Source organism: Eisenbergiella sp. OF01-20, assembly GCF_003478085.1.
Taxonomy (GTDB): domain Bacteria; phylum Bacillota; class Clostridia; order Lachnospirales; family Lachnospiraceae; genus Eisenbergiella.
On the sequence record NZ_QUES01000016.1, the window covers coordinates 57,672 to 115,342 of the forward strand.

The 57,671-nt window shown below is 50.3% G+C and carries 43 protein-coding genes (2 of these 43 cut by a window edge); 37 read left to right on the forward strand and 6 right to left on the reverse strand.

Translation table 11 applies throughout. From position 1 onward, the window contains the following. From purC to purB, 3 genes are all read left to right on the forward strand, one after another. Positions 1 to 121, forward strand: the final stretch of a protein-coding gene (gene purC, locus DXA36_RS18160) for a phosphoribosylaminoimidazolesuccinocarboxamide synthase (protein ID WP_118680900.1). The gene continues 584 nt to the left of window position 1, outside the view; the window shows 121 of its 705 coding nt (coding positions 585–705); its start codon lies off the left edge, out of view; it ends in the stop codon at positions 119 to 121. A gap of 112 nt (positions 122 to 233) precedes the next feature. Beyond that, positions 234 to 1,685, forward strand: coding sequence for an amidophosphoribosyltransferase (purF, locus tag DXA36_RS18165; RefSeq protein WP_118680901.1), 1,452 nt, complete (start codon positions 234 to 236; stop codon positions 1,683 to 1,685). Between the two features lie 92 nt (positions 1,686 to 1,777). Next, entirely contained in the window at positions 1,778 to 3,217 is a 1,440-nt protein-coding gene (gene purB, locus DXA36_RS18170; protein WP_118680902.1) for an adenylosuccinate lyase, read from the forward strand. Positions 3,218 to 3,746: 529 nt separating this feature from the next. On the opposite strand, the gene DXA36_RS18175 is transcribed toward purB, so the two are convergent. Continuing rightward, positions 3,747 to 4,100, reverse strand: coding sequence for a coiled-coil domain-containing protein (locus DXA36_RS18175; RefSeq protein WP_118680903.1), 354 nt, complete (start codon positions 4,098 to 4,100; stop codon positions 3,747 to 3,749). A gap of 225 nt (positions 4,101 to 4,325) precedes the next feature. Between DXA36_RS18175 and DXA36_RS18180 the strand changes: the two genes are divergently transcribed. The 13 genes from DXA36_RS18180 to DXA36_RS18240 all read left to right on the forward strand — a co-directional run bounded on the left by DXA36_RS18180 (position 4,326) and on the right by DXA36_RS18240 (position 19,268). Continuing rightward, positions 4,326 to 5,129, forward strand: coding sequence for a class I SAM-dependent methyltransferase (locus DXA36_RS18180; RefSeq protein ID WP_118680904.1), 804 nt, complete (start codon positions 4,326 to 4,328; stop codon positions 5,127 to 5,129). Positions 5,130 to 5,267: 138 nt separating this feature from the next. Next, the gene (locus tag DXA36_RS18185; protein WP_118680905.1) at positions 5,268 to 6,566 is read left to right on the forward strand and encodes an alpha/beta hydrolase family protein; all 1,299 of its coding nucleotides are present in this window, start codon (positions 5,268 to 5,270) and stop codon (positions 6,564 to 6,566) included. Between the two features lie 53 nt (positions 6,567 to 6,619). After that, positions 6,620 to 7,078 carry a LytTR family DNA-binding domain-containing protein gene (locus tag DXA36_RS18190; protein WP_118680958.1) on the forward strand — a complete coding sequence of 153 codons (459 nt, stop codon included), beginning with the start codon at positions 6,620 to 6,622 and terminating at the stop codon, positions 7,076 to 7,078. Beyond that, on the forward strand, positions 7,071 to 7,508 hold the full coding sequence (locus DXA36_RS18195) for a hypothetical protein (RefSeq protein WP_118680906.1): 438 nt from the start codon (positions 7,071 to 7,073) through the stop codon (positions 7,506 to 7,508). Before DXA36_RS18190 ends, DXA36_RS18195 begins: the two co-directional genes overlap by 8 nt. Before the next feature lie 279 nt (positions 7,509 to 7,787). Beyond that, a complete protein-coding gene (locus tag DXA36_RS18200; protein ID WP_118680907.1) occupies positions 7,788 to 9,401 on the forward strand; it encodes a response regulator in 1,614 nt (537 codons plus the stop codon). 3 nt (positions 9,402 to 9,404) lie between these two features. Then, positions 9,405 to 11,213 carry a cache domain-containing sensor histidine kinase gene (locus DXA36_RS18205; protein WP_118680908.1) on the forward strand — a complete coding sequence of 603 codons (1,809 nt, stop codon included), beginning with the start codon at positions 9,405 to 9,407 and terminating at the stop codon, positions 11,211 to 11,213. Next, positions 11,197 to 12,219: a substrate-binding domain-containing protein gene (locus DXA36_RS18210; RefSeq protein WP_118680909.1), complete on the forward strand. Its 1,023-nt coding sequence runs from the start codon at positions 11,197 to 11,199 to the stop codon at positions 12,217 to 12,219. The genes DXA36_RS18205 and DXA36_RS18210 overlap by 17 nt, the downstream gene beginning before the upstream one ends. A gap of 203 nt (positions 12,220 to 12,422) precedes the next feature. Then, entirely contained in the window at positions 12,423 to 13,916 is a 1,494-nt protein-coding gene (locus DXA36_RS18215) for a sugar ABC transporter ATP-binding protein (protein ID WP_118680959.1), read from the forward strand. Positions 13,917 to 13,931: 15 nt separating this feature from the next. After that, positions 13,932 to 14,951, forward strand: coding sequence for an ABC transporter permease (locus DXA36_RS18220; protein WP_118680910.1), 1,020 nt, complete (start codon positions 13,932 to 13,934; stop codon positions 14,949 to 14,951). A gap of 119 nt (positions 14,952 to 15,070) precedes the next feature. Continuing rightward, a complete protein-coding gene (locus DXA36_RS18225; RefSeq protein ID WP_118680911.1) occupies positions 15,071 to 16,231 on the forward strand; it encodes a substrate-binding domain-containing protein in 1,161 nt (386 codons plus the stop codon). A 250-nt stretch (positions 16,232 to 16,481) separates the two neighbouring features. Beyond that, a complete protein-coding gene (locus DXA36_RS18230) occupies positions 16,482 to 17,786 on the forward strand; it encodes an adenylosuccinate synthase (protein WP_118680912.1) in 1,305 nt (434 codons plus the stop codon). After that, entirely contained in the window at positions 17,761 to 18,666 is a 906-nt protein-coding gene (locus tag DXA36_RS18235; protein WP_118680913.1) for a LysR family transcriptional regulator, read from the forward strand. The genes DXA36_RS18230 and DXA36_RS18235 overlap by 26 nt, the downstream gene beginning before the upstream one ends. Further along, positions 18,663 to 19,268: an HAD family hydrolase gene (locus DXA36_RS18240; RefSeq protein WP_118680914.1), complete on the forward strand. Its 606-nt coding sequence runs from the start codon at positions 18,663 to 18,665 to the stop codon at positions 19,266 to 19,268. Before DXA36_RS18235 ends, DXA36_RS18240 begins: the two co-directional genes overlap by 4 nt. A gap of 130 nt (positions 19,269 to 19,398) precedes the next feature. On the opposite strand, the gene DXA36_RS18245 is transcribed toward DXA36_RS18240, so the two are convergent. Then, entirely contained in the window at positions 19,399 to 20,901 is a 1,503-nt protein-coding gene (locus tag DXA36_RS18245; RefSeq protein WP_118680915.1) for a hypothetical protein, read from the reverse strand. 531 nt (positions 20,902 to 21,432) lie between these two features. On the opposite strand from DXA36_RS18245, the gene DXA36_RS18250 reads away from it, so the two are divergent. Both DXA36_RS18250 and DXA36_RS18255 read left to right on the forward strand, forming a co-directional pair. After that, a complete protein-coding gene (locus DXA36_RS18250; RefSeq protein WP_118680916.1) occupies positions 21,433 to 22,059 on the forward strand; it encodes a signal peptidase I in 627 nt (208 codons plus the stop codon). A 165-nt stretch (positions 22,060 to 22,224) separates the two neighbouring features. Further along, complete coding sequence (locus DXA36_RS18255; protein WP_118680917.1) at positions 22,225 to 22,887, forward strand: hypothetical protein; 663 nt, start codon at positions 22,225 to 22,227, stop codon at positions 22,885 to 22,887. Here the strand turns inward: DXA36_RS18255 and DXA36_RS33875 are convergent. Beyond that, a complete protein-coding gene (locus DXA36_RS33875; RefSeq protein WP_279221551.1) occupies positions 22,884 to 23,006 on the reverse strand; it encodes a hypothetical protein in 123 nt (40 codons plus the stop codon). The genes DXA36_RS18255 and DXA36_RS33875 overlap by 4 nt on opposite strands. Positions 23,007 to 23,019: 13 nt before the next feature. Between DXA36_RS33875 and DXA36_RS18260 the strand changes: the two genes are divergently transcribed. The 5 genes from DXA36_RS18260 to DXA36_RS18280 all read left to right on the forward strand — a co-directional run bounded on the left by DXA36_RS18260 (position 23,020) and on the right by DXA36_RS18280 (position 33,294). Next, positions 23,020 to 24,660 (forward strand): hypothetical protein, encoded by a 1,641-nt coding sequence (locus DXA36_RS18260; protein WP_118680918.1) that lies wholly within the window; start codon positions 23,020 to 23,022, stop codon positions 24,658 to 24,660. A 3-nt stretch (positions 24,661 to 24,663) separates the two neighbouring features. Further along, positions 24,664 to 25,170 (forward strand): signal peptidase I, encoded by a 507-nt coding sequence (locus tag DXA36_RS18265; protein WP_118680919.1) that lies wholly within the window; start codon positions 24,664 to 24,666, stop codon positions 25,168 to 25,170. After that, positions 25,167 to 25,742: a hypothetical protein gene (locus tag DXA36_RS18270; RefSeq protein WP_147366615.1), complete on the forward strand. Its 576-nt coding sequence runs from the start codon at positions 25,167 to 25,169 to the stop codon at positions 25,740 to 25,742. The genes DXA36_RS18265 and DXA36_RS18270 overlap by 4 nt, the downstream gene beginning before the upstream one ends. A 16-nt stretch (positions 25,743 to 25,758) precedes the next feature. After that, positions 25,759 to 26,511, forward strand: coding sequence for a hypothetical protein (locus DXA36_RS18275; RefSeq protein WP_118680921.1), 753 nt, complete (start codon positions 25,759 to 25,761; stop codon positions 26,509 to 26,511). Positions 26,512 to 26,577: 66 nt separating this feature from the next. Continuing rightward, positions 26,578 to 33,294, forward strand: a complete 6,717-nt coding sequence (locus tag DXA36_RS18280) for a hypothetical protein (protein WP_118680922.1) — start codon at positions 26,578 to 26,580, stop codon at positions 33,292 to 33,294. Between the two features lie 103 nt (positions 33,295 to 33,397). Here DXA36_RS18280 and DXA36_RS18285 read toward each other — a convergent pair whose 3' ends face one another. Both DXA36_RS18285 and DXA36_RS18290 read right to left on the reverse strand, forming a co-directional pair. Further along, positions 33,398 to 33,637: a hypothetical protein gene (locus DXA36_RS18285; RefSeq protein ID WP_118680923.1), complete on the reverse strand. Its 240-nt coding sequence runs from the start codon at positions 33,635 to 33,637 to the stop codon at positions 33,398 to 33,400. Positions 33,638 to 33,686: 49 nt separating this feature from the next. Continuing rightward, entirely contained in the window at positions 33,687 to 34,976 is a 1,290-nt protein-coding gene (locus DXA36_RS18290) for an MFS transporter (RefSeq protein ID WP_118680924.1), read from the reverse strand. Positions 34,977 to 35,552: 576 nt separating this feature from the next. Here DXA36_RS18290 and DXA36_RS18295 point away from each other — a divergent pair. The 10 genes from DXA36_RS18295 (at position 35,553) to DXA36_RS18340 (ending at position 49,300) form a co-directional block, all read left to right on the forward strand. Then, the gene (locus DXA36_RS18295) at positions 35,553 to 36,059 is read left to right on the forward strand and encodes an SEC-C metal-binding domain-containing protein (RefSeq protein WP_182479145.1); all 507 of its coding nucleotides are present in this window, start codon (positions 35,553 to 35,555) and stop codon (positions 36,057 to 36,059) included. 12 nt (positions 36,060 to 36,071) lie between these two features. Continuing rightward, entirely contained in the window at positions 36,072 to 36,536 is a 465-nt protein-coding gene (locus DXA36_RS18300) for a C-GCAxxG-C-C family protein (protein ID WP_118680925.1), read from the forward strand. Positions 36,537 to 36,889: 353 nt separating this feature from the next. Further along, a complete protein-coding gene (locus DXA36_RS18305) occupies positions 36,890 to 37,756 on the forward strand; it encodes an ATP-binding cassette domain-containing protein (protein WP_118680926.1) in 867 nt (288 codons plus the stop codon). Continuing rightward, complete coding sequence (locus DXA36_RS18310; protein WP_118680927.1) at positions 37,753 to 39,939, forward strand: hypothetical protein; 2,187 nt, start codon at positions 37,753 to 37,755, stop codon at positions 39,937 to 39,939. The genes DXA36_RS18305 and DXA36_RS18310 overlap by 4 nt, the downstream gene beginning before the upstream one ends. Then, positions 39,932 to 40,660 carry a hypothetical protein gene (locus DXA36_RS18315; RefSeq protein WP_118680928.1) on the forward strand — a complete coding sequence of 243 codons (729 nt, stop codon included), beginning with the start codon at positions 39,932 to 39,934 and terminating at the stop codon, positions 40,658 to 40,660. The genes DXA36_RS18310 and DXA36_RS18315 overlap by 8 nt, the downstream gene beginning before the upstream one ends. Positions 40,661 to 40,890: 230 nt before the next feature. Beyond that, a complete protein-coding gene (locus tag DXA36_RS18320; protein ID WP_118680929.1) occupies positions 40,891 to 42,177 on the forward strand; it encodes a S8 family serine peptidase in 1,287 nt (428 codons plus the stop codon). Positions 42,178 to 42,568: 391 nt separating this feature from the next. Further along, positions 42,569 to 43,930, forward strand: a complete 1,362-nt coding sequence (locus DXA36_RS18325; protein ID WP_118680930.1) for a GH1 family beta-glucosidase — start codon at positions 42,569 to 42,571, stop codon at positions 43,928 to 43,930. Next, positions 43,927 to 47,040: a hypothetical protein gene (locus DXA36_RS18330; RefSeq protein ID WP_118680931.1), complete on the forward strand. Its 3,114-nt coding sequence runs from the start codon at positions 43,927 to 43,929 to the stop codon at positions 47,038 to 47,040. The genes DXA36_RS18325 and DXA36_RS18330 overlap by 4 nt, the downstream gene beginning before the upstream one ends. 37 nt (positions 47,041 to 47,077) lie before the next feature. Then, the gene (locus tag DXA36_RS18335) at positions 47,078 to 48,781 is read left to right on the forward strand and encodes an alpha-L-rhamnosidase-related protein (protein WP_118680932.1); all 1,704 of its coding nucleotides are present in this window, start codon (positions 47,078 to 47,080) and stop codon (positions 48,779 to 48,781) included. Between the two features lie 18 nt (positions 48,782 to 48,799). Then, positions 48,800 to 49,300 (forward strand): alpha-L-rhamnosidase C-terminal domain-containing protein, encoded by a 501-nt coding sequence (locus tag DXA36_RS18340; RefSeq protein ID WP_118680933.1) that lies wholly within the window; start codon positions 48,800 to 48,802, stop codon positions 49,298 to 49,300. Here DXA36_RS18340 and DXA36_RS18345 read toward each other — a convergent pair. Continuing rightward, entirely contained in the window at positions 49,266 to 51,467 is a 2,202-nt protein-coding gene (locus DXA36_RS18345; RefSeq protein ID WP_118680934.1) for a helix-turn-helix domain-containing protein, read from the reverse strand. The two genes, DXA36_RS18340 and DXA36_RS18345, sit on opposite strands and share 35 nt — an antisense overlap. Before the next feature lie 386 nt (positions 51,468 to 51,853). On the opposite strand from DXA36_RS18345, the gene DXA36_RS18355 reads away from it, so the two are divergent. From DXA36_RS18355 to DXA36_RS18375, 4 genes are all read left to right on the forward strand, one after another. Then, positions 51,854 to 53,485: an extracellular solute-binding protein gene (locus DXA36_RS18355; protein ID WP_118680936.1), complete on the forward strand. Its 1,632-nt coding sequence runs from the start codon at positions 51,854 to 51,856 to the stop codon at positions 53,483 to 53,485. A gap of 102 nt (positions 53,486 to 53,587) precedes the next feature. After that, on the forward strand, positions 53,588 to 54,571 hold the full coding sequence (locus tag DXA36_RS18360; protein WP_118680937.1) for an ABC transporter permease: 984 nt from the start codon (positions 53,588 to 53,590) through the stop codon (positions 54,569 to 54,571). Between the two features lie 12 nt (positions 54,572 to 54,583). After that, on the forward strand, positions 54,584 to 55,477 hold the full coding sequence (locus tag DXA36_RS18365; protein WP_118680938.1) for a carbohydrate ABC transporter permease: 894 nt from the start codon (positions 54,584 to 54,586) through the stop codon (positions 55,475 to 55,477). 386 nt (positions 55,478 to 55,863) lie between these two features. Continuing rightward, positions 55,864 to 57,671 carry the 5' portion of a GH36-type glycosyl hydrolase domain-containing protein gene (locus DXA36_RS18375; RefSeq protein WP_118680940.1) on the forward strand. It continues 619 nt past the right edge of the window, so 1,808 of the gene's 2,427 nt are visible here — the first part of the coding sequence; it begins with the start codon at positions 55,864 to 55,866; its stop codon lies beyond the right edge, outside the window.

Consider the following 57,671-nt stretch of genomic DNA (forward strand, 5'->3'; position numbering starts at 1 on the left):
GGATACCTGCCGTCTGTGGGATGTAAATACCAATGAAAAACTGGATAAGGATCGTTTCCGCCGTGATCTTGGCAATGTGGAAGAAGCCTACAACGAAGTTTTCAAACGTCTGGGATTATAAAACTGCCGACGGGGCGCCTGAAGGAAAAGGGATAGGTAAGCCGCGGTATATCCGCGGCTTTCTGAAATTACGGAGACAGTAACTCGTACACAGCACAGAAACGAGGAGGCATATGACGGAAAAAGGCATCTATGAGCAGGCTGCGTTGACGGACAGGCCCGGAGAAGAATGCGGTGTTTTCGGGATGTATGATTTTGACGGCGGCGACGTGGCGGGCAGCATCTACTATGGTCTGCTTGCCCTGCAGCACAGGGGGCAGGAAAGCTGCGGTATAGCGGTAAGCGATACTTCAGGTCCGAAGGGGAAGGTTCTGAGCGTTAAGGATATGGGGCTGGTAAATGAGGCGTTTAATCCGGATAATCTGGAACGGCTGGGAGGAGACATCGGCGTCGGCCATGTGCGGTATTCCACAGCAGGCAGCAGTACGCGGGAAAATGCACAGCCTCTTGTTCTAAATTACGTAAAGGGCACTCTGGCGCTGGCGCATAACGGAAATCTTGTCAATGCCCTGGAGCTTCGAAGAGAACTGGAATATTCAGGCGCTATTTTCCAGACGACCATAGATTCCGAAGTGATAGCGTATCATATTGCGCGGGAAAGGCTGAATTCCAAATCGGTTGAGGAAGCGGTGGGCCGGGCAATGGGAAAGCTTAAAGGGGCTTATTCCCTGGTCATCATGTCTCCCCGCAAGCTTATCGGCGCAAGGGATCCTTACGGGTTCCGTCCGTTATGTATCGGAAAACGGGATAACGCCTATGTGCTGGCTTCGGAAAGCTGTGCTTTGGATACGCTGGGAGCCTCCTTTATCAGGGATGTGCTGCCCGGCGAGATCGTGACGATTACACCGGAAAAAGGGATTATCTCGGATACGGGCATGTGTATTCCCTGCAAGGAGCACGCACGGTGTATCTTTGAGTATATCTATTTTGCGCGTCCCGACAGTTACATTGACGGTGTGAGCGTATACCATGCCAGAGTTCTGGCGGGAAAATTCCTGGCAATGGATTCCCCGGCGGAAGCGGATATTGTGGTGGGCGTGCCGGAATCCGGGAACTGCGCGGCGCTTGGATATGCGTCGCAGTCGGGCATTCCTTACGGCACGGCCTTTGTAAAAAATGCCTATATCGGCCGGACCTTTATCAAGCCGAAGCAGAAGAGCCGGGAAAGCAGCGTCCGGATAAAATTAAATGCCCTGAAGGAAGTGGTGAATGGGAAAAGGGTCATCATGATCGATGATTCCATCGTGCGCGGCACCACCTCGGACAGGATCGTGCATATGCTCCGGGAAGCCGGAGCGAAGGAAGTGCATATGCGCGTCAGCTCCCCTCCCTTTTTATGGCCCTGCTACTTCGGAACGGATGTGCCGGCCAGAGAGCAGCTGATCGCTTATAACCGCAGTGTAAAAGATATCTGTAGAATTATCGGTGCAGATTCTCTGGGATATCTGCGCATGGAGCGTCTGGATGAAATGGTAAACCGGCTGGGTATCTGCAAAGGCTGTTTCACGGGAACCTACCCTATTGCACCGCCTGAAGAAGATATCCGCGGAGAATTTGATAAATAAAGGAACTGTACAGTCCCATTGCAGTTACCCAAACAGCCATTTGCTATGGAAACCGCTGCTAAATAACAACCGAACAAAGGAGTTGCCTGATTATGAGTAACAATACGGACAGATACGTAAGCCCGCTTTCAGAAAGATATGCCAGTAAGGAAATGCAGTATATATTTTCTCCGGATATGAAGTTTTGTACATGGAGAAAGCTGTGGATAGCTCTGGCGGAAACGGAAAAAGAACTGGGCCTGCCGATTACGGAGGAACAGATCGAAGAATTAAAGGCCCATTCTACAGATATTAATTATGAAGTGGCAAAAGCAAGAGAAAAAGAGGTACGCCATGACGTTATGAGCCATGTGTATGCATATGGCGTGCAGTGCCCCAAAGCAAAGGGGATCATCCATCTGGGTGCCACCTCCTGCTACGTGGGGGACAATACGGATATCATCGTAATGGCAGAGGCTCTGAAGCTGGTAAAGAAGAAGCTGGTAAACGTTTTATATGAGCTTTCTTCTTTTGCTGATAAATATAAAGACCTGCCTACGCTGGCCTTTACCCATTTCCAGCCTGCACAGCCTACCACGGTGGGAAAGAGGGCAACCTTATGGATGCAGGAATTTTACCTGGATCTGGAAGATCTGGATTATGTGCTTTCCACCATGAAGCTTCTTGGATCCAAGGGAACAACAGGAACCCAGGCTTCCTTCCTGGAACTGTTTGACGGCAATATGGAGAAAGTTAAGGCACTCGATCCCATGATAGCGGAAAAGATGGGATTTCAGTCCTGTTATCCGGTATCCGGGCAGACCTATTCCCGTAAGGTGGATACCAGAGTCCTGAATGTTCTGGCCGGAATTGCCGCCAGCGCAACCAAAATGTCCAATGATATCCGCCTTCTGCAGCATTTAAAGGAAGTGGAAGAGCCCTTTGAGAAGAGCCAGATCGGTTCTTCGGCCATGGCTTACAAGAGGAATCCCATGCGCAGCGAACGGATAGCATCCCTTTCCCGTTATGTGATCGCAGATGCACTCAATCCGGCTATCACCTCCGCAACCCAGTGGTTTGAAAGAACACTGGACGATTCCGCCAACAAGCGCCTGAGCATTCCGGAAGGATTCCTTGCGGTGGACGGCATTCTGGATCTGTGCCTGAATGTAGTGGATGGGCTTGTGGTATATCCTAAGGTAATTGAGAAGCGCCTTATGAGTGAACTCCCGTTTATGGCTACGGAAAATATTATGATGGATGCGGTGAAAAAAGGCGGGGATCGTCAGGAACTGCATGAAAGAATCCGTGAGCTTTCCATGGAGGCGGGGAAACGGGTTAAAGTGGAAGGCCTGGATAACAACCTTCTGGAGCTTATCGCCCGGGAACCCGTCTTTATGACGACTCCCGAGGAACTGGAAAAGACTATGGACCCTTCCCGTTATATAGGCTGTGCGCCGGCGCAGGTGGAAGCCTTCCTGAAGGATGTGATTGCCCCGGTTATGGAAGAAAACAAACAACTGCTTGGCGTAAAAGCGGAAATTAATGTATAAGTCCCTGCGTATTATGCAGGATGGAAAAAGTTCTGTGAAAGCAGGACTTTTTCTGCTTTACCGATGAATGCATACCGTGAAACCGGACGGCTGCCGGGAAAAGAAGGATGAAAGATATGGCATATCAAGAGAATTTGTGGCTGGAAGCAAAGAAAAGCTGCCGTTTGCCTACAGAAGAAATCGGGATGGCAAAGATTCTCTGGCTTCCCTGATAAAGCCGCATATAACCCTGGTTTTCCCTTTTAAAAGCAGTTACAAAAAGGAGGAGATAGAGACGTTTGCAAAACAGCAGCTTACGGGTGTTTCTTCCTTTCGCCTTTGCCTGCATGGAGTCTGTAAATACCAGGAAGTTCCTATTAAAGATAGCCGGACCGTTCTGTATCCCAGTCATTAATCCGGTGCTGTGAGGCAGTGTTGCCTTTATATGCTGTATGGGGAGAGGTTTGAGGGTGCAAGATGCTTGTTTAAAGAAAATGCCGGCTTTTCATGAGAGAAAAGCCGGCAATCATTTTAGCGGTTTACATGTGTATTATGCGGTATGTTTATTTGTATCACTAATATGTTTTTCCAGTATGTTATGTACACGTTCGACTTCATCAAGGATTAACCTGTCGCTACGATACAGCAATTTTATATCTGCCTTCATATCAACAATATCTTTCTTCATGCCATGAATGTCCTGTTTCATGCCGTCAATATCCTGCTTCATGCCGTCAATATCCTGTTTCATGCCGTCAATATCCTGCTTCATGCCGTCAATATCCTGCTTCATGCCGTCAATATCCTGCTTCATGCCATGAATCTCCTGATGAATGCCTTTGATATCCTGTTGCACATCGGAAAATTTATCAATAAGAAAATCCAGTTTTTCATCTACTGTCATAAACTCTTCCTCCTGTCAAAGTTTATTTTCAAATAATAACAAAAGTTTCTTCATATTCACTGTGCATTGCCGGATTGTAAAAATATAAACCATTTCCGTCTTTTATGTTATCATAAAAGAAAGAGAATGTCTATCTTATTAACGTTATATTTCGACATCTAATACCGTATACAATATACAAAAGGCGGATGGAAAAACACACTTTCACAAAAAAAGGAGAACTCTATGAAAAATGAATACCTTGCGGAGTACTGCCGTAACTACCGCGAAGATGACAGGCTGTCGGCATCAAACCATGGAAGGGTGGAATATTTGACAACTATGGAATACATCCACCGTTATCTGGAAAAAGGAATGCGAATTCTGGAAACAGGAGCTGGTACGGGCATATATTCTCTGGCTTTAGCAGCCGAAGGCTTCCGGGTGGATGCTGTGGAACTGCTTGCGCATAATCTGGAAATTCTTCGTACCAAAATGAAATCCCCCGCAGTGATAATGAATGGTACCAATATCCATACGTATCAGGGAGATGCACAGGATCTTTCCCGCTTTGGGGAAGGCACTTTTGACGGAACCCTGATACTTGGGCCTATGTATCACCTGTACTCGGAGGAAGAACAGGTAAAGGCGCTTAAGGAGGCATTCCGGGTAACTAAAAAAGGGGGATATATATTTACTGCTTACTGTATGAACGAGCCTACCATGATAGGAGAACTGTTCCGGCTTGGAAAGGTGGAAGAATACCTGGAAAAGAAAAAGCTGACAGAGGATTTTCATTTACTGTGTGAACCTGAAGATTTGTTTAAGCTGGTACGCACTGAGGATATCGAAAGGCTGGATGAAAATGTGGATGCAGAGAGAATTAAGCTGGTAGCTACGGACGGTGCCACAGGCTATATACGTCCGGTCATCGACAGCATGGATGAAAATACCTTTGCCATATATATGCGCTATCATTTTGCCACCTGTGAACGGAAGGATCTGATAGGAGCAAGCCACCATACGTTGGATATTCTGAAAAAAAGATAACGGTACCACACCTTCACAGATTCGAAAACGATAACCCTGTGCATCTCACCGCCCATTTCTGCATCCCGGGCTGTAAGCTGTTGAGAAGAACACGTTTCTGTTCTATACTTGCAGCAATGAAAAAACAGGGAGGCGGCTATGGAGGTATATTGGTTTCTTGGTGCTTTTTTTCTCATGGAAGCAGGGAAAGAAGGGATATTTTTATTAAAAAAAGGGAAGAATCCCCACATCGTATTCGGCTTTTGTTTTGGGGAATTACTGGGGTTCCTCCTTTTTTCGTCTGTCGGCGGATGGGAATGGAAGAATACGTGGCTGCTTCCGGCAGCGTATCTATTATGGAATATGGCAGGGGCATGGCTGGATGCAGCCAAAAAAAGAAGGCGTAAGACAGGAGCAGGCAGGGCTGTGATACGTTTGCTTGTGTTGTCGGTCAGCCTGCTTCCGATCTTTTTGTTCCCTCCCATGAAACTGATTCCGGTAACAGGCAGCTATACCTATGAGACGGCAAGCTATACATGGACGGATGAATCCCGGGCGGAAAGCTTCCGCAACGACGGGTCATCAAGGCAGGTGGCGGTGCAGTTCTGGTATCCGGTAACGGAGAAGGAAGAGACGTTTCCTTTGGTGGTGTTTTCCCATGGCGCCTTTGGCTATGGGATGAGCAATTATTCCGCATATACGGAGCTGGCCAGCAACGGATATGTGGTATGCAGTGTGGAGCATCCTTACCACGCCCTGTTTTCCCGGTTGGAGGATGGGCAGCTGATAACTGCAGATAAAGATTTTATAAGAGATGTATTCCGGATAAATGAGGAAGGCGTTCCGGAAGAGGAGATATTTTCTGTCAACAGACCCTGGATCGCACTTCGGGTGGCGGATTTGCATTTTGTGCTGGACCGGATAGGGGAAACCTGCCGCGGGAAATCGCCTGGAACGCCCTTCAGTCTGATAGATACGGAAAGAACCGGACTGATTGGGCATTCCCTTGGAGGGGCTGCGGCAGTTACCACAGGGCGGGAACGGCCTGAAGTAAAAGCGGTAATTGATCTGGACGGGACCATGCTGGGGGAAGAACTGGACTTTTCAAATGGAAAATACCGGATGAATGAGGAACCGTATCCGGTTCCCCTGCTCTGCATCGATACAACGGGACATTATGTGGAAGGTTTAAAGTATGGGGATCAGTATGTGAACCATGCGATATTATCGGAGGCGCGGGATGGGAAGGAAATTCATTTTGACGATGCAGAGCATATGAATTTTACTGACTTACCTCTTTTTTCCCCTCCTCTTGCATGGCTGCTGGGAACCGGGAAGCGTGATGCCAGGGAATGTATTGAGACAATGAACGGGATTATTCTGGAATACTATGATTATTATCTGAAGCAGGAAGGGGAAAACAGGCCAAATACGCCGTCGTTTACGGAGAGTGTTTGACTGACATTGCGGCATATGCCGGAGAAGTCCCGGGAAGGAACAGGCCGAAGTATATGAAGGTAATGGTAGAACAAATTGACAGTCAGCAGGAAGAACAGGTGCTGATACGCTGTCACAGAGTTACGGAAACGGTTCGGGACATCCGGCATTTTATTCTCTCCAGACAGGAAAACCTGGAAGGGTATGAAGCGGGGAAGCTGTACCGGATCCCGCTGCCGGAGATATATTATGCGGAGGCTGTGGATAACCGGCTCTTCGTCTATACCAAAGATAAGGTGTATGAGGTGAAAATGAAGCTGTATGCATTTGAAGAGGCTTACAAAAGCAAGCAGTTTTTCCGGTGTTCCCGGACAGTGGTGGTCAATCTGATGCGGATTGATTCCCTGCGTCCCGCCCTGAACGGACGTCTGTCTGCCAGGCTGCACAACGGGGAGGATATTATCATTTCCAGAAAATATGTAAACAGTCTGCGGGATATCCTGCGCGGCGGGGAAAGGGGCGGAAATGAGTAAAAGGGAGTTTATGGAACGGCTGGTAATCAGTTTTTTTGTGGTGGTAACCTGTGTCAATCTAGCTATGGCATTTCTGGGGATGCGTTACGAACCGGAAATACGGTTTGGCTATCATGCATTTTTGTTTCCTGTTATGTACGGGTTCCTGGGAATCCTTCCTTCGGCGGTAACCTACAGCAGGAGAGAGCTTTCGGTAAAACAGATGCTGCTGCGCAAGCTGCTGCAGCTGCTGTTGCTGGAAGGGATTATGGTAGGTATTGTTTTTTTTGCCGGCAGTACGGCTTGGGAAGTTCTGCTGCCTTTTATGGTTATGATATTGCTCATCAGCATTGCGGCAGAAGGGGTATTGTGGTTTGTCGCCCGCAGGAAAGCAAAAAGCCTGAATGAAGAACTAAAGCGTTTTCAGATAAGGAAGGAGAAGGAAAATTGAGGAATATCCCCCATTTTCCTTCTCCTGTTATAAGGACAGCGGCATAGGGGGTGTGAACAATAATCCCAGGTTTTTTAATCTGCATCCATATATGGAAATAGCCTTTACAAATTTCCGCTTTTTCAGTATCATAAAGAAAAACAGCAAGAATTGTCCGTGAGGGGCGGGCGAAGGATTCTTTTCCCGGGTTTGTGTGCGGCACCGCTGCGGCTCTTTCCCGGCAGGCGTCCTTGGGCAAAGGGGAAGGGTGTTTCTTAATTTTACGGATTGGGGAAAAATATGATAAAAGCAATTGTGGTGGACGATGAAATCCTGACACGGGAGGGGATCCGTGCGAACATTCCCTGGGAAAAGCTGGGATATGAGCTGGTGGCGGCATGTGCGGACGGAAGGGAAGCGCAGGCGTATGTGAAAGAGCATGAGGTGGATGTGGTGCTGACGGATATCTGCATGCCTTATATGGACGGCCTGCAGCTGAGTGAATTTTTGTACCATGAATATCCTCATATCCGGATCATTATTTTCAGCGGCTATGATGAATTCGACTATGCGAAGCAGGCGCTGAAGTATCAGGTTTCCGAATACCTGCTTAAGCCGGTGACGGCTTCCGAGCTTTCAGAAGTGCTGGTACAGGTCGGGGAGAAAATCAACGAACAGAGAAAAAAAGAAGAACGGATCGGAAAGATGAGCACCACGTATCACCGGAACCATCTTCTGGTCCGCTCCAACGTGCTCATGAGCCTGATCATGGGGGACAAAACGAAAGAAGAAAATGACAGGGAGCTGGAGGAAGTGGGGATTACTCTGTGGGGAAGCTCCTTCCGGGTCGCGGTGGTGGAGATTGACGACTACAGGGACGCCAACAGCCTGGAGGATAAGCAGAAGCAGGAGCGCTCCCTCATCGCATTTGTGGTGTATAACGTATCCCAGGAAATCGTGGAAAAGCGGCATGTAGGCGAAGTCCTTCAGGGAAAGGATTACCGCACTGTGCTGCTCCTTGAAACCAACCGTCCGGCGGAACTGGGACAGCAGCTTCCGTCAATTGCCGGTGAAATCAACAACCGCCTCCTGGAGATCCTGAATATGAAGACAACTATAGGAATCGGCGGCCTGGTAAAGGAACGGGGAGAGCTGTTCCATTCTTATGAAGAGGCACTGACTGCGCTGCAGTACCGTTATATCTACGGGGAAGAATCCGTGCTTGTCCTGGAAGAGATCAAAGGCGAGCCGGACCGGACGGAGACGGAACGGACGGAGGATGGAATCCTGGATGCCCTGAAGCGTGGGGACAGTGAAGGGATTAAACAGTACGTGGATAAAAGAAAGGAAGGAATCCGCAGAGCCGCCTGGAACCGGGAACGGGTCAATCTCTATCTGCAGCAGCAGCTGGACGAGGTGGTGGAGCTTCTTCGTTCTTTCCATCTGGAGGAGCAGGATATCCTGTGGGAAAAGGAGCGCACGCTCGGCAGAATTATGGAAGCCTCCGGCCTGGATCAGGCTCTTGGCCTGATGGAGGGATATTTTCTGAAAGCGGCGGAAATGCTCGACATGGGAAAAAATGAGGGCGGGAAAAAGTACGCGCTTCTTGCGCTGGATTACATAGAAAAACATTACGGGGAGAATGAGCTGGGACTGAATACGGTATGTTCCTACCTGAATATCAGTACCAGCCGGTTCAGTACCATTTTTAAGAACATTACGGGCGAAACCTTCATGGAGGTGCTCACCGGAATACGGATGCAGAAGGCGAGAGAACTTTTGGAGAATACTTCCATGAAAAATTATGAAATCGCGGAGAAGGTGGGATTTTCCGATCCCCACTATTTCAGTGCCGCCTTTAAAAAGGCTACGGGGAAATCCCCCACGGAATACGCCAGGGAAAAGAGGAAATAAGCCATGAGGGAAGAAAAGAAGGGAAGGATGGGAATTCTGCCGTTTTCCAATATCCGTACCACCATGCTGGTGGTGTTTTCCTTATTAATTGTGGCGACGCTCACTTTCTTTTACATTATTTCCCTGAATTATACGGAACGGACGATCCTGAATAATTCTATCGATTATACCACCCGCCTGATCGGACAGGTAAACAGGGACATTGATTCCTATATTGATTATATGGAAAACATATCCTCCCTGGTGGCGCACAGCAGCGATGTGCAGACCTATCTGATGCAGGGGAAGGAATCGGGCGAACCCAATCTGTACCGGCGTATTGTTACCCAGTTTTCCACCGTTCTGGAAACCAGAACGGATATTTCCAATATTGCCGTGGTATCGGGGGATGGGAAAAGCATCATCAATGACGGAAATGATGTACTTAACGACAATATTCCCCTGGATACGGTGGACTGGTACCGGGAGGTGGAAAAGGAAGGAAGCACCTGTCTGACCTCTTCCCATGTGCAGAACGTCATCCGGGATAATTACAAATGGGTGATTACCATGAGCAGAGGGATAGAAAACCCGGACACCGGGGATGTGATGGGTGTTTTTTTTATTGATCTCAATTATAAGGCGCTGAAGGATCTGTGTGAAAGGAATAATATCGGATCGGACTATATCTATATAATCGACCAGAACGGGAAAATAATCTATCACCCCAAACAGAAGCTGCTTTACAGCTCTCTGAAAACGGAGCGGATCGATGAGGTCCTGGAGTGTGAAGACAGCTATTTTCTCACCGGCGGAGAAAAAGACAGCAGGCTGTATACTATTTCCGTGTCGGAAAAAACCGGCTGGAGCGTGGTGGGTGTTACCGATATGGCGGAGCTGATGCGGGGGCGTTCGGAGGCACAGCGGCTGTATGTTATCATTACAGCGGTTTTTCTGGTGGTGACGGTGCTGCTTTGCGTGATCTTTTCTTCCGCCATCACCCGTCCTCTGGAGCGCCTTAAGGACTCCATGAAAGAAGTGGAAAAAGGGAATTTTGAAGGGATCCGGGTAAAGGAAGAAGGAAATAATGAAATCGCAAGCCTGGGCAAATCCTTCAATATCATGATGATCCGCATCCGGCAGCTGATGGAACAGAATACCTATGAGCAGGAGCAGAAACGCCTCAGTGAACTGAAAGCCCTGCAGTCCCAAATCAATCCCCACTTTCTGTACAATACCCTGGATTCCATCATCTGGATGGCGGAAGGGGGAAAGACGAAAGAGGTGGTGCTCATGACCTCCTCCCTGGCAAGGCTTTTGCGCCAGAGCATCAGCAACGAGGATGAGCTGGTTTCCATCAAAAGGGAGGTGGACTACGCCGGCAGTTATCTGACCATACAGAAAATGCGCTATCAGGATAAAATGGAATTTGAAATCGATGTGGAAAAAGAAATTCTGGAGCAGCGGATCATTAAGCTGGTGCTCCAGCCGGTGGTGGAAAATGCCATATACCATGGAATCAAGTATAAGGAAGGAAAAGGGCTTATCAAAATAACCGGCGTACACCGCAGCGGCTGCATTTTTCTCACCGTATACGATAACGGGAAAGGGATGGAGCAGGAGGTGCTGGACCGGATTTTAGAACCCGGAACCGGAAACGAACAGAAAGCGAAATCAGGTATCGGCATCGGGAATGTGCAGATGCGTCTGCAGCTTTATTATGGAAAGGAATATGGGATTTCTTACAAAAGCGTTCCCGGCGAGGGGACAGCCGCTACGATAAAAATCCCGTTTGCAGGAGAGGAGGTGCATAAGGATGAGGGAGAAAAATAACAGATGCCGTGTATTACGGACCATCCTTATGTCCGGTAAAAAGAGGATCCTGTCTGCCGCGCTGCTTCTGGCCGCCGCCGCATTCCTGCTTTTCTATGCCTTTGGGAGGGAGGAGACGGTGAGGGAGCCGTTGTCCGTCATCTTTATATCCAAGACAATCGACGACAGCGATTTCTGGACCCAGTTAATCGACGGGGCCCGTATGGCGGCAGAGGAATACGGCGTGAAGTTTTCCGTATGCGCGCCGGAAACGGAGGATGATTATGTAAGGCAGAACGAACTGATCGAACAGGCTATCCGTGAGAAGCCGGATGCCATTGTCCTCACCCCTTCCAGCTTTACCGAAACAACGCCTATGGCGCAAAAAATTGTGGACAGCGGAATCCGCCTTTTTCTGCTGGATTCCGAAATCGACGCGAAGGTGGCGGAATGCATGATATCCACGGATAACATTAAGGCCGGAAGGCTGCAGGGCGCGTTTGTCAAGGAAATCCTGAAGCCGGATTCCCGGATAGCGGTAGTCGCCCATGTGAAAAATTCGTCCACCGCCATGGAACGGGAGCAGGGGCTTCGGGAGGGGCTGGGCAGCGATACGGAAAAAATAGTCGATGTGGTTTTCTGTGATTCCAATTATGACAAGGCCTATGAACTGATGCTGGGGATTCTTGCCGAGCATCCGGATGTGGATGTGGTTGTGGGGCTGAACGAATATTCCGCCGTCGGCGCGGCCCGGGCTATTGTGGACAAGGGGCTGGCGGGGAAAATCAGCTTTGTGGGTTTTGACAGCTCCCTGGAAGAGATAAAAATGCTGGAAGGCGGGATCTTCCGCGGCATGGTGATCCAGAATCCGTTCAAAATGGGCTATCTGGGTGTGGAAACCGCCGTGAAAGCCCTGAACGGGGAAACGGTCCCGGAGCAAATCGATTCCGGTTCCGTCCTGATTACAAGAGAAAATATGTATCTGGATGAAAACCAGGAAATGCTGTTCCCTTTTAAAGGGGAATAAAGACGGACACGACAAGAATCAACAAAGAAAATCTATTTTATTGTGGTATTTGCAGGATAAAAGGGGTAAAAATTTACAAAACAGTAAATTTTTACCCCTTTTTTATAAAAAATCACATGTTGTTTTATTTAAGGTGCCACTATAATAAAAGCATCAGACAAGGGAGTGCAATTTGAAAAAGAGAAGGGATGGAAGGTGAAAAAGTGGGGGAAGTAATTCTGACGATGAAGGATATCGATAAATCCTTTCCCGGTGTCCACGCTCTGAAAAAAGTAAGCCTGGAAGTCCGCCGGGGCGAGGTCCACGCGCTGATGGGGGAAAACGGCGCCGGTAAATCCACGCTTATGAAAATCCTGACCGGTATTTATTCCAAGGACAGCGGCCGGATTATGTATGAAGGCCGGGAAGTGGCATTTACCAATCCCAGGGAAGCCCAGGATGCGGGAATTGCCATTGTGCATCAGGAGCTGAATATGATGCAGCAGCTGACAGTGGCCCAGAACATATTTATCGGACGGGAATTTATGAAGGGAAAAATCATAGATGACGGAAAGATGAATGAGGAGGCCGGGAAGCTGTTTGAGAAGCTGAATATCGAAATCGATCCTTCCCAGGTTATGGGGGATCTGACTGTCGGAAAGCAGCAGATGTGTGAAATAGCCAAAGCCATTTCCAGAGACGTGAAGGTGCTGGTATTTGATGAGCCTACCGCGGCGCTGACGGATTCCGAGATCAACGAGCTGTTCAAAATCATAAGGGATCTGCGGGCAAAGAACATTGGCATTATCTATATTTCCCACCGTATGGATGAGATTAAAATCATCACGGACCGTGTGACCGTTATGCGGGACGGCGAATATGTGGGGACTTTAATCAGTAAGGATTGTACCAAGGATGACATTATCAACATGATGGTCGGCCGTACCATTTACGAGGATCCCAAGACGGCAAGCAATGTGCCGGAGGATGCGCCGGTGGTGCTGAAGGTAGAGCACCTGCAGGCGGGAAAGATGGTGCAGGATATCAGCTTTGAACTGAAAAAAGGAGAAATCCTCGGCTTTTCCGGCCTGATGGGGGCGGGAAGGACGGAAACGGCAAGAGTCATTTTCGGAGCCGATAAAAAGGAAAGCGGAGATATTTATGTTAACGGCAAAAAGGTGGAGATACACAGCCCGCAGGATGCGGTGAAGGCTGGTATCGGATATCTGTCCGAGGACAGGAAGCGCTACGGGGTGGTACTGGACAAAACCATAGCGGAAAATACCACCATGGCGTCCCTTGAAAAATTTGTAAAAGGTATCTTCATCAACAGAAAGAGCGAAGAAACAACGGCCCAGGATTATGTGGATCGGCTGAATACTAAGACACCTACGGTGAATACACCCACACTCAGCCTGTCCGGGGGCAACCAGCAGAAGGTGGTAATTGCCAAATGGCTGGTGCGTGACTGCGATATCCTGATTTTTGATGAGCCCACCAGAGGAATCGACGTAGGGGCTAAAAGTGAAATCTATCATTTGATGAGCGAACTGGCCGCTTCCGGAAAATCCATCATCATGATTTCTTCCGAACTGCCGGAAATCCTGCGTATGAGCGACAGGGTCATGGTGATGTGCGAGGGAAGAAAGACGGCGGAAATTCCAATTGAAGAAGCGTCACAGGAAGCGATTATGCAGGCTGCTACGGTCGGTATGTAAAGGGGGAGGAAACAAATGGCGAAAACAACAAATAAGGAGGGGGCTTTTCAGAAAAACCCTCTGGCTAAATTTGCAAAGTCCGTGGGGACGCAGAGGCTCATCGCCCTGCTGGCCCTCATTATCATTTACCTGGTGTTCGGATTTATCAATCCGGCATTCCGGTCTTATGCCACACTCGTTAATATTTTTGATGCATCCTATTACATAGGGCTGATGGCAATCGGCGTTACCTTTGCCATCACATCCGATGGTATCGACCTTTCTATCGGGACCGTGCTCACCTGTTCCGCGCTGATTTCCGGACAGCTGATTACCAAATACCATCTGCCCGTAGCGCTGGGCCTCCTGGTGTGTATCCTTATCGGCAGCCTGTTCGGCCTGCTGAACGGCCTGATGGTATCCTATATGCATCTGCCGCCGTTCATCGCCACCCTGGGTTCCATGATGCTTTCCAAGGGCCTGGGTTCCATTTTTACCAAAGCGCAGAGCGTTACCTGGCCGCAGTCCAGCCAGGCGGAAGGGTGGTTCCGCAATATTTTTAAAATCAACCAGAACGGAGTGCTGATACCTACAGGATTTATCCTCTTGATTATCGTGGCTGTCATTGCCTCCATCCTGTTGAATAAGACCCGGCCGGGGCGTTATATCGTGGCACTCGGCAGCAACAGCGAGGCGACAAGGCTCTCCGGCGTTAATATTGCCAAGTGGAGGACGCTGGCTTATGTTATAAGCGGTACGCTGGCCGGTCTGGCCGGTCTGGCTTATGCCTCCATCTATTCCACCATCCTGCCCGGGGGCGGCGGCGGATTTGAACTGGATGCCATCGCCGGCGTAGTTATCGGCGGTACCTCCATGAGCGGCGGCTACGGAACGATTTCCGGCACCCTGATTGGTGTGTTTATCATGTCCGTGCTGAAAACAGGACTTCCTTTCGTGGGGCTGCAGAGCAACTGGCAGCAGGCGGTTACCGGTGTTGTACTCGTATTCGCCGTATTTATGGATGTTATGAACAGGCAGAAAAAGAAAAAAGCCTGACAGTTTTCGTTTGTAATGCCCGTCATGCCAAATAAAAAAACAGGGGATGAGGGCTTGTTATTACAAAACCGGCAGTAAGGTTAACCGGGGGTTTACCAAATTTTAAGGAGGGTTTTTGCATGAAAAAGAAATTACTCAGTATCGCATTAGGAGCAGCCATGGTTGCAAGCATGCTTGCAGGCTGCGGAAACAGCGCCGGCACGTCGGCTCCGGCAGAGTCAACACCGGCTCCGGCGCAGACAAAAGAAGAGACGCCTGCCGCATCCACAGAGGCAGCGGCGGACACATCCGCTGACACGGCGGAGGCTTCCGCAGAAATAACAGGAAAGATTTACCTCGTATCCAAGGGCTTCCAGCACCAGTTCTGGCAGGCGGTTCTCCAGGGGGCCAATGAAGCGGCAGCAGAATATGGCGTGGAAATTGATTTCCAGGGACCGGATACCGAATCCGATATTGCGCAGCAGGTACAGATGCTGAACAATGCATTCAACAACAATCCGCCTGCAATCGGCCTGGCGGCTCTGGATACCGAAGCATGTCTGGATACCATTAAGGAAATCCAGAAGGCAGGCATCCCGATTATCGGTTTTGACTCCGGTGTACCCGGTGCGCCCGACGGAGCTATCGCAGCCAACGCGGCAACCGATAACTATGCGGCAGGCGAACTGGCTGCAGATGAAACCTACAAACTGATTAAGGATAAAGTGGCCTCCGCAACAGGTACCGTAAGAATCGGTGTCATGAACCAGGAAGCCAACTCCGAATCTATCGTACAGCGCGGCTCCGGCTTCGTTGACAAAATGAAAACTCTTCTGGAAGCAGACGGCAAGACCGTTTCCGTAGAAGGCCATGACAAATGGGCAAACAAGGTTGACGGCGCAGACGTTATTATCGATGTCGCAGTTCCCGCTTCCGTAAGTGCCGACCTGTCCTCCGTTGACGCACAGAACCTGCTGAACAAACCGGATACCATCTGCATTTACGGTTCCAACCAGTTCTCCGGCGAAGGCCTCATCAATGGCGATGCCAATATCGGCAAGCTGGGCAAGGACGTTATCGGCGTGGCATTTGACTCCGGTGTTCTTATCAAAACAGCTGTCAGAGAAGGGAAGCTGGCAGGCGCTGTTACCCAGGATCCTCTTCAGATTGGTTACAAAACCGTTGAGCTTTGTGTAAAAGCTATCAAGGGCGAGCCGGTAAGCGATGTTGACACAGGATGCCAGTGGTACACCGCTGAAAACATGGATGATCCCAAGATCGCTCCCAACCTGTATGACTGATTGATGCATCATAAGCGTTACTGTTCAATCCGTGACCGGTAACACATAAGCTTAACTTATTCCGAATATAATAAATATTGATTTTACTTATGGTATATAATAATATATAATCATGAAGTAAAAGACATAGAAAGCGGGTTTTTTACAACGGGTTTGTAAAAGCCCGCTTTTTTTGGAATAGTTAGGAGGAAAATTCCTCTGCTCACCAGAGGGTTCGCATTTTGCTCCGCAAAACAAGGAGGAATCAGAAATGGTTAAAGCAGTAGTTGGCGCTAACTGGGGTGATGAAGGAAAGGGCAAGATCACGGATATGCTGGCCGGAGAGGCGGATATCATCATCCGTTTCCAGGGAGGTGCGAATGCAGGGCATACGATTGTGAACGATTACGGGAAATTTGCACTGCACACCCTTCCTTCCGGTGTTTTTTACGGACATACCACAAGTATCATCGGCAACGGCGTCGCATTGAATATTCCGGTTCTTATAGAGGAAATCCGTTCGATTACGGATAAGAACGTACCCGTGCCCAAAATACTGGTGTCCGACAGGGCGCAGGTGGTGATGCCTTATCATATTCTTTTTGACCAGTACGAAGAGGAGCGCCTGGGCGGGAAATCCTTTGGATCCACCAAATCGGGTATCGCCCCTTTCTATTCGGATAAATACGCAAAAACCGGCTTCCAGGTCTGCGAGCTGTTTGACGAAGAAGGACTGAAAACCAAACTGGCAAGCGTATGCGAAACCAAAAATGTCCTTTTGGAGCATTTATATCATAAACCCAGGCTGGACGTGGAGGCGCTTTATGCCACCATGCTGGAATACCGGGAGATGATTGCCCCTTATGTATGTGATACCTCCGCATACCTGGATCAGGCAATCCGGGAAGGCAAAAATATTCTGCTGGAGGGGCAGCTGGGAACCCTGAAGGATCCGGATCACGGAATCTATCCCATGGTTACCTCTTCCTCCACACTGGCGGCTTACGGTGCCATCGGAGCGGGGATACCTCCTTATGAAATCAAACAGGTGGTGACTGTCTGCAAAGCCTATTCCTCCGCTGTGGGCGCCGGCGCTTTTGTATCGGAAATCTTCGGTGAACAGGCGGATGAATTAAGACGCCGCGGCGGTGACGGCGGCGAATACGGGGCGACTACGGGACGGCCCCGCCGCATGGGCTGGTTTGACTGCGTGGCCTCCCGATACGGCTGCCGGCTCCAGGGAACCACGGATGTGGCTTTTACTGTGCTGGATGTCCTTGGCTATCTGAAAGAAATCCCGGTTTGTGTGGGATATGAGGTGGACGGAGCGGTTACGACGGACTTCCCTGTGACCTGGAAGCTGGAAAAAGCAAAACCGGTGCTGGAAACCCTGCCCGGCTGGGGCTGTGACATCCGGGGGATCAGGAGCTATGAGGAACTCCCGGAAAACTGCCGGAACTATATAGAATTTGTGGAAAAGCATATCGGTTATCCCATTACCATGGTGAGCAACGGGCCGGGAAGAGACGATATTATTTACAGGAGCGGGGATGGTTCAGAATCTGGAATATTATAAGGTTTTTTATCATGTGGCCCGGTACGGTTCGCTGACACTGGCGGCCCAGGAGCTTGCCATCAGCCAGCCGGCGGTCAGCCAGTCGGTCAAACTTCTGGAAACGGCGCTGGACGTCAGGCTTTTTGTGCGCGGTGCAAAAGGCGTCAGGCTGACGAAGGAGGGTGAACTTCTGTATTCTTATGTAGCCGGAGGCTATGAGCAGATCGAAACAGGTGAAAAAAAGCTGAGGCAGATGATGAACCTGGAACTGGGGGAAATCCATATCGGCGCTTCCGATATGACCCTGCGTTTTTATCTTCTTCCTTACCTGGAACATTTCCATGAGCTCTGCCCGGGGATAAAAGTTATGGTGACCAATGCGCCCACCCCGGAAACGCTGGCTTTCCTGAAAGCCGGGAAAATTGACTTCGGTGTGGTGAGTACGCCTTTTTCCGGCGAGGGTATCCACAGCGAAACCGTCCGGGAAATTGAAGATATTTTTGTGGCGGGAAGGCGCTTTATCCAGTATAAGAACAAAACCCTGGATTTTCATGATTTGGAAACCCTGCCTCTCATCACCCTGGAAAGCAACACCAGTACGAGAAGCTGCATGGACTGCGTCCTGGCGGAAAACGGTGTGCGCATCAATCCGGAATTTGAACTGGCTACCAGCGATATGATAGTACAGTTCACCCTCCGGAATCTGGGAGTGGGAAGTGTGGTGAGGGATTTTGCAAAAGAGTATCTGGAGGACGGCAGGCTCTTTGAACTCCGGTTTAATAAATTGATTCCCAAACGCCACTTCTGCGTGGTGACGGGAAAAGGGAACCTGCTGTCCGCGGCGGCCCGCAGGCTTCTGGAATTAATAAGGACGCAGGAAGGCGGAAAGGAAAACCAATGATAAGGACAATCATATTTGATATCGGCAATGTACTCACTGTATTCGGCTGGAAGGATTTTCTGCACAGTTTCGGATTCCCGGAGGAAATCGAGGAACGGGTGGGAAAAGCGACGGTGGATAATCCGTTCTGGCATGAATTTGACAAGGGGTTCCTGAGTGATGAAGAGATGCTGGAAGGTTTTATCCGCAATGACCCTTCCGTGGAAAAGGAATTGCGGGAAATCTATATAAGCCTGCATGGGATTGTCACCAGAGCGGATTATGCCATTCCCTGGATACAGGCTCTGAAGAAGGCGGGCTATCAGGTCCTGGTGTTGTCCAACTTCTCCGACAAGGTGAAGCGTGATAACAGCGATGCCCTTGATTTCCTGGAATATGTGGACGGCGGTATCCTTTCTTACATGGATGGAGTAATAAAGCCGGATCCGGCTATCTACCGGCTTTTGCTGGATCGCTATGGACTGAATCCGGAGGAATGCGTTTTTCTTGACGACATGCAGCCAAATCTGGACGCGGCAGCCGGATTCGGTATCCGCACCATCCTTTTCCGAAGCTACCTACAGGCGAGGGAAGAACTGAAGAGGCTCGGGGTGGAAGCGTGAAGATCCTGAATATCCCGCCCGGGACGGCTGTCAGAAAAAAACAGGAGATTTTATAGGAATATAGGAAAAAATAAGGAAAAGCAGAGCAGAAAAAGAGGGCGTCCCCGGAGGGGACGGTCTCTTTTTTGGTTCATGCCTGAAGCTCCCGTATCCTTTCCCGGATTTGTGACATGATTTTGGAACGGCTCACCCCGGTATAGCCAATACGGTTTGCAATCTTTAACAGATGTTCTCTGAAAAGCTGCACGATATCCGGCTGGGATATTTCAAATACAGTAAGCGGCGGAACTGTGCGCACCAGGAGAGCCTGCTGCACGTCCTTAACCAAAAGAACCCCGTTTTCCTGTAATTTGGTATTCACGGGGATGAAGTGGTAAGTTTCACAGACTTCCATGATATGAAGAATATTCTTCAGATGCAGGATATAAAGCTCCGGTGTGTAATAAAGCGTAAGGTACTTGTCCCAATAAGACAGGATGATAGGAACGCTGCCGCTGCGGACTTCCTTCGCACTGGCGAGATAGGCAATATCTATAAATGCAGAATGATCCGGACCTTCCATCATATGTCCCGGCTCCTGCAAAAAAAGATGCCCAAGCTTTTTCCAGTCCGGGTTCTGGAACTTGTCCATGCAGCAGGCCATCAATTCAGGAGGGGCCGTGTCCGCGGATAAGGTAGCGGCCATCTGGATGCGTCCGCCGTTCAGAGAGAAAAACTTGATGAAGCATTGCATCAGCTTTTCCGGTTCTTTATATATGGTCTGCATTGGCCGGCAGAGGGATAGATAATTTTGAAACTGCATACTGTAGGCTTGTGTCAGCCTTATGTCGGTAGTTAAAATCGCGGCACTGCACTCCTGCTGTCCGGCCACGGAATCGGAGGTCATAGCTAATACGCCGGGAACCACCACAAGGGTGCGCCGGTGGACATTATCCCGTATCCGTGGATAGTAATAAGCATCTACCCGTCCTGTCATATACAAAGGAGTCCACCGGATCAGGGACTCAAATGCCAGATCAACGGAAGCAGCAGGAGGCGCTATCTGGCGGAAGCTGAAGCCGAGCTGCAGAAGAGTGAGGCCCCAGCCCTGCAGGCTGCTGTGAAACTCATAATCTTCTGAAATCCAGTCATCTGCCTCATCCGAAAAAAGAAAGATGGTACAGGGGTTTTTCAGGGAAAGCAAATGCTGATAGACAGCCCGTGCGGCGGCCCGTTTTCCCTCTTTTCCGTAATAGGCCATATGATTCGTTTTCAAATCGCAGGAAACAATAGTTTGGCTGTTATCCATCTCCCCCACATTTAAGGTTTCAAAGGTTCGCATGAAACGGCCCACCTCATCGGATTCTCCGCAAAGCCACTGATAGAGTATCTCCGATAGCTGTTCCTTCTTCATAGTCAGCGCAAGCTTGATTCCGAGCATTTCGGACAGGGCCTGCCGTTGATATTCAGTAGTGCAGCGTCTGGCGAAATAAGAGGCCATGGCTTTCATATGATCTCGGTTATGAGGGATGCCTCTTGTGCCGGTTTTAAGGCGGCTGATCAGAGAGGGATCCACCTGCAGCTCCTGAGCCAGCATCCGGTTTGTGGTTTGTGTCAGATTCAACATAAAAATCAGTTTTTCGTAAAATTGCATGTCATATCCCTCCTCTGTTTTCAGTATACACAATATTGGGAAAATGGCAAGAGAGGATGTCATTTTTAGTGACAAAAAAGTGGCATTGCCAGATTGGAAAGATAACTTGCGGATTATTGTGAAGATGTATAATATATACAATAAATTATTACAACGATGTAAATATAAATAACAAGGACAAATTAATGCTTTTTTACAAATAAGATAAGACGATTTTGCAAATGAAATTCAGATGCGGAATAGTTGTCATTTTTGTTGCAAAAAACACGTTATGAAATCGGTAGACAGAAGTATTGCCGGTATGTTGTGAGTAAAGCAAGATAAATATTATGCGGCTGGCAGTGTCTGCCGGCTATCGTAAAAACAATCATTCGTGCCGGGAGACTGAGGGAGAGTTTCCCCTCTGCAATAAGAACTTTCCGGGTGATTCATAAATAGCGGCTGCGGCTTGATCCGCAGCATGATATAAAACCGGCGGCGGGCTTTATAACTGCCGCCGGTTTTATGTGATACGGCTAGGAGGTAATACAAGTGAAACAGAAAAGAAAAAAACGTTCCCTGTCAGGCATTACAGGAGGTTTGCTGTGCCTGCTGTTTCTTCCGGTTATTATCCTGAACCTGCTGTTGATTGCCGACAGCTACATAAATCCGGAGGCGCTTCCCGGCGTTCTGGGAATAAAACCTGCTATAGTATTATCCGGATCCATGGAACCGGTAATCCGTGCCGGCGACTTGATTTTTATCCACAGCACGGAGACGGAAAAGCTCCGGGAAGGGGATGTGATTTGCTATCTGGATTCCGGCGCGGCTGTCACCCACCGCATTATAGCAATATCAACCGGAGAAGACGGTCTTTTACGGTATCAGACCAAAGGGGATGCCAATGACGCGCAGGATCGCATCAGTGTAACCGCTGATCAGATACAGGGAACATGGAAAGGAGGCCGTATAGCAGGCCTTGGCAATGTTCTATTGTTCATGCAGACGACAACGGGCATGCTCCTTTTTCTTGTTTTGCCTCTGGTTCTTTTTTTCCTTTGGGATATGGGGATCCGCTATCGGTCGGATAAAAAGGAGGCTCTCAGCAGAGCGGAACTGGAAGCCGAGCTGACAGCCCTGAAGACAGAAAAAGAGAATGCGGAATCGGCAGAGCCGTAAAAACAATTGTATGCACCGCCCATGAACGCGGGCACAGAGCAAAAATGGGCTGTACAGTACCAGGTAAGAAAGGTGTGCCTGGGATAGAGTGCCGCAGGCACACGGGAACCGTGTCTGTGCAGACAGGTCTGGTTCCCGGAAAAACAGAAAGAGAGGACGATAGCTATGAAGAAAAAATCCAATACAGCGCGTCTTGGCGCCCTGGCACTGGCGCTGACCATGGTGACCACCTGTTTGACAGGCGGGACTATGGCGAAGTATGTAACCACGGTATCGGCAACAGGGTCGGCGACGGTGGCGAAGTTTGATGTGGATATTATGGGGAATAATAGTAAATTCACAAGCGAGACGACAACGATAGATAACCTTTTTACTACCGGATGGAATGCTCCGGTGACTGGCGGTGTAAAAAAGGATATGCTTGCTCCGGGAGTCTATGGGTACTTTGATATTGTTGTAGAGAATAAGAGTGAGGTAATGGTTAAAATCAGCGATGTAAAAATCACTCCAGCAAATAACGATAAGAAGATTAGAATGAATTTTGCTTTAACCGAAGTAACAGCAGATGATAAGCCGGTGTCTTTCAACATAGAATCTGAAGATGATTTACAGAGTGGAATAGTAGAAGGCCTTGAGGGGGATATTGGTTGGCAGGAGTCTGATAAGTCTAAAAAAGTGCGTGTTTGGTGGACATGGGATGTTGGTAAGTCAGCTGAGGATGATGAAGCAGATACCGTAATTGGTAGTTATGCTACGGGAACCCCACCTACATACGGTCTGACTATTTCTATCACCGCTGAACAGGTGGTTTCCACTCCCGCTCCCTAATCACCAAAATGCTTCCGCCCCTCCTGTGCCGGGGGCGGATCTGCCGATGGCGTCCAGCCCGCGGCAAAGGGGACGGATTCCGCCCCTTTTTCCATAGGCTGAACATATCTGTTTTTCAAAAGGAGGATCTCCATGATAAAACAACATAATTGTACCTCCCGAAAAGAAAAGCAAGAGGCTGACAGGTATTCCGGCCTGCCGCTGATCCTGCTCCTTATGCTGTTAACGCTGGTTACCTCCGGCATTGCAGGCTTTATATTAGGCAATCGCTCCGGGACACCTTCACTCGGTCAGATTATAGACACGATTCTGCTGTCACCGGATTTACCGCCTGCAGAAGAAACCATACATCTTACGGGCAGGGTATTCTACACCGATGGAATGCCGGCAGCTTCCCGCAGTATGGAACTTCACAGTAATCCGCTGAGTACGGTAACCAATTCCGATGGAGGGTTCCTGTTTTCCGGTGTGCCGGAAGGGGAGCATACCATTTATGTGATGAATAGTGACGGTACGGCTGCTGCCCACAAGGAAATTGAAATCGTGCGTGACGGCAGTACTAAGACAGCCGTATCCGTGGATATGAAAACCGGAGGCGGATACCTAATCGAGCTTTCCATTGATGTAAGAATACTGGAGATTGAAATAGAACTGGATAATCATACCCTTTTTATTGACCCGGAACGAATTTCGTATGCAAACAGGGACGGTATGGTAACGACACCTGCAGGTACGGCTTCCATCCGGGATGGAGTTGTTGTTACACCCGGAGGTAATGTATATCTGCCGGACGGGAAGGTGGTCTTGCCCGGAGGGGAGGAGAATGATACCACCTATATTATTCTTGCCGATGATACGGTCCGAACGGATCAGCAGCTTTCGGCAGGGGACATTGAGGTATCCGCGGATGGGACGGTAACGCTGCCGGACGGTACACAAATCCGTCCGGGCGGTGTTATTATATCGCCCGACGGTGAGACAGAAATGCCGGGACAAAGCGGGGTGGTTATAGGAAATGGTACGGTAACTCCTATCGGGGGAAGCGGAGAGCGGAGCGATGCCGCTTCAAACGGATCGGATGTGATAACGCAGCCGGTAATACCTCCCGCAGCCGGTGAACCAGACGCACCGACAATACCAAATACACCTGCTGACGCTGCCGGACCGGAAGGCAACGAGGCAGACGGAAAGGAAAGTGCTGCGGTACCCGGCGCTTCTGCAAATCCCGGCTCTTTTGGAGAGAGCGCAGAAGGCGGGAACAGCGGGGGCCAGGAAAACAGTGATGACGGGGGCGGAGGTATTCCTGACAATACCGATAAAGGGAGCCTGTATGTAGAGGGGGCACAGAAAGACGGCAGCTATGTATCCTGGGAACAGAACAGTATCATTGATCTTTTCTATAATCCTCAGACCGGGCGAAGCGGGAGAATCGCACCAGGATCCAGCGGCTTTTATCTATTCCGGCTGAAAAATACCAGAGAAGAAAAGCTGACGGTTACATTATACCTGAAAGAAAATGCGGCTTCCTCCTATCTGCCCCTGCAGTTCACACTGAAACGGCGGGATCAGGGAGGAAACGCGAAGTCGGGTTCCTTAACCGAGGGGAAGATACTTACCCTGAATACGGCACTGGAAAAAGGAGAGGAAGCCGTTTACCAGCTGGATTGGGTATGGCCCTTTGAAAGCGGAAACGATGCGGCGGATACCGCAGCCGGAAAGCAGGGAGGCACATATACGCTGGATTTGCGTATTCATGCGGAGGGAGGAGGCTGACCAATGAAGAAATACGGGAAAATAGGTAGGGCTGCAGGAGTACTTTCCCTTATTTTATTTATGGTTTTGGTCCTTTTACAGCTCGCGGTGTCTGTTTTTTCCGGCCGGGAGCTGCCCGTACTGTTTGGGTATTCTTATCTTGCCGTTCTTTCAGGAAGCATGGAACCTGCCATATCAGCCGGGGATTTACTTGTGATCAGCCGTCAGACAGACTATGGGGAAGGGGATATTATCACATTTTCGGAGGATGGTTTTTTGACTACCCATCGAATTATGGCATTGGAAGAGGGCGGATATGATACAAAAGGAGATGCCAATACGATACGGGATATAAACCCGGTGCCGGCAGAACAGGTGCTGGGAAAGGTGGTAGGCATTATCCCGAAGGCCGGAAAGCTGTTGCTCGCTGTCCGGTCACCATTGGTTATAGCTATAGTTTTTTTGGCGGGAGCAGCAGTTTGGCTGCTAACGGATCAAAAGAAAACCGGGGAGAAAGGAGCGTGCGGATGAAAGGACAATTGTCTATGCGGCGGGCAGCTTGTTACCTGCTCTGTGTACTTTTTGCCTGTTTGCTGGTATTTGGCACAACAAACGCCCGTTTCCAAACAACCGGTATTGGTACCGGTTCGGCTCAGGCGGCAGCGGTAGCAGTGGCCGTGAATTCACAAATTGATTTGACCAGTGTACTGAAAAGTATGAAACCGGGAGAGGAAAAAAGGATTATATTTACAGTCAATAATTATAGTGGGAATGGAGAGCGGAAGGTCAGTGAAGTGGCACAGGAGTATTCCATAACCATGACTACAACAGGAAATCTTCCTTTGAAATATCAGTTGTTGGCAGACAACGTGGCACAAGATAACCCGGACACTGGATCATATGTAGATGTGGAACACAGCGCGGAAGAATCTTTCCAGGTAATCTGGAATGGCGGATATCTTCCCCATAGTGTGCAAACAGAACATACATATGAACTGATTGTGACCTGGCCCGAAACGGAAAACCAGGGAAGCTACGCGGATGAAATTGATCTGATAACCTTAACAGTTGATGCAAAACAGGCGGAAGCAAAAACGGACTGACGGGTGAGGGGGAAGGATGAAAAAAAGAGATAGAAGAAAGAAGAAAAGGTTACCGGGGATATTGATCCTGCTGGTATTGACAGAAATCATAGTCCTTGTGTTTGCCGGATATACTGCGGCCCGTTATGTATTGCAGAAGAAAGAAATGACAGTTGCCGAAGCATCGGAATTTTATTTTACCAGTGATCTGCTCAGGGAGACGACGGGGGATGGACCTGTTTATTATATAGATCCGCAGAATGCCAGATTTCAGATTATGTTATATAATTCTGCGGATTCGCAGAGAGTTACTTCCGCCGAGATAGCGTATACCGTTAAAGTTACGAACGGTGCGGCAGATAAAACGGAAGGCACAATAAAAGGCGGGATTGCAGGATCTTCCCCAATCACTGTCATTCCTGCCAAAGATGCGGAGGGGACGGTAGAGGTTACCGTCACGACAACAAAACCGTATGCCATGACTCTTTCGGCCGCCTTTACCTTAGCATTAGGCAATCAATATTCCATAGAGGATGCAGAAGGAAATATAGCGGCAGTGCTTACGATGAACTGCACAGATGATGCGAAAACCGTGAAATTGTCTTTGCCGGAAGGAGTGATACCCGATAATACGAATGACAGGGTGGAAAAAGAAGGAGAGGACTATCGTTTTCAGTCCTCCGGTCATGAGGTTTATTCTATAGTATTATTGAAAAAGGATAGTGGGATGAATTTAAGCAAATCTTTTATTCCTTTTGCAGATGAAATTAACATTGGAAATGGTTCTTAGAACTATAAGACGGTTGTATATCTTAACAGAAAAGCAGTGGTAATGTATGGGAATGGAGGAACGGCCATGAGGACAAAAAGACAGAAAAAATCAGGAAAAAAAGAGAGTTGGAGGCAGCGTGTCCTTGCGGTTTTGCTGGTCCTCTCCATGCTGTTTTGTCAGATGAATGGTAAGGATATGATCACCTATGCAGCAGGCAGTGATTCCGTTACCGTCCGGGTAGGGGAAAAGATAAAGGGTACCTTAAAGAATGGTACGCTCACTATTTCCGGGACAGGAGCCATGGACGATTTCCGTGCGGATACAGCCCCCTTTTCTGATTACAGCGGGGAAATCCACTCACTGGTTATTGAAGACGGAATTACATATATAGGATCCTATGCTTTTTACGGATTGGGTGGGCTGGAAGGAGAACTGGTACTTCCTGAAAGCATTATCGGCTTCGGCGACTATGCTTTTTCCGGAGACAATCGGGAAGAAGCGCCCCGGTATACAGTTATAAGAAATCTTTTTTTGGAAAAGGAAATCGTATATTCTGAGAATACGGAAACAGAAACGGAGACAGATACGATTACGGAAGAAAGCAGTCAGGAAACAACGGAAACGGAGGATGTTTTCGGAACAGCAGCCAAACCGGATACGGAAGCAGAAGAGGGAAAAGAGACGGACGCTACCCGGGACAGCCAGATACAGACGGAGGGAGCGGAAGAAACACAGGAGCAGAAAGAAACACAGGAGCAGAAAGAAACGCAGGAGCAGAAAGAAACACAGGGAGAGAAAGAAACACAGGGAGAGAAAGAAACACAGGGAGAGAAAGAAACACAGGAAAAGAAAGAAACGCAGGAGCAGAAAGATACACAGCAACAAAAAGAAGCGGATGAGCAAAAGAAAATGGAAACGGACGGGCCGATTAAAACGGAAGCAAAAACGGAAAGCCCGGAAGAACCAAAAGAGCAGGAAGCCCATGAAGCAGTTTTAAATATTATGTCTGTCGGAAGAACAGTATCGCTGTCTCCGGCAGCGAGGAAAAAAAACTCTGTAATTGCATCCGCTTTCATCGCAGAATGTACCCCGGAATCCACAGCAGCGGAGAGTGATAAAAACGAAGATACGGCTGCGGATTCGGCGGTTAGTGAAGAAACAACGCCTTCTTTGGCAGCAGGCGGAAAGGATACGGAGCAGGCCGGGGAACAACACGACAGTCATACGGAAAACCCGGCAATACCGGAAAGGAAAACAGAAGAACCGGCCGGAAACAGCACGGAAAAGAAACAAAATACCAGTATCTGCCTGACACGTCAGGAAATGGAACATCCGGATACGCTCTTTTATCCGGGACAATCAGGAAGCGTAATCTGCTCTGACGAGAATACGACATTTCTCGAGGCAGCTTTGGCAGCCGGTTACCAGTTAGCAGCCGGTTCCATACAAGTGACGCTTGATGACCGGATAGCGTTGGAACTTCCGTCATTAAATGGCCGGATCCAACTGCCTGATTGTCCGCAGGAAATCAGTGCCGCATATGAAGAAGATCCTTTTTTCTCCTATACCTTCTCGGGATGGACCGAAGATTTATCCGGGGAAACCGCTTCTATTCTGGCAGCCGGCGAATCCTTTGATACGAAGGGACAGGAACAGCTTTTCCTTTATTCTGTTTGGGAGAGTACAAACAAGTATCAGCTGGGGATAAAGAAAGAAATCAAAGAAAAATCCGTGCTTTATACATTGATTGATGACAGTACCGGCGAGCCTGTGAGCACACCGGAAGGTTATTCGCTTTCCTTTCAATGGCAGGCTGCGGATCCGGGAGACACGGATTCGGTAATATGGACGGATATTGATGGCGCAAGGGAAAAGGAATACCGGAGAGGTCTGCTTCCCAAAGGGAGCAGACAGCAGCTTAGGTGTCAGGTAAAAGCAGTCAGGCTTATGCGTGCACGGACGGAAAAGGGCGAGGTAACGTTATATTCGGAACCAGTGGACGCGGCGGCGGAATGTAATATTATTTATGTGGATCAGGAAGCAGGCGATGATACGCAAAATGACGGGCTTTCGAAAGATAAAGCTGTTAAGACATTGGGAAAAGCATCCGAATTACTTAAGGCATCTGAAGGGAAGAGCGTAGAAACGAATAAAATCATTCTGGTTAGTGATTACCTTCTGGAGGAAAAGGAGAATAATAATTTTTCTATCGAAATTCCAGTTACTATTTCCGGGATAGAGGGTGAGCCTGTAACATTGGCTGGATGGCCGGATAGTAGTAATGATCAGGGTATTACATTGAATGGGGCCCTTTATCTTGAGAACCTTAAGGTGGAAAAATTACGACATATTTATGGGAATGGATATGATATCACGATAGGAAGTGGAATTACGAATCCATCCTCAGGTTTTTATCTGTACGGTGCCGGTCGGAATGAGTTAGGTGAAAAGGTTGGAAAGATAGCAGTTTATAGTGGACACATTGAGAGAATTGTCGGATATGTAAGAAGTACTGGAAAAACCATTGATGTTGAAAATAAACAAGCCTGTATTACAGTAGGAGGAACGGCAAATGTAGTTACTATTATAGCCGGCTGCGCCAATGGAGGAATAGAAAATGGTAATGTGAAAATTAATGTGGAAGATGGTAATGTAACAACTCTGGTTGGAGGAAATCAGGGATTTGGGAATCAGGAGGCTGCATTTTCCGGAAAAACAGAAATTAATATTAGCGGAGGAACGGTAAAAGATCTTTATGCAGCCGGATCAGGGCGCGGCCAGAGTATTCCAACCTATTCAGGTTCAATAACAATTAATATGAAAAATGGAAAGGTAGATAATATTTACGGTGCCGGATCCGCAGCCTATGTGATAAGTCCTGATTCTGTGAATTCCTCTTCTATCCATATCAATATGCAGGGCGGTACGGTAACCAATATTTTTGCAGCCGGCAAAGGAGGGGATGCTGCAGTAACAAGCGCTGCTGATCATAAGGTAAAACCATCCACATTTGGAAGCCTGACAGGAGATGTCGAGATTTTGTTAGGAGGAGACGCTGCTGTTACGAATATTTATGCCAGCGGAGAAGGATTTTATAAAGATGGTTATACGTATGATACCACAGAAAATGCCTACCTGGATGGAAACGTTACCATAACACTTGAGGGAAACGCTAAAGTCAAGGACAGTGTTTATGGCGGCGGAAAAGGAATAGATAAAGAAGGATATGCGGCCTGCGCCCGTGTTGAGAGTACCTCTGTTGTTAAGCTATTTGTTAAGGGAAATGCAACGATAGCGGGCAACGTATACGGGGGCGGTGAGAATGCCGGGATGGAAGGGAATACCTATATATCCCTGTCGGAAAATGGCTGTATAAAAGGGAATCTGTACGGCGGCGGTAAAAACGGGCTTGTAAAAGGCAGAGCTGTCGTGGAAATCGGCGGCGGTATCGTAGAAGGTTCCGTTTATGGCGGCGCGCTGGGAGTAACGGGGCAAAAGCTGGTCTATGGGGGATCTGCTATTAATATGTCCGGAGGATGGATAAAGGGCAACCTTTATGGCGGCAGTGAGCTGAGTGATGATGGTCCGGAAGAGGGGGAGCCCCTGGACCTGATATTTGTCAATCTGGCCGGGGGCACGGTGAGCGGCAATGTTTTCGGAGGCGGCTACAGAGGGACGGTAAATGGATCCACGCATCTGCATATAGGATTGCATGCGCCGGAGGATTGCAAATATTACCAGACGCATTCGAATGAGAAGCCTGAAATGAAAGCCTCCGTATTAAAGGTGGATGGTTCTGTTTATGCAGGAGGGGATTACGGAGGCGGTGATACCATTGATTACACAACAATAACCGTAAAGGGTACTTCACATGTGTATATTGACGGAACGGGATACAATACCGGAGGAGCGCAAGAGGGGCCGGAGATGGGAATTTCCGGCGGTGTATTTGGCAGCGGGGCCTCTTGTGATGCAGGTTCCACCCGTCTTGTAACGCTGAAGAATTACGGAACAGCCGTCAGGGACGATGATGGGATGGCAGCCGGTGTAACACGTACGCTGGAAGCAATTCAGAGGGCAGACCGGGTGGTACTGAATAATTCCCATGTACAGCTGACAGGAAAATCGGATGTGGCAAATCCTAATCAGACCACACTGTATTCCCTGAATCGTATCGGTGATCATGGTGCCGGCGAAGGCGTGTCTGAAGGGGAAAACAGCCTGGTTCTGCAGGCAGGCAGTACGCTCCTTCTGGATTCGGCGGTAATCGAGACGGCTAATTTTCAAAGTATAGATGAGGGGGGCATCCCTGTTACATTGAACAGTCTTAAGGGGACTCCCAACACCATTCTTTTTGATACCGGTACGGTATTCAGGGTATCCTGTACCAAGGCAGGAGCGGACGAGGAAGTGTATGGAGCGGTTTCCGGTTACGCTTATATGTTTGCCGGGGAAACCGCAGACGCCTACGCGTATGCAAGGATAAAAACGGAGAGTCAAAATAATGCCGATGGAGGATTCGCAGACAAGGAGAGAAAAGCACTCGCCTATGAAAATGTAACGAAAGAATATCGGTATTGGCACGTAAACGGAAAGCAAGCGGTGGCAGCCCGCCATGCAGTACTGACCGCACAGACTTTACAGAAGGACAGCGGTAATCTTGACAGTGAAGGGTATGCCGTGGCAAAGGGAAGTGTGGAACTTCCGCCTGCGGCAGAAGGCTCTTCTTATAAAATTACGAATGTCATGATTCCTACCGGAAGCAATCTGGTATTGACAGATGCGGTTAGAGCGGGGGCTGATGGCAGCTGGATAACTTCAGGAATTAATAACGATCCGGAACTGACAATGGATACGGAAGAGGCAAAAAAAATAATAGATGCTGAAAAAAAGAGGATAAAAGAAACCCCTTTAACGACCTTTGGACTTATCATGCGGGTTGGGTCCGGATTTACAGATGCAGAAAATGCAAAAGGAAAAGTAATATCCAACGCATCCGCAAATGACAAGGATAAGAACACTATTATAGAAAAAACTACGGCAGCCGCTACAGGCGGAGGGACGCCTCACATTGATTTCTATCTTACGTATTGGAATGAAGGGATAACAAGCAGAAAAAGCTTGGGAATGCTGGAGATTGAACTGACGCCTTCCGGGGACGGGGCTAAAATTACCATGTATGTGGAAATCATAACAAAAGCGAGCGGCCTTGCAGATCAGACAGTGGATCTTTATGCCACACAGAGCGGCAGTTATACGGGGAGTTTGGTAATACCTTCAGGGGACAGTCGGAGTTTACGTTTGAGTGGGGTGGAAAAGGGAAGTTCACCCCTTGTAGCTGCCGGGAATAACAGTAAGCTTCAGGCAGGGGAATTTTCCATTACCATGCAGCCGGTAAAGTCTCAGGGCTGGAATTCGTCGGGACTTTTGCAGGAAGCATTCGATCTGGCTTCCTACCAAAGCGGCAATAGAGCAATCGGTACCACGGACAGCCGCTATCAGGCTGTTATTGAATTCAAACTGAGCAATAATCCTGCTTTTACGTCAAAGGAAGAAGCGGATAAGATTGTTCTTATCCTGGAGGATGATAAAGGGAAGGCAGAAATCACTCTCAATATACACTGGAAGGCTTCTATCGTTAGATCCATTGAGGCCGCGTCCGGCAGAGCATATAACTGGTCTGCAAAAACCGGGAATGCGGATCCGGTGATTCTTTCCCCCAAAAGCGCTTTGACCGCAGTTATCGAATTGGGGGAGGAGACCACGTCCAATGGATTATGGCTGGAACTGCGAAGGCAGGACAACAACGAAATGATTGCGCTGCCGGTGGGGACGAGGCTGACTTTGCTTGGAATGAAGGAATTCTACAGCTATGAGGTATTGGAAAAGGAGGGGGATAACAGGCTGATTTTAAGTGATTTTTATAAAATGTGGGGGGAGGATAAGCTGTCAAGTAATATAACGAAAGATATAAAATTAACTTTTGTTGTGGATTTCGGAGCTGCTGCCAATCCGCTCTCCGCCGGGTCATATAACCTGCGCCTGCGTAATGAAACAGGTGCGGATACAGAAAGTGTGAATTTTACTATCCAAAACTCGGATCCTGGTATCGGCTGGAAAGAGAGTGATGCCGCCATGTATGCCAAAGGAGAGAATACCTTCACATTAGATCTCCTGCCCAATTATGATACCAGGTGGCAAAACGGCGCTGCCGTGGTTTTGTCTCCGGAAAGCGGCAGTGACTTCCCGGAAGGGACGGTGTTCCGGTATGGGAATGCGGATTATTACCCAAGCGGAAATAAGGTTTACATACCTCTGAACGATACGGATCCCCATACCATAACAATGAATACTGTAAATTCAGCCGGTATGATACCAGGTCCTCATGAACTGTCCGCAGAGATATTTCCTGTAGGGCCAAATGTGGGGACAACAATCAAAAAAACAGAGACCGTTTCCTACACAGTCAAGGAAAACCCTTCTTATGGACTTACCATCGAACTGGAGGAAACTGCCGATCGGGTGGTAGCGGCACAGCAGATAATTACCTTTACAGCATCCTATTCCTTACAGAATACGGACAGCAGTCCGCAGAAAATCAATGTAAGCACTCTAAAAAAAGAAAAAGGGGATTACAATAATGCGGAAGACTGGCCCGTGGAAGGAAATACGGACATTACGGATGAAAAAGGCACGCAGACAATAACGGTTACCGTTCCGGAAAACATCACAGCCGGGACCTATCGTCTCTATTTTATATTCGGGGATCAAAAAGTCCCATACAATCTCATTGTCCGGTAGTATTTCCGTTGATAGGAAAACAAACTCAAACTAAAGTACCCTGCCCGCCAGACACGTTTTCTTCTTCCGTGTCAGACAAACAGGGTACTTTCCTTTTGGTTTCTTATTTCTTTCCGTCCGAATCCTTTTCCTGATATCTGTCCTTTACTTTTCCGTACAGCCAGATATAGATCCACAAAAGGATAGGAAGGCCTACCGTTGCCACCAGACATGCCTGAAACAGCCGGTCCGCACCGGGGAAATTCAGGCAGGCGACCACAAGAGTGGACAAGTACAGCAGTACCAGCAGTCCCACGCAAATCAGCGCGGCAATTTGTTTCGGTGTTTTTTTCTTTTTATCCATGATTTTATCTCCTCTGTCGTAACTGTTCAGACTTGTCTGCGGGTTACCTTCAGTCATCCACATCAAAGGCTTCCAGCTTGCTTTTTTTCGGAATTGGCTTGCTGTCTCCATGCTTGACAAACAGCATGGTAAAGAAGGCCGCGGTTACGAAAAGGGCCGCATAAGGGAACAAGGTGTGGTATCCTACATGTTCCAGCAGAAAACCGGAAAGAATAGGAGTAACGATCTGGGCAGCCATGGAAAAGGTATAATAAAAACCGGTAAATTTGCCGATATCGCTGCCTTTGCTCATTTCCACCACCATCGGGTAGGAGTTTACATTTATTGCGGCCCAGGCCACGCCAACGAGGGCAAAAAGGCCGTTGATCCAGGCATGGTATTCTTTGACGGCCGCACCCAGGGCAAACATGGAAGCGAGAAGGACTATGCCGCCGAGGATGGTTTTTTTGCGTCCGATACGGGATGCAATGGCGCCAACGGGGATATAGGAGCAAATAGCGGCGATGGTAGCCACCAGCAGGCAGTTGGCAAAGCCGCCGCCCTGGATACCCCAGTAAATTTGCGCATATTTGGAAAAAGCCGTCGTAACCGCGTTATATCCCATGAACCAGCAGGAAACGGATAGCAGAATAAGAATCAGGCTCCTTTTTACCTCAGGAGTCATCGGGGCGTTTGTCTCGCTTTCTTCCTGTACGGTGCCTTCTTCGATATCCAGCTGGAGATCGGCCCTTTCCCGTTCCTCACGCAACGGATTTTCCTTGATTTTCCAAAGCAGGATCAGTACGGAAACCACCATAACCACCGCTACAATGAAGAAAATAGGAAAATAATCGGGCTTTCCCGTTTTGGGAATGAGGACGGAAATCAGAATCAGGGAGATGACTCCGCCGACCGCACCCATCAGGTTAATGATGGCATTTGCCTTGGATCGCAGAGGCTTGGGCGTGACATCCGGCATGAGGGAAACCGCAGGCGAACGGTAGCTTCCCATGGCGATCAGCGTAACGCACAGCGCGGTCACAAACAGGCCGAGGGAGGCGATATTATCGGAAAAAGGCAGGAACAGCATGGCAATGACCGCAGCTGCCGTACCGCAGAGGATAAACGGTGTACGTCTGCCAAGTCTGGTATGTACCTTATCGGAAAGGCTTCCGAACAAAGGGAGCATGAACAGGGCGAGCACATTGTCAACAGCCATGATGCCCCCGGAAATCGTATCGCTGATATGGAAGGTGTTTTTGAGAATCAGCGGGATGATGCTGTCGTACAGCTGCCAGAAAGCACTGATGGAAAGAAAGGCAAGACCCACCAGAATGGTTCTTTTTGTGTTGAGCTTCATAAGAGATACCTCGCTTTGTAAGTTTGTCTTGTCTGTCTCCCTGCGGCTGCCGCGTCCGCGGCCATAAGCAGGAAAACGCTCTGATCTAATGATATCTCATTGCCGGAAAAAGGGCAACGAATAATTGCAGAAACCGGAAATGCAAAATCCCGCCTGCAGCACTGCTGCTGCAGACGGGATTCTGAACTAGGGGAGGAATCCTCCCCGCAATGGGAGGATAAGTAATTATTTATCTTGCGTAATCATAAGCCGGCGGCGAGGCCGCCCGGTTTATGAATCATCAAAGGAGGGGGTTCCGATGATATTAACAGTATAACCCGGAGAAAAAAGAATATACATCAAAATAAAAAAAATATTTCAAACAGGATGCCACGGCTTTTTTTGTCCGCTTTTTTATCCCTGCGCCTTTGCAATCCGCTGCTGGACTTTACAGACATTTTGTTATATACTATTTTTATTCTGAGCGAAAGCTGGGAAAGCTGGGGTAAATCCTGCAGCGGCAGTGCTCTTTGCGGGCAGTGCCGGATAGACGGAACCGGGCCTGACCGGTGAAAATACACGGACGAGGTGATAAAAATGGCATTATTAGAACAATGGAGATCGATGGCTTATTCCGAGACAGCCAACAAAGGAGATTTACAGAGACTTTGGGCGGCTTATTTTGAAAGCGAAAAAGAAATTTACGCACAGCTTTTAAAAAATCCGGATGAAGTGGTCAAAGGAACGGTAAAGGAACTGGCGGAAAAGTATGATGTTGATATCATGACCATGACCGGTTTCCTGGACGGAATTGACGACAGCCTTGTGGAATCCAATCCGATTGAAGAAATGGAAGAGGACACAGCGGTAAATCTTGGATTTGATAAAGCGCTTCTTTATAAAAATATGGTAGCGGCCGGAGCCGACTGGCTGTATGAGCTGGAAGAGTGGAACGATATTTTTGATGAAGAGACAAGGAAAGCCCTTTATAAGGAACAGAAGTCTTCCACCACGATTGTGAAGGACAAAAAGGTATATCCCAACGATCCCTGTCCCTGCGGCAGCGGAAAGAAATATAAGAAATGCTGCGGCAAAGGCAAATAAGGCGGGAAGGAAATGAAAAGCAGGATACAGGATGCAGTTAACATGTTTGAATCCGGTTTTAACTGTGCCCAGTCTGTTTTTGCCACCTATGCGGATGTTTTCGGCATGGACAGGCAGACGGCATTGAAGCTTGCCGGACCTATGGGGGCCGGTGTAGGGCGCATGCGCGAGGTATGCGGTACCGTATCCGCCATGGCGCTGCTGTCCGGCCTGAAAATGGGGAATACCGATCCTGCCGACGAGGAAGCTAAGACCCGCTCCTATGAAATGGTGCGCAGGATGAGCGATGCGTTCCGGGAAAAAAGAGGCAGTATTATCTGCCGTGAACTTCTGGAAATGCCCGCCGGCATGCAGCGGGAGGATAGTGCCAGACCAACGGAGCGGACTGCGCAGTATTACGCCTCCAGGCCCTGCAGCCATCTGGTTGCGGAAGCGGCACATATTATAGAAGAAATGCTTTTGGATACAGAAGAATAAACAGGTATGGCAGAGCTGCTGTATAAAAGATACAGGAGCCTGCACCTGCAGGGAATGGCCCGCGGTTATTTTATCGCGGGCCATTTTTTAGATCGATAGCACGTTTCGTTTATCCCCTTTTAAGCGCAGCAGAATTAAAAGTCCTTTTACGGTTGTTTGATTTTGTTAAGAATTTTGATCAGACATTTTTAAGAAATAGCTGTTATATTTTTAGACAGAGCAGAGAGAAATACCCTCGCGGCAGCCGTCAAGCGGATGCGATCGCGCATCCGTCCGGAGCGTTGCCTGCGGGAATAAAAATAGGAACAGAAGGCTGTTCCCGGAACCGAATGAGGTCAGAAAGGAAAGAATCTATGCGAATCCACTTGAACCACCTGAACATGATCTATCCCACCGGAAAGCTGGCGTTAAAGGACATCAGCCTGACGCTGGAAAGTCCCAGCCTTGTAGGCCTGGTAGGCCCTAACGGCGCGGGAAAATCGACCCTGATGAAGCTGCTTGTAGCCGGGCTTCTTCCTACGGGCGGTGAAATAACGGTTGATGAGGTACCTCTGTCCAAATGCGAAAAAAAACTGAAGGGAAAGCTGGGTTATCTCCCGCAGGATTTCGGGCTGTATGACGAACTGACAATCCGGGAATTCCTGGATTATATGGCGGCATTGAAGGGGATACGTGACAGCGGTGAGGCTGTCGAACGCGCCATTGCGGCTACCGGACTGGAAGAAAAGAAAAAAGCGCGTATCCGGACGTTGTCCGGCGGGCAGCGTCAGAGGGTGGGAATTGCCCAGGCGCTGCTGGGGGAACCGGAATTTCTGATCTTTGACGAGCCAACTGTCGGCCTGGATCCGGAGGAACGTATCCGGTTCCGAAACTTTTTTTCCCAAACGGCCCAGGATAAACTGGTGCTGCTGTCCACGCATATCATAGAGGATGTGCAGTCGGTATGTGACAGGCTCATTGTGATAGACCGGGGGAAGATTCTGTTTACCGGCAGGCCTGAGGAATTGATCCTCCGGGCCAGGGGACATGTGGGGGTTCTCCTGGAACAGGCCGGCGACGGAAAGGAATCCGCCCTGCATATCATCTCACGGGTAAATACGGTGGAAGGTGTGCTGTGCCGGGGCGTGGCGGAGGTTCTGCCGCAGGAGGCCCGCAGTGTGGAACCCACACTGGAGGATGCCTATCTGTATCTCATTACACAGGAGGGGAAAACACAATGAAATTCTATTCTCTTTTCCGGGTGGAGCTGGGGCGGCTCTTTAAAAGCAGGCTGACCTGGGCAGTCCTGTGCTTCACACTGGCGGCACCGGCGGCGGGGCTGACTATCTATACCCCTCTGTCCGGCTCACACAACAGTACGGCACTCGCCAATCCTGCTCTGGGCGGTGCGCTGGCCGGCGCGCTCCTTTTTGCGCTGCTCACCGTGCTGGAACTGGACCGCGTCCATCGCAGCCGCACTGATGTGCTTACGGAATCCATGGTTTTGCCTATAACGGCGGAAGCTTCCCGCACCCTGGCCCTGCTGACAGCGGCAGCAGCGGTGATGACAGGGGTTCTGGCCGTCTGGATTCCGATCACAGCCTTAACGGCCGGCCCGGCATTCCGTCCGGGACTGTGTGCGGCGGTATATCTGCTGGTGATGCTGCCCGCTCTCTGGTTTTCTATCCTGTTTACCGCTGCGGCCTATCAGCTCATCCGGAGACTGGATGTGACATTGATAGCTTTTGTGGGCTTTTTTCTCTTAAGCCTGACCGCCTGGTCCGGGAACTGGCTGCTGCGGTGGGTAAATCCCGCTTTGGTTTATCTCTCCGACGATTTCGGAAATAACCGCAGGCTCATGTCCCTGGGATGGAACCGGCTGTTCTGGCTGTTTACGCTGGGTGGGATCTGGTGTCTGTGTCTGCTGTGCGTCCGCCGGTATGGAAAAGGTCCTGCCGGTTCGCTTCTGCGGAACGTGCGGATATTTTATCTTCCCCTGTTGGGTGTTGTTCTGACGGTAATGGGCTGTCTGGCCTATGTAAAGCAGCCTTTTGTCGATAACAGCAGGGAGGAAATCGATTATGAGGCACATGAAAATTTTGCCTACAACGAACATGTAACCTATTCCGCTATATCGGTGGATGCGAAGCCGTCCCTTTCCCGCGGTACCCTTCAGGCGGAGGCCACCTATACCCTGCATAATGATTCCGGACAGCCTCAGACTATTTCACTCTGGCTGAATCCCGGTTATACCGTGCGGTCCGCTGTCGCCAACGGAAAAACCGTACCTTTCAGGGATCTTCAGGATGATGATATCAATGAGAAAACTATCGAGCTGGATATCCCTGCCGATGAGGACATGGAACTGACGGTAGAATACGGGGGATTTCCGCAGGAGTGGAGCATAATGTCCCTGTCTCAGGGAGAGTGTGAGATCAGCGATGATTATATTTACCTGGCCCACCAGGATTTTTCACCCATGCCGCGTGATTTTGTGGAAAGTACCATGGAACGCGCACCCTTTACGGCAAAAATCACGTTACCGGACAAAATGACACCGGTTTTGTTCGGAACCGGTACCGTAAAAGCCGGGGAGTCAGATGCCGGATCCACCCAGTGGCTGCTGCAGACTTCGGGATGGAGCCTGATACTCTATGCCGGTGATTATGTCTCCGAGCAGATCGAGGCGGCGGGGCTGGACGTGGAATTTTACTACAGTGCCAAACACCGGAAAGTTATGGAAGAATGCAACGTAAGGGAAACGCTGAAACAGGTATTTGAATACTGTACCAGTCACTACGGCCCCCTGTCTTTTTATGGGGAAGAGGGTATGCGCCTCATAGAGATCGGAACAGTGGGCGGCGGCTATGCAGGCAGAGGCGCCAGCGTTATGGGAGAGGACAGCTTCAGCGAAGAGGGCCTTAAGGATCCGCTGAAGGGTGCCGGGGGAAGCGAAGTCATGGCCCATGAAATCATCCATCAGTGGTGGGGCCTGGGTAACATGATCGAATCCTCCTCCGCGTCGGATCCCTGGTCCAGTGAAGGGCTGACGGTTTACACGACCTATCGGCTGATGAAGGAGCTTCACGGCGCGGATTATGCCCGGACGTATTATGTGGATGTGTGGCAGTCCCAGGTGGATGCGTATTACCAGGATTTTTATGTCCGCAATCCCCGGTTCCTGTCGGCGCTGCCGGAACAGTACAAAGCCGATATCGCCAACAGCCAGTCCACTGTCCGGCAGTATTGTGAAATGCCGCTGAAAATCCTGAAGGCGGAAAAGTTGGTGGGCGGCGAGGCGGCTATGGACCGTATCCTGTCCGGGCTGTTTACCGGAGAGACCAATCCGTCCTATCCCTATCTGACATGGCAGGATTTCCTTGACGCCTGTAATCTTACGGAGGAGGATTTGAAGCTTGAGTAAAATATATCTGTATGAACTGCGCCGGACTGTGCGCGGAAAATTCTTCTGGGGACTGTTGGCCGTATGTCTGTTTTTCGGCTGGAATATCCTGCAGACTACCGTTATCCGGGGCGTCGCCCATACCGCCCCGTTTTCGCCCTGGACCTTCGGGGCGTATCTGGCCCGGCTGATGCCGCTTTTGGGCGTGGCGCTGCTGTTCTTCCAGTGGAACCAGTGCAATGAAAAGGCCCGGCGGTTTTGGAGCCTCACCGACGCGTCTCCCGCAGAACCGGGACAGTATCTCCTTGTAAAATGTGCTGCCGCAGCTACCGCCTGGCTGCTGCTGGCACTGGGTGTTACCGCGCTGGGGATCGGCTTCCTGCTGGCGCTGTTTCACGACAGCGTGCCTGTGGGAATGCTGCTGCTGACGGCGGCGGCCGCCCTGCTGCCCCCGCTTGTATTTCTGACGGGGACCGGACTGCTGGCCGGTCATATACGCTCCTCCCTGTTGTTTGTATGGATGGCGTTTGCGCTGGGCGTTGGTTTTATTCCTCTTCCCGGGAACCTTGATCTCTATGGATATTCTTTCTTTACGGAATATCCGCTCACCCTGCAACAGACCGATCCGGCCTTTTCCATGCCGGCCGGCATGCTTGCAGCAAGGGTGGTTTTTCTCCTTGTTGGAATGGGATTCCTTTTTCTGGCGGTATGGCGGCAGCGCAGGCAGAAGGGTAAGGGCTGAAATGATTTCCGGCACATGTAACCGGCTGTTTGTCCGGCGGTTATGTGTGCCGGTTTTTGCTGTTTTATTATTGGAAAAGACTCGTATCAAAGCAGGTGCTTGACAATCGCATTTTATCGGAGTAGAATGAAAATATATTCTATTACAATAGAATGGCGGAGGGGTTATAATACACTGCATTTCCCTTTCGATAATTTCAAAGCGCGCGGTGCGCGCGGACGGGAGCCAAAATGAAACGATTCTTTACACTGTTACTGCCTGTTTTTCTCATTTTTTTCTGTGTTTCCTGCGGGAGGAGCCCGAGCGGCGGCACGGCGGGGAATGAAAAATTTGCGGACTGCCTGACCGAATCAGGCAGCGGCCTTGCGCGCCGGGTGGAGGCCGCGGAGGATATACGGAAGTACCGCAGTAAGGAGTATATTTCCCTGGAAGAGGATCATGCGGATATCCGGTGGTATGACGGCAGGAATATGACCGCAGAGGAAAAGGCGCGGCTGGAAGGCTGTATTCCCAATATTACTTTCAATGAAGATACGGTTTTCCCGGACGGCCTGCAGGATGCCTTCCCCGCGAAAGAATGCCTGGAAGCAGGGAAATCACCGGGACTGGGGGTAGGCGGCCTGCATGACCGGGGGATCACCGGAAAAGGGGTGTCTATCGCTGTCATTGATCAGGTCCTTTATACCGATCATCCCGAATATGCGTCAAAGCTGGCCCTTTATGAGGAAATGCATGTAACGCCCAACCAGACGGGTTCGATGCATGCTGCGGCGCTCGCATCCCTGGCGGTGGGAGAGCACTGCGGGGTGGCGCCGGATGCGAAGCTCTATTTCTGGGGGTTCGATAATGTGATAAGCTGGGAAGAGGAGGGGGAAAACAATCTTGCCTGGGAAGAATATGCCCGTGTGATTGACCGTATTATCGAAGTGAATAAGACGCTGCCGGCCGACGATAAAATCCGGGTAATCGCTATTGCCAGAGGCTATGCCCTTACCGGGGAAGAGGAGGAGGACAAACGGCTGCAGGTACTGCTTGACGCGATAGATCGGGCAAAAAAGGAAGGGATGTTTGTCCTTACCACATCCACGGAACAAAACTACGATTTCTTTTCTGCGTTTCATACGGAAGCGCCGTTCGCCGGGCTGGGAAAAATCGATCCTGCAGGCGATCCGGATTCGGTTGCCAATTATACCCTGGGTTCCTGGCAGTGGGCCAGCGCGGATATGTTTGTCAATTCCCTTCTGGTTCCCATGGACGGCCGTACCACCGCGGATATGTCGGGGGACACGTATGTGTATTATGCCGACGGAGGCTGGAGCTGGACCGTACCCTATGTGGCGGGGATCTATGCGCTTTGCTGCCAGGTCAGGCCTGACATAGGACCGGAGGAATTCTATCGCGCCGCCATGGATACGTCCACAGAAATTACACGCACACAGCCGGGAGGCAGCCAAAGCTACACCTTCCATGTCATCAATCCCCAGGCCCTTATTTCTTCCCTGCAGACAACTTCCTGACAGCATCCTTGTATCCGCCCCGCCGGCGCAGCCGGCGGGGCCTTTTTGGAGTGTGCATATGCAAGACGTCTGTAAGCCCGCTTTGCGGGGAGGACAGACGCACAGGCCTGGGCCGTGCCTGCATACATCATTTTTATGGCTTATATAAATATTGTACGTAAGGGTAACGGTTCGGCAGGACAGCCCGTCTGCTGCGCTGTCTGTAAGAAAGGGATCAGGGGTGCAAAAATCGGAAAGACCGGATAAAATCTTGTGAGTTGTTTTCCTCCCCCGGTATTGGTACTATTAACCTAATACGGAAGTATTACAGCCTGCCGGTGCGGATGGTAAGCAGAGGCAGGCTGAAGGAAGGGAAAGAAATGATTTTCAGATAAAGGAGAAAAAGACAGATATGGAAACGATCAGATTTCCCAAGGATTTTTTATTCGGTACGGCCACCAGTGCCGCACAGCTGGAAGGAGCAGCCCGGGAAGAGGGGAAAGGGCTTTCGATCTGGGACACATTTGCCCGGATCCCGGGCAATATCGCGGACGGCTCCACGCCGGAAAACGCCTGTGATCTGTATCACAGATACGAAGAGGATTTGGATTTGGCACAGCGTATGAACCTGAACAGCTTCCGTTTTTCTTTTTCCTGGCCCCGGATTCTGCCGGAGGGAAAGGGAAAGGTCAATCAGAAGGGCCTGGATTATTATAAAAGGTTTATTGACGGGCTGTGGAAACGGAATATGATACCGAATGCCACCATTTACCACTGGGATCTTCCTTATGAGCTGGAACGGCTGGGTGGCTGGCTGAACAGGGATGTGGCGGACTGGTTCGGAGAATATGCGTCCCTATTGTACCGGGAGTTCGGGGATGCGGTCCCTATGTGGGCGACCGTCAATGAACCCATTGCAACCTATGTGGGATATGCCCTGGGAGGTTTTGCACCGGGCTTTCGGCTGGAAAAATACGGGAGGCAGGCAAACCATCACATCCTGCTGGCGCATGGGGAGGCGATAAGGCGGTTCCGGCAGGAGAACCTGAAAGAGAGTAAGGCGGGTATCGTCGTGGATATCTGGCAGCATTACCCCCTGCGCCCGGACAATGACAGGGACTGTGAAATTGCGCGCCTTGAAAATGAGAAAACCTTCCGTTCCTATCTGAATCCGGTGCTAAAGGGCTGTTACCGTCAGGAGCTGCTGCAGTATATGGAAGAAAAAGACTGTATGCCCGTGATAAAAGACGGGGATATGGATCGGATCCGCCAGCCGCTGGACTTTTTCGGGCTGAACTGCTACAACCGTGTCCTGGACTGTGCGGAGCCGGAAGCCGTGCCGGATCGGAAGAAAAACGGCGGGAATTTCATGGAAAACGGAACGGAGTATTATCCGAGAGCTGTTTATGAAGCCGTGGAAATGCTCAGGAAGGAGTATCAGCTTGCCATTCCTGTTTATATTACGGAGAACGGCACCTGCAACTGCGGGGAACAGGTGCAGGACGGGGGAAGGATACGGGATACGCAGCGGATCGAATATCTCAGGGGAAACCTGTACTGGATTGCCAGGGCCATGGAGGAGGGCGCGGATATCCGGGGATATTATGTCTGGTCGCTGCTGGATAACTGGGAATGGTGTGCCGGCTTTGAAAGCCGCTTTGGCCTGGTACATGTGGATTTCGACACGCAGGAGCGTTTGGTAAAGGACAGCGGCAAATGGTACGCACAGGTTGCGGGATCCGGAGAAATGGATTGGAAAGAGGGAGAAAAATGATGGGGATAGAGGACAGACAGAAGCTTTTTGAGAACCCTTCAAAGGAATACAGGGGGAAGCCCTTCTGGGCATGGAACGGGAAACTTACGGAGGAGGAGCTGCTGCGTCAGATCGATATTTTTGAGCAGATGGGCTTCGGCGGTTTTTTTATGCATTCCAGGACCGGGCTGGAAACGGAATATCTGGGGGAGGAATGGTTCCGGCTGACGCGCCGCTGTGCGGACTATGCGGCGGAGAAAGGAATGGAGGCCTGGCTGTATGATGAGGATCGCTGGCCCTCCGGTTCTGCCGGCGGTATGGCGACGCAGCAGCCGGAATACCGGGCGTCCTTCCTGGAAATGAAAAGATATACCCCGGAGGAATGGATGGACGCACAGCTGTCCATGGAACAAAATCCTTGTAAGAAGGAGGGGGACTTTGCGGCAGAGGAGGAGCCTGCTGTATTTGCTGTTGTATTCCGGGACGGGGACATGCAGAAGGTGCGCCCCCTGAAGCCGGGAGAGCCTCTGGAGAACGGGGAGACGGCGGTGGTTTTTACCGTGGTTCCGGCAGCATGCAGTGACAATTATAACGGATACACGTATCTGGATACCATGAACAGAAAAGCAGTGGGGCATTATATGCAGCTCACGCATGAACGGTATGCGTCAGAATGCGGATCCCGGCTGGGAAAAAGCATTCCGGGAATCTTTACGGATGAACCGCACAGAGGGCCGCTTTTCTCCGAGTTTTCCGGCGGGAAGGAAACGGCGGTGCCTTATACCCCATCCCTGTTCCCGGAATATAAGAAACGGTTTGGCTACAGCCTGAAGGAGAAGCTGCCGGAGCTTTTTTTCCGGTACACGGGAGAAGAATTGTCCGGGACGGCGAGGGATTATATTGAATTGTGTCAGGAACTGTTCCTGGAGAATTTCGCGCAGCCTATTCAGGATTGGTGTTCGGCGAACAAGCTGCTCTTCACCGGACATGTGCTGCATGAGGACAGCCTGACGGCACAGACCGTGATGCAGGGCTCCCTGATGCGTTTTTACGAATATATGGATTATCCCGGCGTGGACGTTCTTACCGAAAAAAATGACAATTGGTGGATTGTGAAGCAGATCGCCTCTGTGGCAAGGCAGCTGGATAAGAAATGGATCCTTTCCGAGCTGTACGGCTGTACCGGCTGGCAGATGGATCTGGAGGATTATAAGCAGGTGGGGGACTGGCAGGCCTTGTTCGGCATCAATCTGCGCTGTCCTCATCTTTCCTGGTATACCATGAAGGGCGAGGCCAAACGGGATTATCCGGCAAGTATCTTTTTCCAGAGTGCATGGTATCCGGAATACCGGAAGCTGGAGGATTATTTTTCCCGAATCCATGCGCTCCTTTCGGATACCGAGCCGGTCTGCGGCGTTCTGGTGTTAAATCCCATAGAGAGTGTGTGGGCACGTTCCCGCTGCGGTGCATTCCGGGGGCTGGAAGCCGTTGGGGAGGGGATTATCCGGTTGGAAGAAAGATACCGGGATACCTTTCGGATCCTAATAAGCAGCCATATTGATTTTGACTATGGGGAAGAGGATATGATGGCCAGGCACGGAAGCGTCCGGGACGGAATTCTTTATGTGGGAAAGAGCGCTTACCATACGGTGCTTGTGACCGGAATGGAGACTATGCGATCCTCCACCTTAGAGCTGCTCGCTAAATTCCGGGAACAGGGCGGCAGGCTTGTTTTTGCCGGTGAGGTTCCCGGCTATGTGGATGTTCTCCCGACGGATAAGGTGCGTAGCCTCGCGGAAAAGGCGGTGCGGATCCCCTTTGAGGAAGCACGTATCACCGAATGCTGTTCGGACGGCAAGATAAGCATTACCGGGAAAAGGGCTTCCCGGGTTGCGGTACAGTGCAGAAAGGCCGGGAAGGAGACTTATCTGTTCCTGCTGAACCTGGATCGGGATCACGCCGCAGGGAGACTGGTGCTTTCCCTGGAAGAGGAGGGATGGCCGGAGCTATGGGATGCAAAGACCGGAAAGATATGGGCATGCCGCTTCCGGAAAAAGGGCGGCCGGCTGGAAATTCCGCTTTCTTTTGCGGCCGGGGAGGAGAAGCTCCTTGTCATAGCCGGACGGGACCGGGCGTGTCCAATCCCGGAGCCGCATGTCTGGGAACGGGTGGACGGCCTGCCGGAGGAATATGATTACCGGCTGTCGGAAGAAAATGTATGTGTGCTGGACAAGGTGCGCATCACCACGCAGGACGGCACGATGCTGCCCCGGCAGGAGGTTCTGAAAGCGGACCGGGCGCTTCGTGATACGTTGGGAATCCCGTGGCGGGGCGGGGAGATGCTGCAGCCCTGGTATGAAGAAAAGAAAAACGGGATACCGGAAAAGCCGCTGAAGGAAGTCGTTCTGGAATACCGGTTTGAGGCGGAGACCGTCCCGGAGGAATGCTTCCTGGCCCTGGAGGATAGGGAGCATGTGACGGGGCTTTCGTTGGGAGAGAGGGAGATTCCCGTGCAGTCGGCGGGTAAATGGCTGGACAGCTGCTTTGACAGAATCGTCCTGCCTTCCGGCTGTGTGAAGAAGGGCGTCAATGTTATAAAAATTACATATGCCTATTATAAGACAGGCGGAATCGAAGCCGTCTATCTGCTGGGCCGCTTCGGCGTGAGACTGGCGGACGGCGGGAAAAAGGCTGTGCTGACCGGACTGCCCCCGCGGCTGAAGGCAGGGGATATCGGGGATCAGGGACTTCCGTTTTACTCCGGCCGCATCCGCCTTAAGCTGCCGGATCTGGGAAAGGGGCTTTACCGGATCCGTATGGCGGGTACCCATGCGGCCTGCATCCGGGTACTCGGGAAAGAGGAAGCGCTTATGATACAGGCGCCCTATGAGGCGGAAGTGGAAGAACCGGAAGCAGTGGAGCTAATATTCGGAAGGCGGAATACCTTCGGGCCGCTGCACGAATGGCCGGCTGTTGCTTCTGCATACGGTCCCGGCAATTTCATGACGGAAGGAAAGGCATGGAGGGATTCCTATGTACGGATCCGGCAGGGGATTTTGAAGGCTCCTGTCCTTTGGAAGGAACGAACCGGACGTCCCGACGTGTCGGAACCGTTATCGAAAGAAAGGTAACCGGGTAAAGTACCCTTACAGAGAGAGGAAGAAGCGCATGGATAACAGGACAATTTTCAGGGTTATGGATAAGGAAACAACGGATACGCTTCACCCGGACGAAAGGAAGGCCGTATACCTGCTGCCGCGCAGCGTGGTTTGGAAGCAGGGGAAGGTGTCCCATGAGGAGGTTCTTTTAACGGAGAGGGAACCGCAGATATCCCTTGCGGCCCATGAGCCTTTCGTGATGGACAGCTCGGACGGCCCGGCATCCCTGCTGCTGGATTTCGGTTATGAAATCCACGGCGGGATCCGGATCCTTGCCTGGCAGGACAGCACGGGCAGGGGAGCGAAGGTCAGGGTGCGGTTCGGGGAATCGGTAATGGAGGCCATGAGCGAGCCGGGCGGGGAAGGAAATGCCACCAACGATCATGCCAGAAGGGATATCCATACGGAAATCGGCATGATGAGCATGAACCGGATCGGGGAAACGGGTTTCCGTTTTGTGAGGCTTGATCTGGAGGAAAAGGATGTGCAGCTTTCCCTGAAGTCGGTGGCCGGTGTGCTTGTTTATAAGGATGTCCCCTACCGGGGCAGCTTTTCGTGCAGCGATCCGCTGCTGAACCGTATCTGGGACGTGGGAGCCTATACCGTGCATCTGAACATGCAGGAATATATCTGGGACGGGATTAAGAGGGACCGTCTGGTATGGGTGGGGGATATGCATCCGGAGACGCTGACCATACGGACCGTTTTCGGAGCGGATGCATCCGTTGCCGGAAGCCTTGATTTTATCCGAAAAGAGACCCCTCTGCCGGGCTGGATGAACGGGATGGCCAGTTACACCATGTGGTATGCCGTCATCGTATATGACTGGTTTCTGTATACCGGTGATCGGGCGTGGCTGAAGAACCAGGAAGCGTATCTGGAAGGCATAAGCAGGCAGCTGACGGACTGTATTGGAGCGGACGGGAAGGATACGGTGACGGAAGGACGTTTCCTGGACTGGCCGTCCAGCGATAAGCCGGAAGCGGTGGATGCGGGCGTGCAGGCCCTTCACCGGCTGGCGGCGGACCGCCTGCATAAGCTGTTCCTTATTCTGGGGAAACAGGAACTTGCAGAACGCTGTGAAAGGGATGTTGAGCGGCTGGGCTGCTTCCCGGTTGCTTCCGGCGGATCCAAGCAGGCGGCGGCACTGCTTGTCCTGGCCGGGCTGCGGGAGGCAGGGGAAATGAACCGGGAAATCCTTTCCGTGGGCGGTGCACAGGGAATGTCCACCTTTATGGGCTATTATATTCTGACGGCCCGCGGCATGGCGGGGGATTATGAGGGCTGCCTTTCCTGTATCCGGGACTATTGGGGCGGGATGCTGAAGCTGGGGGCTACCACGTTCTGGGAGGATTTTGATATAAACTGGATGGAAGCGGCGGCGCCTATCGACCGCCTCCCGGCAGCAGGGGAAACGGATGTGCACGGAACCTACGGGGCGTACTGTTATAAGGGGTACCGGCACAGTCTCTGCCACGGCTGGGCTTCCGGGGTAACGCCGTGGCTGACCGAAAATATCCTGGGGGTCAGGATTGTAAAGCCGGGCTGCCGGGTGCTGGAAATCAAACCGCATCTGGGGGATTTGTCCTGGGCAAAAGGAACCTTTCCCACGCCTATGGGTATCGTCCGTATCTCCCATAAAAAAAGGAAGGACGGCAGTGTGGAGACGAAAATTAAGGCGCCGGCAGGAGTGACTGTGCTTTCCGGCACCTGATTAGCAGGAGGTATTTATATGGAAGAAGGACTATTTTGCAAAGCAAAGCCAGTTTTTGTGCCGGGCAGGGCGGATAAGCCGGATACACTGGCGGCCTTCCGGTGTGATTTTACGGCGGAAAAAGGGGAGACACTCAGCGGTACGGACAGCAGGAATCATGGCTTCGGCGCGTATTATGGTGCCTTGCTCATGCGGGGCTTTTTGGGAATGGAAATACCGGACAGGGTACAGAAGGCAGTGCGTTTCGCGCCCCGGACAGGCAGCCTGCGGTGGGCCAAAGGCACAATGGATACGGCGGACGGACGCATCAGCGCATACTGGCGGACGGACGGGGATGGAATGCGCATGGAAATGAGCGCCCCCCGGGGCTATCGGATAGAGGCCCGTATCCCCCGGGAATTCAGGGGCTGCCGGTACATGACGGTCAATGGGGAGAACAGGGAGACTACGGAAGAGATAACCGCAGGAAACCGGCTGTCTCTGGTCATCCCTTCCCATTGCGGAACTGGGAAGGCGTAATACCTGTTTCCTGCTTGAATTTGCGCCGGAAGCTGGACACGTTAATATATCCTACACGGACACTGATTTGATCAATGGGCATGCTTGAATGGAGAAGCATGTCCTTTGCTTTGTCCAGACGCAGCTCCCAGAGATAATCGGAAAAGTTTTTGTTGAATTTTTTCTTAAACAGGTAACTCATATAGGCGATGCTGACTTCGAATTTGTCGGCGAGCACCGATATGGAAAAATCAGGTGAGGTATAGCCTTCCCGGAGGATTTCCATGATCTGCGAAGCATGTACGGCAGAATTCGCATATTCCGCTTCAAAGGCGGCCAGCAGTTCATCCACATTCCGGGACACCTCTCCCCCTTTTTCCTGATACGGACAGCTCCGGCACAGATACAGGGTTTCATAGTAGAGATCGCTGTAATTTTTGAATTTGATATTCATACGGTTCATGGCATTGGTAATGATGGTAAGGATATCGATCAGTACGCACCGGATAAAGAAATCCGGAAAAAGAGTCCCGTTTTCGGAGGCGCTGTCAATTTGGGTAAAAAGCTCTTCCTTCAGCCGGCGTGCCTGTGTAAATTCAGGCGTTTTCAGGCAGAGCGCAAGAGCATCCAGCTTTTTATACGGATACGCCAGATTGGAAGGGGAAGGGATCCGGGGGGCTATTTCCCCATAGGAAACCACCGCTTCCTCCTGGCGGTATTTATCGGCCAGCAGGGCGTTTTCATAGAGATAAGGGATTTCCAGAGGGGAGGAGGCGCCGTTGCTGACCGCGGCCCGGCATCCGGTTTCGCTGCAGTAATCCCACAGGAGAAGGCGGATGACCTCATCCTTGTTTTCTTCAATCCCCGGATAATTGATCATAAAGACACTCCGGTTTTTACCGGCTTCCAGCAGGGCGCAGGAATTTTTGTCAGGCAGGGCATTTTCCAGAAAAACCATGACGTCATTGGGATTGCAGCTTTTCCTGGGATGACTGACGGTGAGGACAAATATCATATTGTCCGGCTCATCGCTGAAAAACCGGTCGATATCCAGAAGCCCGTTCATCCGGGAATTGCTGTTGTCGGATACGATGGAATCCAGGATGGATTTCTGCATGGACAACCTGTACTTGTCCAGCTTTTTCTGCAGCTTATTTTTCTCGGAAAGCGCGGTGGTAAAGGCGGCGTCTATCTGCTCCACGTAGCTGCGGCCCGGCATCGGCGTGTCCACCAGCTTGGTAAGAAGCTTGTGGAGAGGCCAGTAGGTAATACGCATGGAGAAAAGTATGAGGAAGATTCCGCAGGTGGCCAGCAGGACGAGAATCAGGTAGGTATTGCGGAACGCCAGGCTGACCTGTCCCAAGATGGCTTTGTTGGAGGAAAGGGCCAGAAGGGTCAGGCTGCCGGGGAGGCCTGTGTATACAAACATGGTATCGTCGGAATCAATCGGATACCGCCCGGCTTCTTTTTTCAGGCCGTCCAGGTAAGGCAGGATGGCATCCTCATGAATGCCTGAGATGATCTGGTTGTCCGGCGTGACAAGACAGACGGAATTGATGCCGTTGAAGCTGCCGGCCTCCAGCGTGGATTGAAGCTCCTTCATACTGATGATATAAAAAATGCAGTAGGACTCCATATTGCTGCTATAAGGAAGGTAAATCAGCAGACCGGAGGTTTCGTCCGACAGGTAGATAAGCTGGCTTTTATTCGAACCGGCATACTGCACCAGCGGGAACGGAAGATAATGGGAACCGGTATAGATATAGTAGATACCGTCCTGTTTATAAACATGCTTGCCGGAGGAGAGGATGCTTTCGGTTTTATTGTCCACATAACAAATCGTGTCGATGAAGCTGTTACTCACCGTATATTCATTCATGCGCTGGGCGGCCTGATAGTTGTACCAGTTTTCATTTTTATAACGGGAAAGGACAAGATTGATATCCTTGGACAGAAGGGACTGCACCTGATTGATGTTGGACAGATCGTCCTCCAGCTGAAGCATGACATTGTTCAGCCGTTTGTCGGTCCGATCGTTTAAATCCTTAAAATAGATACGGTTCAGCTGGATGCGTACGGCGAGGAAAAAACCGAGAAACAGGATGCTCAGGATAATAAAATAAGAAAGGAAATATTTGATCAGAGTGGAATGTTTACTGTTTGAAAAAAAACGGATGCAGTATTTCATATGCTCTCCTTTGCATACCCGGGAATATAGGACATCTATGTAACTCTTCAGCAGGTCTGTACATTTACTGCACAGTTCCTATCATACAATAAATGGAAATCGGGCGCAATAATGCGGGCCGGTTATCCCGGCCGGATGGACGGAACAGTTTTCAAAAATTTTTTTTGTTATTTGTACGCTTGCCGCACAAATACCGTAAATATGCGGCTTCCCTGACAGGATCCCCCGATACCGTATTTATCCGTAAGCCCATAATCATGTGTCTTGTGGAAACGGTACGGTGTTACCTATAATAAAGCCATGCTCACAAAGGAGAGGCGCCTCCGGACAGCATCAGATGGGTGAGCCGATAACGGTATATTGACAAAAAACAGGAGGTATTACTTATGAAAATGAAAAAGCTTACGGCCCTGTTGTGCGCGGCGGCAATGGTTGTTTCCCTGGCAGGCTGCGGCGCGGCGAAGGAGACATCGGACGCCGGGGCCGCCCCGGAAAGCAGCAAGGCGGCGGAAGGGACGGCGGAGGAAGCCGCGCAGGCGGGGGAAAGCCAGACATCCGGCGATAGCCTGACCTTCCCGCTGGCGGAGACAAAGGAATACAGCGTATTTGCCATAATGAATGGGGAATATGATTTGCAGGATAATATCACTATGCAGACGGTGACGGAAAATGCCAATCTCAAATTTGATTTCCAGTCGGTTATGGGTGCAGATCTGAAAGAAAAGAGAAATCTGGTCCTTGCTTCGGGAGAATATCCGGATATGTTTTTCAAGGCCGGCTTTGATGCCAATGATCTTGAAAAATACGGAAAACAGGGACTGTTTGTTCCTCTGGAGGATTTGATTAAGCAATATGCGCCCAACCTCAGTGCCAGGCTGGACGAAACAAACGGCTGGGATTATATCACATCCTCGGACGGACATATTTATTCCCTGCCGGATATCGAAAGACAGAACGGTGCGATGACCACCTATTGGATCAATAAGAAATGGATGGACCGGCTGGGACTGCAGGAGCCAAAGAGCCTGGATGAGCTTTACGAAGTCCTGAAAGCCTTCAAGAACGAGGATGCCAACGGAAACGGGGATCCGAATGACGAGATCCCTTTGACGGCAACCGATGTGGTGAAGCCGGATCTGCTGCTTGCCTATTTTGGGATCCCTTATGATTATGGGACCAAAACTGCCGTTATTGACGGAGAACTGACCTATATCCCCACCTCCGATACCTTTAAGGAATATGTGGCATATGTGGCGAAGCTGTACCAGGAGGGGCTGCTTGACAAGAATGCATTCACCCAGAAGCATGAGCAGCAGGGAGCCATCGGCCAGTCCGGAGATGTGCTGGGAAGCTTCTTTGATGCGGGAGCCTTCCTGACGGTAGGAAGGGATAACGACGATGATTACATCGCCCTGACACCCTTTGAGGACGGCATGTATCCCCTGAATACCGGTATTACGCCGGGAACAATGGTTTTGACGGATACCTGTGAGAATCCCGAAATCCTGGTGGCCTGGGCCGATCAGTTCTATACCGAAGAAGGGGGCATCGTGGCATGGCTTGGTATCGAAGGAAAGACCTGGAAGCTGGATGCGGACGGAAACTGGGAATGGATCGTCGGCCAGGGTTATGGTGACGATATCGCTGCAGTCCGTTCAAGCAGCACCATACAGGGCGCGGCCTTCCATCCTTCCATCCAGCCGGATTTCTGGTTTGACAAGATGTCCGAAAAGGTGGATCCGGATGAAGTATATCTGAACGGAGAGCGGGCAAAGGTCGCCGCAAAGGGTGCGGTTCCGCTGCCGATGATGTATTACAGCGATGCGGATGCCAAGACCATATCCACCATCAAACCGGATATTGACGCTTATATCGATCAGTATGTGGCACAGGTTGCAACCGGCGAACTCACCCTGGAGGACAGCTGGGAGGAATATGTGGCGACGGTGGGCAACATGGGCGGAAACCAGCTGGCGGATATTTATAAAAATACCTATAACAAATCGGCAGGAAAGTAAACTCCCATAGCACCATGCATAAAAGCAACCAGGCCGAAAAAACGGTTATTGCCGCTGCCGGGTACGGCAGCGGCCTAATAGGGAACAGGAGGGAGAATACCTATGACTGCAGGGAGGAAGCAAAAAAGCGCCGCGCGGCGGAAGAATACCGGGTTTGCAGGACATAAGGCGGAGCGCCTGCCCGCCCGTCTGTTAAAGGATATGAAGAAAAACTGGATTCTCTATGTGATGATTCTGCCGGTAGTGGTATATTATCTCATATTTTCCTATGCGCCCATCTACGGTATCCAGCTGGCATTTAAGGATTACATCGTTAAAAAAGGGATCTGGGGAAGCCCGTGGATTGGAATGGAAAATTTCGTCCGGTTTTTCAGCAGCTATAATTTCGGGCTGCTTCTTAAAAATACAATTGGAATCAGCGTCTACAGCATCCTGGTGGGATTTCCCATACCTATTATTTTTGCCCTGATGCTGAATTACCTGAAGAATAAATACCTGAAAAAAACGGTGCAGATGGTTTCTTATGCGCCTTATTTTATCTCAACCGTGGTTATGTGCGGCATGATCACCATTTTTCTGAATCCGGATACCGGGATTTTTAATGTGGTCAGAGGCTTTTTTGGCCTGGAAAGCGTTGATTTTCTCGGAAAGCCGGAGCTGTTTAAATCCATCTATGTCTGGACCGGCGTATGGCAGGGCATGGGCTGGAGCTCCATCATCTACATATCGGCCCTGTCGGGAGTGGACTACCAGCTGCATGAAGCGGCTATCGTGGACGGCGCCAATAAGCTGCAGCGTATCGTGCATGTGGATTTGCCTTCCATCAAACCAACTATCGTCATGCTTCTGATTCTCCAGATGGGTTCCCTGATGAGCGTGGGCTTTGAAAAGGTATTCCTGCTGCAGAATACATTGAATAAACAGGCAGCCTCCGTTATTTCCACCTATGTGTATGAGGTGGGTCTGATCAACAGTGATTACGGATATTCCACGGCAATCGGCCTGTTTAATTCCGTGATCAATATGCTGTTGATTGTCGCGGCAAACCAGATCTGTAAAAAATTTACGGAAGAAAGCCTGTTTTAAGGAGGGAAAATAATGAGGAATAAGAAATCCTGTTCCGACAAGGTCTTTGATATCGTCAATGTAATCGTTATGATAGCGCTTCTCCTGGTTTTTCTCTGGCCGCTGTGGTTTGTGGTCATAGCCTCCTTCAGCAATCCCAATGAGGTGTGGAACGGTAATGTAATCCTGTTTCCGAAAGGATTTACCCTGTCGGCCTATGAGGCGGTTTCCGAATATAAAATGATTTGGACGGGCTATAAGAATACCATTATTTATACGGTGGCCGGAACGTTTATCAATCTGGTCATGACTGTCTGCGCCGCCTATCCGCTGTCAAGAAAGGACTTTGTGCCGCGCAATTTCCTGATGTTTCTGTTCATGCTGACCATGTATTTCAGCGGCGGCCTGATCCCCACCTACCTGGTGGTGAGCAAGCTCCATCTTCTGAATACCCCGTGGGCCATGATGATACCCGGAGCCGTTTCCATATATAATGTGATCATCACCAGAACCTATTTTGTGAACAGCATACCCTCCAGCCTGCAGGAGGCGGCGGAGCTGGACGGCGCCAATACCTTCCAGTTCCTGATGAAGATCGTCCTGCCGCTTTCCAAACCCATCATGGCGGTTATCGCCCTGTATTATGCCGTCGGCCACTGGAATGATTTCTTTACGGCGCTGATTTATCTCAATGACAAGGAGCTGATGCCGCTGCAGTCCTTCCTGCGGGATCTGCTGATGTCCAATAAAATGAGCCTGACGAATATGCAGGGGCTGGATGCCGCGCAGGCGGAGGCCAAGATGCAGCTGTCACAGACACTGAAATACAGTGCGATCATTGTGTCAACGGTACCTGTATTATGTATTTATCCTTTTATCCAGAAATATTTTGTAAAAGGGGTGATGATCGGCTCGGTAAAGGGCTGACAAATCCCGGCGCGGGACGGCGGCTTTGCCGGTTCCGCCCTGTCCGTAAACAGCAAGAGGCGCTCGGTCGGTAGTTGTATGTATTCTGACTGAGGCCTTTTTTTGTCCGTTTCTCTTCCGAAGCCGGAATTGCCCGTTATCCAATATGGTGGGAACCTTTTTCTGTCCCGGAAGAAACGTCAAAAATATGCACATAAAAAAACAAAATCCGGGTGGGATGAGAACAATTATATACAAAATTTCACATATCTGACCATAGCAGGATTGACTGTCAGCCCTTATAATGAAGTTGATAAGACATTCCCTGCGCATTGGCAGGCGGCCGGGGCCTTTTCCCTGTACGCCCGCAGATATATGCGCGTAATTATGTGAGATGGAGGATTGCTATGCAATACGGACATTTTGACAACGAAAAAAGAGAATATGTGATAGACCGGGTGGACCTGCCCGCCTCCTGGACCAATTATCTGGGACTTAAAAATATGTGCGCCGTGGTGAACCATACGGCCGGCGGCTATCTGTTCTACAAAACGCCGGAATACCACCGTATCACCCGGTTCCGCGGAAACAGTATCCCCATGGACCGGCCGGGCCATTACGTGTACATAAGGGATAATGCGGACGGGGATTACTGGAGCATCTCCTGGCAGCCTGTGGGAAAGAGCCTGGAGGAAGCCCGGTACAGCTGCCGCCACGGGATGTCCTATACCGTCTATGAAAGCGAGTATAAAGGCATCAGCGCCAGCCAGAAGCTTTCCATCCCTTTGCAGGATCCGGTGGAGCTGTGGGATGTTACCATTAAAAACGACAGTGACAGGACACGGGATTTGCGCGTGTTTTCCTATTGTGAGTTTTCCTTCCATCATATTACGACAGACAACCAGAATTTCCAGATGAGTATGTACTGTGCCGGTTCCTCCTATGAAGACGGGATTATCGAGCACGATCTTTTCTATGAAGAGTTTGGTTTCCAGTATTTTACCGGAAACTTTGAGCCGGACGGGTTCGACTGCCTGCGGGATAAATTCATCGGCCCGTACCGCACGGAGGATAACCCGCTGTCCGTGGAGAAAGGACAATGCGGCGGTTCCTTTGAGCTTGGAAACAACCATTGCGGCAGCCTGCAGAAGAATATCACCCTGAAACCAGGGGAAGAAGTGCGCCTTGTGTTCCTCTTAGGCGAAGGAAACCGGGAAGCGGGCCGCAGGATGCGGGAGAAATATTTCTCTCCCGAGGCGGCAGACCGTTCCTATGAAGAACTGCGGGAATACTGGGACGCTAAATTCAGCAAGCTTCAGATTCATACCCCCAATGAGGGGATGAACACTTTGATTAATACATGGACTCTGTACCAGGCGGAAATCAATGTCATGTTTTCCCGGTTTGCCTCTTTTATCGAGGTGGGAGGCCGGACAGGGCTTGGCTACAGAGACACGGCACAGGATGCCATGACCATTCCTCACTCCAATCCCGAAAAATGCAGGCAGAGGCTGGAGGAGCTTTGCAGAGGTCTGGTATCAGAAGGTTATGGACTGCACCTGTTCCAGCCGGAGTGGTTTGTTCCTGACAACGAGGTCAAGCCCTTCAAATCCCCTACAGTCATCCCAACGCCGAATAAGGATGACTATGTGCACGGCCTTGCTGACGCCTGCTCGGACGATGCACTCTGGCTGGTGTCCTCCCTTGTGGAATATATCAAGGAGACAGGCGATTTCGATTTTGCGGATACGCTGCTGACCTACGCGGACGGCGGGGAAGGCACCGTGTACGAACATATGAAAAAAATACTGGATTTCAGTGCCAGACAGGTAGGCGCCACCGGAATCTGCAAAGGCCTGCGCGCCGACTGGAACGACTGCCTGAACCTTGGCGGCGGGGAAAGCGCCCTGGTTTCCTTCCTGCACTACTGGGCGTTGTCCGCCTTCCTTGAACTGGCGGAATTCCTCGGCCGTGAAGAGGATGTAAAGACCTATTCGGAAATGGCGGAACGGGTGAAAACAGTGTGCAACAAGGAGCTGTGGGATGAAGAATGGTTCATCCGCGGCATCACCAAAAACGGTAGGAAGATAGGAACCAGCCGGGACGAGGAAGGAAAGGTCCATCTGGAATCCAATGCCTGGGCGGTGCTTTCCGGTGCGGCCAGCCCGGAAAAAGGGAAAAAGGCCATGGACAGCGTGGATACCTGGTTGTTCAC

Coding starts and splice junctions, on each gene's coding strand:
- purF (WP_118680901.1), top strand. CDS start 234: ATGACGGAAAAAGGCATCTATGAGCAGGCTGCGTTGACGGACAGGCCC.
- purB (WP_118680902.1), top strand. CDS start 1,778: ATGAGTAACAATACGGACAGATACGTAAGCCCGCTTTCAGAAAGATAT.
- DXA36_RS18175 (WP_118680903.1), bottom strand. CDS start 4,100: ATGACAGTAGATGAAAAACTGGATTTTCTTATTGATAAATTTTCCGAT.
- DXA36_RS18180 (WP_118680904.1), top strand. CDS start 4,326: ATGAAAAATGAATACCTTGCGGAGTACTGCCGTAACTACCGCGAAGAT.
- DXA36_RS18185 (WP_118680905.1), top strand. CDS start 5,268: ATGGAGGTATATTGGTTTCTTGGTGCTTTTTTTCTCATGGAAGCAGGG.
- DXA36_RS18190 (WP_118680958.1), top strand. CDS start 6,620: ATGAAGGTAATGGTAGAACAAATTGACAGTCAGCAGGAAGAACAGGTG.
- DXA36_RS18195 (WP_118680906.1), top strand. CDS start 7,071: ATGAGTAAAAGGGAGTTTATGGAACGGCTGGTAATCAGTTTTTTTGTG.
- DXA36_RS18200 (WP_118680907.1), top strand. CDS start 7,788: ATGATAAAAGCAATTGTGGTGGACGATGAAATCCTGACACGGGAGGGG.
- DXA36_RS18205 (WP_118680908.1), top strand. CDS start 9,405: ATGAGGGAAGAAAAGAAGGGAAGGATGGGAATTCTGCCGTTTTCCAAT.
- DXA36_RS18210 (WP_118680909.1), top strand. CDS start 11,197: ATGAGGGAGAAAAATAACAGATGCCGTGTATTACGGACCATCCTTATG.
- DXA36_RS18220 (WP_118680910.1), top strand. CDS start 13,932: ATGGCGAAAACAACAAATAAGGAGGGGGCTTTTCAGAAAAACCCTCTG.
- DXA36_RS18225 (WP_118680911.1), top strand. CDS start 15,071: ATGAAAAAGAAATTACTCAGTATCGCATTAGGAGCAGCCATGGTTGCA.
- DXA36_RS18230 (WP_118680912.1), top strand. CDS start 16,482: ATGGTTAAAGCAGTAGTTGGCGCTAACTGGGGTGATGAAGGAAAGGGC.
- DXA36_RS18235 (WP_118680913.1), top strand. CDS start 17,761: ATGGTTCAGAATCTGGAATATTATAAGGTTTTTTATCATGTGGCCCGG.
- DXA36_RS18240 (WP_118680914.1), top strand. CDS start 18,663: ATGATAAGGACAATCATATTTGATATCGGCAATGTACTCACTGTATTC.
- DXA36_RS18245 (WP_118680915.1), bottom strand. CDS start 20,901: ATGCAATTTTACGAAAAACTGATTTTTATGTTGAATCTGACACAAACC.
- DXA36_RS18255 (WP_118680917.1), top strand. CDS start 22,225: ATGAAGAAAAAATCCAATACAGCGCGTCTTGGCGCCCTGGCACTGGCG.
- DXA36_RS18260 (WP_118680918.1), top strand. CDS start 23,020: ATGATAAAACAACATAATTGTACCTCCCGAAAAGAAAAGCAAGAGGCT.
- DXA36_RS18265 (WP_118680919.1), top strand. CDS start 24,664: ATGAAGAAATACGGGAAAATAGGTAGGGCTGCAGGAGTACTTTCCCTT.
- DXA36_RS18270 (WP_147366615.1), top strand. CDS start 25,167: ATGAAAGGACAATTGTCTATGCGGCGGGCAGCTTGTTACCTGCTCTGT.
- DXA36_RS18275 (WP_118680921.1), top strand. CDS start 25,759: ATGAAAAAAAGAGATAGAAGAAAGAAGAAAAGGTTACCGGGGATATTG.
- DXA36_RS18280 (WP_118680922.1), top strand. CDS start 26,578: ATGAGGACAAAAAGACAGAAAAAATCAGGAAAAAAAGAGAGTTGGAGG.
- DXA36_RS18285 (WP_118680923.1), bottom strand. CDS start 33,637: ATGGATAAAAAGAAAAAAACACCGAAACAAATTGCCGCGCTGATTTGC.
- DXA36_RS18290 (WP_118680924.1), bottom strand. CDS start 34,976: ATGAAGCTCAACACAAAAAGAACCATTCTGGTGGGTCTTGCCTTTCTT.
- DXA36_RS18295 (WP_182479145.1), top strand. CDS start 35,553: ATGGCATTATTAGAACAATGGAGATCGATGGCTTATTCCGAGACAGCC.
- DXA36_RS18300 (WP_118680925.1), top strand. CDS start 36,072: ATGAAAAGCAGGATACAGGATGCAGTTAACATGTTTGAATCCGGTTTT.
- DXA36_RS18305 (WP_118680926.1), top strand. CDS start 36,890: ATGCGAATCCACTTGAACCACCTGAACATGATCTATCCCACCGGAAAG.
- DXA36_RS18310 (WP_118680927.1), top strand. CDS start 37,753: ATGAAATTCTATTCTCTTTTCCGGGTGGAGCTGGGGCGGCTCTTTAAA.
- DXA36_RS18320 (WP_118680929.1), top strand. CDS start 40,891: ATGAAACGATTCTTTACACTGTTACTGCCTGTTTTTCTCATTTTTTTC.
- DXA36_RS18325 (WP_118680930.1), top strand. CDS start 42,569: ATGGAAACGATCAGATTTCCCAAGGATTTTTTATTCGGTACGGCCACC.
- DXA36_RS18330 (WP_118680931.1), top strand. CDS start 43,927: ATGATGGGGATAGAGGACAGACAGAAGCTTTTTGAGAACCCTTCAAAG.
- DXA36_RS18335 (WP_118680932.1), top strand. CDS start 47,078: ATGGATAACAGGACAATTTTCAGGGTTATGGATAAGGAAACAACGGAT.
- DXA36_RS18340 (WP_118680933.1), top strand. CDS start 48,800: ATGGAAGAAGGACTATTTTGCAAAGCAAAGCCAGTTTTTGTGCCGGGC.
- DXA36_RS18345 (WP_118680934.1), bottom strand. CDS start 51,467: ATGAAATACTGCATCCGTTTTTTTTCAAACAGTAAACATTCCACTCTG.
- DXA36_RS18355 (WP_118680936.1), top strand. CDS start 51,854: ATGAAAATGAAAAAGCTTACGGCCCTGTTGTGCGCGGCGGCAATGGTT.
- DXA36_RS18360 (WP_118680937.1), top strand. CDS start 53,588: ATGACTGCAGGGAGGAAGCAAAAAAGCGCCGCGCGGCGGAAGAATACC.
- DXA36_RS18365 (WP_118680938.1), top strand. CDS start 54,584: ATGAGGAATAAGAAATCCTGTTCCGACAAGGTCTTTGATATCGTCAAT.